Annotated in this window: 54 protein-coding genes and 1 tRNA gene (1 of these 55 cut by a window edge); 23 read left to right on the forward strand and 32 right to left on the reverse strand. The window is 71.4% G+C overall.

Annotated features, from left to right (window positions below):
* Both ACWEN6_RS33000 and mshA read right to left on the reverse strand, forming a co-directional pair.
* Positions 1-185, reverse strand: partial view of a type III secretion system chaperone family protein gene (locus tag ACWEN6_RS33000; protein ID WP_354852325.1) — the start only. It extends 340 nt beyond the left edge of the window; 185 of the gene's 525 nt are visible here — the first part of the coding sequence; its start codon is at positions 183-185; its stop codon lies beyond the left edge, outside the window.
* An 84-nt stretch (positions 186-269) separates the two neighbouring features.
* Complete coding sequence (gene mshA / locus ACWEN6_RS33005) at positions 270-1,559, reverse strand: D-inositol-3-phosphate glycosyltransferase (RefSeq protein WP_452575752.1); 1,290 nt, start codon at positions 1,557-1,559, stop codon at positions 270-272.
* A 194-nt stretch (positions 1,560-1,753) separates the two neighbouring features.
* Here mshA and ACWEN6_RS33010 point away from each other — a divergent pair, with 194 nt between their 5' ends.
* Positions 1,754-2,494 (forward strand): SDR family NAD(P)-dependent oxidoreductase, encoded by a 741-nt coding sequence (locus tag ACWEN6_RS33010; RefSeq protein WP_452575754.1) that lies wholly within the window; start codon positions 1,754-1,756, stop codon positions 2,492-2,494.
* A 330-nt stretch (positions 2,495-2,824) separates the two neighbouring features.
* Positions 2,825-3,667 carry a class I SAM-dependent methyltransferase gene (locus ACWEN6_RS33015; RefSeq protein ID WP_380824975.1) on the forward strand — a complete coding sequence of 281 codons (843 nt, stop codon included), beginning with the start codon at positions 2,825-2,827 and terminating at the stop codon, positions 3,665-3,667.
* Between the two features lie 85 nt (positions 3,668-3,752).
* Here the strand turns inward: ACWEN6_RS33015 and ACWEN6_RS33020 are convergent, their stop codons facing one another.
* Positions 3,753-4,271, reverse strand: a complete 519-nt coding sequence (locus ACWEN6_RS33020; protein ID WP_354852317.1) for an O-acetyl-ADP-ribose deacetylase — start codon at positions 4,269-4,271, stop codon at positions 3,753-3,755.
* Between the two features lie 142 nt (positions 4,272-4,413).
* Between ACWEN6_RS33020 and ACWEN6_RS33025 the strand changes: the two genes are divergently transcribed.
* The 7 genes from ACWEN6_RS33025 to ACWEN6_RS33055 all read left to right on the forward strand — a co-directional run bounded on the left by ACWEN6_RS33025 (position 4,414) and on the right by ACWEN6_RS33055 (position 11,186).
* Entirely contained in the window at positions 4,414-6,624 is a 2,211-nt protein-coding gene (locus ACWEN6_RS33025) for a transglycosylase domain-containing protein (protein ID WP_452575756.1), read from the forward strand.
* Between the two features lie 72 nt (positions 6,625-6,696).
* The gene (locus ACWEN6_RS33030) at positions 6,697-7,056 is read left to right on the forward strand and encodes a BlaI/MecI/CopY family transcriptional regulator (protein ID WP_354852313.1); all 360 of its coding nucleotides are present in this window, start codon (positions 6,697-6,699) and stop codon (positions 7,054-7,056) included.
* Positions 7,053-7,979, forward strand: a complete 927-nt coding sequence (locus ACWEN6_RS33035) for a M56 family metallopeptidase (RefSeq protein WP_452575758.1) — start codon at positions 7,053-7,055, stop codon at positions 7,977-7,979. The genes ACWEN6_RS33030 and ACWEN6_RS33035 overlap by 4 nt, the downstream gene beginning before the upstream one ends.
* 69 nt (positions 7,980-8,048) lie before the next feature.
* Positions 8,049-8,531, forward strand: a complete 483-nt coding sequence (locus ACWEN6_RS33040) for a helix-turn-helix domain-containing protein (RefSeq protein WP_452575760.1) — start codon at positions 8,049-8,051, stop codon at positions 8,529-8,531.
* A gap of 3 nt (positions 8,532-8,534) precedes the next feature.
* On the forward strand, positions 8,535-8,981 hold the full coding sequence (locus ACWEN6_RS33045; protein ID WP_354852307.1) for a hypothetical protein: 447 nt from the start codon (positions 8,535-8,537) through the stop codon (positions 8,979-8,981).
* 132 nt (positions 8,982-9,113) lie between these two features.
* Positions 9,114-9,455 carry a DUF2516 family protein gene (locus ACWEN6_RS33050; protein ID WP_354852305.1) on the forward strand — a complete coding sequence of 114 codons (342 nt, stop codon included), beginning with the start codon at positions 9,114-9,116 and terminating at the stop codon, positions 9,453-9,455.
* A gap of 102 nt (positions 9,456-9,557) precedes the next feature.
* On the forward strand, positions 9,558-11,186 hold the full coding sequence (locus ACWEN6_RS33055) for a DUF2207 domain-containing protein (RefSeq protein WP_452575762.1): 1,629 nt from the start codon (positions 9,558-9,560) through the stop codon (positions 11,184-11,186).
* Between the two features lie 86 nt (positions 11,187-11,272).
* Here ACWEN6_RS33055 and ACWEN6_RS33060 read toward each other — a convergent pair whose 3' ends face one another.
* Positions 11,273-12,229: an asparaginase gene (locus ACWEN6_RS33060; protein ID WP_452575764.1), complete on the reverse strand. Its 957-nt coding sequence runs from the start codon at positions 12,227-12,229 to the stop codon at positions 11,273-11,275.
* Between the two features lie 310 nt (positions 12,230-12,539).
* Here ACWEN6_RS33060 and dtd point away from each other — a divergent pair, with 310 nt between their 5' ends.
* Positions 12,540-12,965 carry a D-aminoacyl-tRNA deacylase gene (dtd, locus tag ACWEN6_RS33065; protein ID WP_354852300.1) on the forward strand — a complete coding sequence of 142 codons (426 nt, stop codon included), beginning with the start codon at positions 12,540-12,542 and terminating at the stop codon, positions 12,963-12,965.
* Positions 12,966-13,102: 137 nt separating this feature from the next.
* Here dtd and ACWEN6_RS33070 read toward each other — a convergent pair whose 3' ends face one another.
* The 5 genes from ACWEN6_RS33070 to ACWEN6_RS33090 form a co-directional block, all read right to left on the reverse strand.
* On the reverse strand, positions 13,103-14,041 hold the full coding sequence (locus tag ACWEN6_RS33070) for a CPBP family intramembrane glutamic endopeptidase (RefSeq protein ID WP_452575766.1): 939 nt from the start codon (positions 14,039-14,041) through the stop codon (positions 13,103-13,105).
* A 52-nt stretch (positions 14,042-14,093) separates the two neighbouring features.
* A complete protein-coding gene (locus ACWEN6_RS33075; RefSeq protein ID WP_452575768.1) occupies positions 14,094-14,657 on the reverse strand; it encodes a DUF3887 domain-containing protein in 564 nt (187 codons plus the stop codon).
* A gap of 451 nt (positions 14,658-15,108) precedes the next feature.
* The gene (ygfZ, locus tag ACWEN6_RS33080; protein WP_452575770.1) at positions 15,109-16,173 is read right to left on the reverse strand and encodes a CAF17-like 4Fe-4S cluster assembly/insertion protein YgfZ; all 1,065 of its coding nucleotides are present in this window, start codon (positions 16,171-16,173) and stop codon (positions 15,109-15,111) included.
* A gap of 38 nt (positions 16,174-16,211) precedes the next feature.
* Positions 16,212-16,625, reverse strand: a complete 414-nt coding sequence (locus ACWEN6_RS33085; RefSeq protein ID WP_452575772.1) for a Fur family transcriptional regulator — start codon at positions 16,623-16,625, stop codon at positions 16,212-16,214.
* 415 nt (positions 16,626-17,040) lie between these two features.
* Positions 17,041-17,529 carry an FABP family protein gene (locus ACWEN6_RS33090; RefSeq protein ID WP_452575774.1) on the reverse strand — a complete coding sequence of 163 codons (489 nt, stop codon included), beginning with the start codon at positions 17,527-17,529 and terminating at the stop codon, positions 17,041-17,043.
* Between the two features lie 99 nt (positions 17,530-17,628).
* On the opposite strand from ACWEN6_RS33090, the gene ACWEN6_RS33095 reads away from it, so the two are divergent.
* The 3 genes from ACWEN6_RS33095 (at position 17,629) to ACWEN6_RS33105 (ending at position 20,292) form a co-directional block, all read left to right on the forward strand.
* Positions 17,629-17,991 carry a DsrE family protein gene (locus tag ACWEN6_RS33095; RefSeq protein ID WP_354852294.1) on the forward strand — a complete coding sequence of 121 codons (363 nt, stop codon included), beginning with the start codon at positions 17,629-17,631 and terminating at the stop codon, positions 17,989-17,991.
* A gap of 145 nt (positions 17,992-18,136) precedes the next feature.
* Positions 18,137-19,576 carry a serine hydrolase domain-containing protein gene (locus ACWEN6_RS33100; protein ID WP_452575776.1) on the forward strand — a complete coding sequence of 480 codons (1,440 nt, stop codon included), beginning with the start codon at positions 18,137-18,139 and terminating at the stop codon, positions 19,574-19,576.
* On the forward strand, positions 19,573-20,292 hold the full coding sequence (locus tag ACWEN6_RS33105) for a MerR family transcriptional regulator (RefSeq protein WP_452575778.1): 720 nt from the start codon (positions 19,573-19,575) through the stop codon (positions 20,290-20,292). The genes ACWEN6_RS33100 and ACWEN6_RS33105 overlap by 4 nt, the downstream gene beginning before the upstream one ends.
* Before the next feature lie 17 nt (positions 20,293-20,309).
* Here the strand turns inward: ACWEN6_RS33105 and ACWEN6_RS33110 are convergent, their stop codons facing one another.
* The 4 genes from ACWEN6_RS33110 to ACWEN6_RS33125 all read right to left on the reverse strand — a co-directional run bounded on the left by ACWEN6_RS33110 (position 20,310) and on the right by ACWEN6_RS33125 (position 27,439).
* Positions 20,310-21,023 (reverse strand): type 1 glutamine amidotransferase, encoded by a 714-nt coding sequence (locus ACWEN6_RS33110; RefSeq protein ID WP_354852292.1) that lies wholly within the window; start codon positions 21,021-21,023, stop codon positions 20,310-20,312.
* On the reverse strand, positions 21,013-22,242 hold the full coding sequence (locus ACWEN6_RS33115; protein ID WP_354852291.1) for a MurT ligase domain-containing protein: 1,230 nt from the start codon (positions 22,240-22,242) through the stop codon (positions 21,013-21,015). Before ACWEN6_RS33115 ends, ACWEN6_RS33110 begins: the two co-directional genes overlap by 11 nt.
* A 76-nt stretch (positions 22,243-22,318) precedes the next feature.
* On the reverse strand, positions 22,319-25,414 hold the full coding sequence (locus tag ACWEN6_RS33120; protein WP_452575780.1) for an ATP-binding protein: 3,096 nt from the start codon (positions 25,412-25,414) through the stop codon (positions 22,319-22,321).
* 81 nt (positions 25,415-25,495) lie between these two features.
* Positions 25,496-27,439, reverse strand: coding sequence for a hypothetical protein (locus tag ACWEN6_RS33125; protein ID WP_452575781.1), 1,944 nt, complete (start codon positions 27,437-27,439; stop codon positions 25,496-25,498).
* 204 nt (positions 27,440-27,643) lie between these two features.
* Between ACWEN6_RS33125 and ACWEN6_RS33130 the strand changes: the two genes are divergently transcribed.
* The 3 genes from ACWEN6_RS33130 to ACWEN6_RS33140 are packed head-to-tail and all read left to right on the forward strand — an operon-like array spanning position 27,644 to position 30,260.
* Positions 27,644-28,312 carry a hypothetical protein gene (locus ACWEN6_RS33130; protein WP_452575783.1) on the forward strand — a complete coding sequence of 223 codons (669 nt, stop codon included), beginning with the start codon at positions 27,644-27,646 and terminating at the stop codon, positions 28,310-28,312.
* Positions 28,312-29,058, forward strand: a complete 747-nt coding sequence (locus tag ACWEN6_RS33135) for a hypothetical protein (RefSeq protein WP_452575785.1) — start codon at positions 28,312-28,314, stop codon at positions 29,056-29,058. The genes ACWEN6_RS33130 and ACWEN6_RS33135 overlap by 1 nt, the downstream gene beginning before the upstream one ends.
* Positions 29,055-30,260 carry a hypothetical protein gene (locus ACWEN6_RS33140; protein ID WP_452575787.1) on the forward strand — a complete coding sequence of 402 codons (1,206 nt, stop codon included), beginning with the start codon at positions 29,055-29,057 and terminating at the stop codon, positions 30,258-30,260. Before ACWEN6_RS33135 ends, ACWEN6_RS33140 begins: the two co-directional genes overlap by 4 nt.
* Here the strand turns inward: ACWEN6_RS33140 and ACWEN6_RS33145 are convergent.
* The gene (locus ACWEN6_RS33145; RefSeq protein WP_452575789.1) at positions 30,227-31,582 is read right to left on the reverse strand and encodes a hypothetical protein; all 1,356 of its coding nucleotides are present in this window, start codon (positions 31,580-31,582) and stop codon (positions 30,227-30,229) included. The two genes, ACWEN6_RS33140 and ACWEN6_RS33145, sit on opposite strands and share 34 nt — an antisense overlap.
* 229 nt (positions 31,583-31,811) lie before the next feature.
* On the opposite strand from ACWEN6_RS33145, the gene ACWEN6_RS33150 reads away from it, so the two are divergent.
* The 3 genes from ACWEN6_RS33150 to ACWEN6_RS33160 all read left to right on the forward strand — a co-directional run bounded on the left by ACWEN6_RS33150 (position 31,812) and on the right by ACWEN6_RS33160 (position 34,125).
* A complete protein-coding gene (locus tag ACWEN6_RS33150; RefSeq protein ID WP_452575791.1) occupies positions 31,812-32,537 on the forward strand; it encodes a hypothetical protein in 726 nt (241 codons plus the stop codon).
* A gap of 104 nt (positions 32,538-32,641) precedes the next feature.
* On the forward strand, positions 32,642-33,202 hold the full coding sequence (locus ACWEN6_RS33155; protein ID WP_452575793.1) for a hypothetical protein: 561 nt from the start codon (positions 32,642-32,644) through the stop codon (positions 33,200-33,202).
* Positions 33,199-34,125, forward strand: a complete 927-nt coding sequence (locus tag ACWEN6_RS33160) for a hypothetical protein (RefSeq protein ID WP_452575795.1) — start codon at positions 33,199-33,201, stop codon at positions 34,123-34,125. The genes ACWEN6_RS33155 and ACWEN6_RS33160 overlap by 4 nt, the downstream gene beginning before the upstream one ends.
* On the opposite strand, the gene ACWEN6_RS33165 is transcribed toward ACWEN6_RS33160, so the two are convergent.
* From ACWEN6_RS33165 to ACWEN6_RS33210, 10 genes are all read right to left on the reverse strand, one after another.
* On the reverse strand, positions 34,070-35,404 hold the full coding sequence (locus ACWEN6_RS33165) for a hypothetical protein (protein WP_452575797.1): 1,335 nt from the start codon (positions 35,402-35,404) through the stop codon (positions 34,070-34,072). The two genes, ACWEN6_RS33160 and ACWEN6_RS33165, sit on opposite strands and share 56 nt — an antisense overlap.
* Positions 35,405-35,604: 200 nt before the next feature.
* Positions 35,605-35,907 (reverse strand): DUF1416 domain-containing protein, encoded by a 303-nt coding sequence (locus ACWEN6_RS33170; protein ID WP_452575799.1) that lies wholly within the window; start codon positions 35,905-35,907, stop codon positions 35,605-35,607.
* Entirely contained in the window at positions 35,904-36,743 is an 840-nt protein-coding gene (locus ACWEN6_RS33175; protein WP_452575801.1) for a sulfurtransferase, read from the reverse strand. The genes ACWEN6_RS33170 and ACWEN6_RS33175 overlap by 4 nt, the downstream gene beginning before the upstream one ends.
* A 15-nt stretch (positions 36,744-36,758) precedes the next feature.
* Entirely contained in the window at positions 36,759-37,169 is a 411-nt protein-coding gene (locus ACWEN6_RS33180) for a DUF4395 domain-containing protein (RefSeq protein WP_452575803.1), read from the reverse strand.
* 86 nt (positions 37,170-37,255) lie between these two features.
* Entirely contained in the window at positions 37,256-37,339 is an 84-nt protein-coding gene (locus ACWEN6_RS33185; protein WP_352231756.1) for a putative leader peptide, read from the reverse strand.
* Between the two features lie 32 nt (positions 37,340-37,371).
* Positions 37,372-37,743, reverse strand: a complete 372-nt coding sequence (locus tag ACWEN6_RS33190; RefSeq protein ID WP_452575829.1) for a thioredoxin family protein — start codon at positions 37,741-37,743, stop codon at positions 37,372-37,374.
* A gap of 342 nt (positions 37,744-38,085) precedes the next feature.
* Positions 38,086-38,907 carry an anti-sigma factor family protein gene (locus ACWEN6_RS33195; RefSeq protein WP_452575805.1) on the reverse strand — a complete coding sequence of 274 codons (822 nt, stop codon included), beginning with the start codon at positions 38,905-38,907 and terminating at the stop codon, positions 38,086-38,088.
* A complete protein-coding gene (locus tag ACWEN6_RS33200; protein ID WP_354852265.1) occupies positions 38,904-39,416 on the reverse strand; it encodes a sigma-70 family RNA polymerase sigma factor in 513 nt (170 codons plus the stop codon). The genes ACWEN6_RS33195 and ACWEN6_RS33200 overlap by 4 nt, the downstream gene beginning before the upstream one ends.
* Positions 39,417-39,447: 31 nt before the next feature.
* Entirely contained in the window at positions 39,448-40,125 is a 678-nt protein-coding gene (locus ACWEN6_RS33205; protein WP_354852263.1) for an LmeA family phospholipid-binding protein, read from the reverse strand.
* Between the two features lie 216 nt (positions 40,126-40,341).
* Positions 40,342-40,599: a MoaD/ThiS family protein gene (locus ACWEN6_RS33210; RefSeq protein WP_354852262.1), complete on the reverse strand. Its 258-nt coding sequence runs from the start codon at positions 40,597-40,599 to the stop codon at positions 40,342-40,344.
* A 295-nt stretch (positions 40,600-40,894) separates the two neighbouring features.
* Between ACWEN6_RS33210 and ACWEN6_RS33215 the strand changes: the two genes are divergently transcribed.
* The gene (locus ACWEN6_RS33215; protein ID WP_354852260.1) at positions 40,895-41,614 is read left to right on the forward strand and encodes a response regulator transcription factor; all 720 of its coding nucleotides are present in this window, start codon (positions 40,895-40,897) and stop codon (positions 41,612-41,614) included.
* 217 nt (positions 41,615-41,831) lie between these two features.
* Here the strand turns inward: ACWEN6_RS33215 and ACWEN6_RS33220 are convergent, their stop codons facing one another.
* Complete coding sequence (locus tag ACWEN6_RS33220; protein WP_452575807.1) at positions 41,832-43,544, reverse strand: bifunctional metallophosphatase/5'-nucleotidase; 1,713 nt, start codon at positions 43,542-43,544, stop codon at positions 41,832-41,834.
* Positions 43,545-43,644: 100 nt separating this feature from the next.
* Between ACWEN6_RS33220 and mshD the strand changes: the two genes are divergently transcribed.
* Together mshD and ACWEN6_RS33230 are read left to right on the forward strand one after the other, a co-directional pair.
* The gene (mshD, locus tag ACWEN6_RS33225) at positions 43,645-44,679 is read left to right on the forward strand and encodes a mycothiol synthase (RefSeq protein WP_452575809.1); all 1,035 of its coding nucleotides are present in this window, start codon (positions 43,645-43,647) and stop codon (positions 44,677-44,679) included.
* Positions 44,680-44,847: 168 nt separating this feature from the next.
* A complete protein-coding gene (locus ACWEN6_RS33230) occupies positions 44,848-48,600 on the forward strand; it encodes a tetratricopeptide repeat protein (RefSeq protein WP_452575811.1) in 3,753 nt (1,250 codons plus the stop codon).
* A 22-nt stretch (positions 48,601-48,622) separates the two neighbouring features.
* Here the strand turns inward: ACWEN6_RS33230 and ACWEN6_RS33235 are convergent, their stop codons facing one another.
* From ACWEN6_RS33235 to dcd, 3 genes are all read right to left on the reverse strand, one after another.
* Positions 48,623-49,621, reverse strand: a complete 999-nt coding sequence (locus tag ACWEN6_RS33235; RefSeq protein ID WP_354922058.1) for an inorganic phosphate transporter — start codon at positions 49,619-49,621, stop codon at positions 48,623-48,625.
* Positions 49,622-50,239 (reverse strand): DUF47 domain-containing protein, encoded by a 618-nt coding sequence (locus tag ACWEN6_RS33240; protein WP_354852251.1) that lies wholly within the window; start codon positions 50,237-50,239, stop codon positions 49,622-49,624.
* 291 nt (positions 50,240-50,530) lie between these two features.
* A complete protein-coding gene (gene dcd, locus ACWEN6_RS33245) occupies positions 50,531-51,106 on the reverse strand; it encodes a dCTP deaminase (RefSeq protein ID WP_354852249.1) in 576 nt (191 codons plus the stop codon).
* Positions 51,107-51,230: 124 nt separating this feature from the next.
* Between dcd and ACWEN6_RS33250 the strand changes: the two genes are divergently transcribed.
* Positions 51,231-51,304: transfer RNA gene (locus ACWEN6_RS33250), tRNA-Gly, on the forward strand.
* A 102-nt stretch (positions 51,305-51,406) separates the two neighbouring features.
* On the opposite strand, the gene ACWEN6_RS33255 is transcribed toward ACWEN6_RS33250, so the two are convergent.
* The 4 genes from ACWEN6_RS33255 to ACWEN6_RS33270 form a co-directional block, all read right to left on the reverse strand.
* A complete protein-coding gene (locus ACWEN6_RS33255; protein ID WP_452575813.1) occupies positions 51,407-52,324 on the reverse strand; it encodes a hypothetical protein in 918 nt (305 codons plus the stop codon).
* A gap of 3 nt (positions 52,325-52,327) precedes the next feature.
* Positions 52,328-53,134: a MerR family transcriptional regulator gene (locus ACWEN6_RS33260; RefSeq protein ID WP_452575815.1), complete on the reverse strand. Its 807-nt coding sequence runs from the start codon at positions 53,132-53,134 to the stop codon at positions 52,328-52,330.
* A 447-nt stretch (positions 53,135-53,581) separates the two neighbouring features.
* Positions 53,582-54,475, reverse strand: a complete 894-nt coding sequence (locus ACWEN6_RS33265) for a site-specific integrase (RefSeq protein WP_452575817.1) — start codon at positions 54,473-54,475, stop codon at positions 53,582-53,584.
* A gap of 310 nt (positions 54,476-54,785) precedes the next feature.
* On the reverse strand, positions 54,786-55,424 hold the full coding sequence (locus tag ACWEN6_RS33270; RefSeq protein ID WP_452575819.1) for a hypothetical protein: 639 nt from the start codon (positions 55,422-55,424) through the stop codon (positions 54,786-54,788).
* Positions 55,425-55,477: the final 53 nt, after the last annotated feature.

Raw genomic sequence — 55,477 nt, forward strand, 5'->3', positions numbered from 1 at the left:
TCGTCGGGGCGCCTGCAGAAGAACGCCTCGACGTGCAGCGCCTGGTCGGAGACGGTGAGCCAGGTCATGGTCGCCAGCTTGTGCTGGCCGGGCAGGCGCACCAGGAACGCCCCCGGCTGCGGCCGCTCGTAGGACACCTCGGCCGCCTTGAGCGCGGACTCGACGGCCGCCTCGTGATCTGTCACCGTGCACACTCCCGCGTTCGTCGTGCCGGGCGCCGGTCTCGCCGGTCGCGTACTGTCGCAAGGACAGTACTGCCCCGTCCGCGCTCAGAGGTGCACGCCGACGGGCGTTCGCCGCAACCGGGCCATCGCGCCCGAGTACACCTCCAGCAGGCGCGTGGCGGTGGCCGACCAGCCGAAGGCCGCCGCGTGCTCGGTGGCCCCGGCGGCGAGCGTGTCGCGCCACAGCGGGCGTTCGACGAACGCCCGCAGCGCCTTGGCCCAGGCGTGCGCCTCGTGCCCGTCGACCAGCAGCCCGGACACGCCGTCGCGGACGGCCGTGCGCAGGCCGCCCACCGCGGCGGCGGCCACGGGGGTGCCGCACGCCTGCGACTCCAGCGCGACCAGGCCGAACGACTCGTTGTGCGAGGGGACGACGGTGACGTCGGCGGCGCGGTACCAGTCGGCCAGCTCGGGTTGCGGCGCGGGCGGCGCGAGCCGCAGGACGTCGGAGATGCCCAAGTCGGCGGCCAGGTCGGTCAGGTAGGAGGGGCGGGCCAGGCCGTTGCCGCTCGGTCCGCCGACGCACGCGACGACCAGGCGCGCGCGCAGGGAGGGGTCGTCGGCGATCATCCGGGCGGCGGCCCTGAGCAGCACGTCGGGGGCCTTGAGCGGCTGGATGCGGCCGACGAAGAGCATGACGTGGGCGTCCTGCGGAAGCCCGAGCCGGTGCCGCGCCGCGCCCTTGGAGGCCGGCCGGAACACCTGGAGGTTGACCCCGGGGTTCACCACCGCGACGCGCTCCTTCGGCGCGTGGTACAGATCGATCAGCTCGCGGGCCTCGGCGGCGGTGTTGGCGACCAGGCGGTCGGCGACCTCCACGACCTGCTCCTCGCCGAGCACGCGGGCCACCGGCTCGGGCTTGTCGCCGTTGGCCAGCAGCAGGTTCTTGACCTTGGCCATGGTGTGCATGGTGTGCACGAGCGGCACGCCCCAGCGTTCCTTGGCCAGCCAGCCGACCTGGCCGGACAGCCAGTAGTGGGAGTGGATGACGTCGTAGTGCCCCGGCTCGAACATCGCCTCGGTGCGCAGCACGCCGGACAGGAAGGCGCAGAGCTGGCCGGGAAGGTCGCCCTTGTCCAGTTCCTCGTACGGCCCGGCGGTCACGTGCCGCACCGTCACGCCCGGCACGAGCTCGACGGCGGGAGGCAGGTCGCGGGCCGTCTGGCGCGTGAAGATCTCGACCTCGATCCCGAGGGCCGCGAGCCGTTTGGCGGCTTCGACGATGTAGACGTTCATGCCCCCCGCGTCGCCGGTGCCCGGCTGGTCAAGCGGGGACGTGTGCATGCTGATCGTCGCGACCCGGTTGATCCGGCGTGCGACCGGCACTCGCGGCACCGATACCACCTCCAGAAGATTACTAACTGTCGGAAAGTTCGCGAGATTCCCGGCGGCCTCGGTCCCGCGCGCGGCCTGCCCGGCTCGCGCTGGCAAGATGACGGACGGGCGGCGCGCGAACACCGCCGGACCGAGCGCGAGCCCGTCCGGGGCGCCGGGTATGGAGAAACCGAATCCGACCATGAGGACCGCATATGACGAGAACGGCTGTGGTGACGGGGGCGAGCAGCGGCATCGGGGAGGCGACCGCCCGCCGGCTGGCGGCGGAGGGCTACGACGTCGTGGCCGCCGCGCGGCGCCGTGACCGGCTGGACAAGCTGGCCGCCGAGGTGCCGGCCGTCCGCCCGGTGACGCTGGACGTGACCTCCGAGGAGTCGGTGGCGGAGCTGGCCGCCTCGCTGGACCGCTGCGACGTGCTGGTCAACAACGCCGGCGGGGCCGTCGGCCTGGAGCCGGTGGCGCAGGGGCTGGTGGACGACTGGCGCCAGATGTACGAGGTCAACGTGCTGGGCTCGCTGCGCGTGACCAAGGCCCTGCTGCCGAAACTCATCGAGTCGGGGGACGGCGTGCTGGTGATGCTGACCTCCACGGCCGGCTTCACCTCCTATGAGGGCGGCGGCGGGTACACCGCGGCCAAGCACGGCCAGACCGCCATGACCGAGACGCTGAGGCTCGAGCTGTGCGGCGAGCCGGTGCGCGTCGTCGAGATCGCTCCCGGCATGGTGCAGACCGAGGAGTTCGCGCTCACCCGGTTCCGCGGCGACGCCGAGCGGGCCCAGCAGGTCTACCAGGGAGTGCCGAACCCGTTGACGGCCGACGACGTGGCCGACGCGATCGCCTGGTGCGTCACCAGGCCCGCTCACGTGAACGTCGACCGGCTGGTCATCCGTCCGCGCGCGCAGGCAGCGCAGCACAAGGTGCACCGGGTCTCCTGAAAGTGACGATCCGCTGAGCATGGTGACATCCGCGTGCTTGCCTGCCATGCATGGACATGTCCGGATGCGGGGGCGTGCCTTCCCATGGACGCGATCCAACGCCCTCGCGTTCCCCATTGTGCCTGTCTTGAGCGTCACGTCCTACTTGCCTGCCTTGCCCACAATGTCGGTTACATCCCACGGGAGTTCCCTCGTCGCGGCTCCCATGGTTTCCGGGCCCGGCATCGCTCCGGTATCGTCCGCCTTGTCCGCACCTCCACCCCCAGGCCACGGCATGCCACCCCGTCCTGAGCACCACCCGTCCGCCTTCCCGCGCCCGGGGGGCGCCTCGTGAACGCCGGGCGTCCGCGAGGCGGCGGAACGGCGCCGGGCAGGCCGGTAGGCGAGATCACCCGGGGCACCACGGGACACAACCGCCTGCGCCGCGCCGACCGCTGGACCTGTGCCGTCTACGGCCGTCTGCTGGTCTCCGCGGACCGCCCGCTGGTGGTCGACCTCGGGTACGGGGCCTCGCACGTCACCACCTCCGAGCTGTTCACCCGCCTGCGCCGCGTCCGCCCCGACGTGCAAGTGGTGGGCATCGAGATCGACCCGGCCCGCGTCGCCGCGGCCAGACCGTTCGAACGGCCGGGGCTGAGCTTCGTCCGCGGCGGGTTCGAGCTCCCCGTCGAGCGGCGGCCGCTGATCGTCCGGGCGTTCAACGTGCTCAGGCAGTACGACGAGGCGCAGGCCTGGCAGGCGTGGGACCTGCTGCGCTCACGCCTGGCCGCCGATGGCGTGATCATCGAGGGCACCTGCTCGGAGATCGGCCACCGGGCCGCGTGGGTGGCGCTGGACGCGCGGGGGCCGCGGACGGTGACGCTCTCGGCCCGGCTCGCGGGCTTCGAGCGCCCCTCCGACCTGGCCGAGCGGCTGCCGAAGACGCTCATCCACCGCAACGTGCCCGGGGAGCGCGTCCACGCCTTCCTGCGCGACTTCGACCACGCGTGGGCCCTCGCGGCGCCGTACGGGGCCTACGGCGCCCGCCCTCGGTGGACGGCCGCGGTGGAACGGCTGGCCGAGACCTGGCCCGTGGCGACCACACCGCCGCTCGGCGGCAGGCGGCGCCGGCGACTGGGCGAGGTCACCCTCCCCTGGACGGCCCTGGCCCCGGACGCCCGCCCCTCGGCCTGACCCCGAGCCCGCGCGTCCTGACCTGGCCCGCGCGTCCTCACCGAGTCCACGCACACGCGCACCCGCTCGGGGGCGCCGCCGCGTGCTACGCGCGCAGCCCGGCGAGCGCCGTCTCGAACGCCGCGTACGCCGGGGCGCCGAACAGCACGAACCGCGCCTCCACCACCGAGGTGGACGCCCGCAGCACCGTGGACAGGGCGATGCGGGCGGCGTCGTCCATCGGCCAGCCGTAGATGCCCGCCGACACGGCGGGGAAGGCGACGGTCTCGGCCTCCAGCTCGTCGGCGACGCGCAGGGACTCGGCGTAGCAGGAGGCGAGCAGGTGGGAGCGGTCCTGCGACCTGGCGTACACCGGCCCCACCGTGTGGATCACCCACCGGGCCGGCAGCCTGCCCGCCGTGGTGGCCACCGCCTGCCCCGTCGGCAGGCCCTTCTCGTACCGGGACGCGCGCAGTGCGCGGCACTCGCGCAGGATGTCGGGGCCGCCGCGCCGGTGGATGGCGCCGTCCACCCCTCCCCCGCCGAGCAGCGAGGAGTTCGCGGCGTTGACGATCGCGTCCACGCTCTGCTCGGTGATGTCACCCTGGACGAGGGTCAGCTCCATGCGCCCGCCTTTCGTGATCGGGCCGAAGTCCTGGAGCCGGGATGCCTCGAAGGGGCTCCTCACCGGCGACGGACGGACCGACGGGCGATCATTGTCTCCTCTACGGTTTAGGTTAAACCCTAATGTCGATAGGGGAGGGTTGATGTTCAGCCTCGGGGAGCAGGGCCCGGACCACGAGCTCGGCGAGCGGTACGAGGGCACGCCCGCGCGACGCGCGCTGACCGGCGTCGCCCGCCTCGCCGCCGCCGCGGTGGCCGCGGGCGTGCTGGTCGCAGGCCTGGCGCTGCCCGTGGTGGGCGGCGGGGGCGCGGCCGTGGTGCAGGCGTCGGACGAGCTGAACCTCAAGCCGGCCGACCTGGTGGAGCCGCCGCTGGCGGAGAAGACCACCGTCCTGGACGCCAAGGGCAAGCCCTTCGCCCAGTTCTGGGACGTCTACCGCGAGGTCGTGTCGCTCGACGCGGTGGCCGAGGTGATGAAGACCGCGATCGTCTCCATCGAGGACTACCGCTTCTACCAGCACGGCGCCATCGACCTGGAGGGCACGGCCCGCGCCCTGGCCCGCAACCTGCAGTCGGGCGGAGTGAGCCAGGGCGGCTCGAGCATCACCCAGCAGTACGTCAAGCAGGTGCTGCTCAACGCGGCCGTCACCGACAAGGAGAAGAAGAAGGCGCTGGAGGCCAGCTACGCGCGCAAGCTGAACGAACTGCGGTTCGCCATGGCCGTCGAGCAGAAGTACACCAAGGACGAGATCCTCGAGAAGTACCTGAACATCGCCTACTTCGGGGCGGGCGCCAACGGGGTGGAGGCCGCGGCCAAGCGGTTCTTCGGCGTGCACGCCTCCCACCTCAACCTGTGGCAGGCGGCGACGCTGGCCGGCGCGGTGCAACTGCCCACCGCCACCGACCCCGAAGGCGGCAAGAAGAACCGGCAGAGGCTGCTCGAGCGGCGCAACACCGTGCTCGACCGCATGGCCCAGCTCGGCAAGATCACCCCGGCGCAGGCCGCCGAGGCCAAGTCCAAGAAGCTCGGGTACAAGGGCACCCCGCTGCCCGGCAACTGCACGGCCAGCCCCTACCCGTACTTCTGCGTGTACCTGCGCGAGGAGTTCCTGCGCAACCCGGCCTTCGGCAAGACCGAGGAGGACCGCGCCCGGCTGCTCTACCGCGGCGGCCTGACGATCAAGTCCACGCTCGACCCGCGCATGCAGGCGGCGGCCGAGAAGGCCATCGAGAAGCACGTCTACGCCACCGACGGCCCGGTCGCCTCCGAGGCCCTGCTCCAGCCGGGCACCGGAGCGATCAAGGCGATGGCGGCCAGCCGGCCGTACGGCACCTCGGCCCGCAAGGGCGAGATGTCGTACAACATCGTGGCGGACACGGCGCACGGCGGCATCGGAGGCCTCCAGGCGGGCTCGACCTTCAAGACCTTCACGCTGATCACGGCGCTGAAGCAGGGCATGAAGATCAACGACGGCTTCACCGTCGGCAGCGGCTTCCGCGCCGCGGGGTACTCCGACTTCAAGAACTGCGCCGGCGGCCGCATCGGCGACCCGACGCACACCATCACCAACGACGAGGGCGGCGGCGGCTTCAAGACGCTGCAGACCGGCACCTGGAACTCCGTCAACACCTTCTTCCTGGAGCTGGAGCGCCGGGTCGGCCTGTGCCCCACCGTCCAGACCGCCAAGTCGCTGGGCATCAAGCGCGCCGACGGGGCCCCGCTGAAGGAGTTCGAGACCTTCACCCTCGGCATCAACGAGATGGACCCGGTGACCGTCGCCAACGCCTACGCCGCGATCGCCGCCCACGGGAAGTACTGCGCTCCCATGGTGATCACGCAGGTCACCGACCAGGCCGGCAAGGTCACCGACCACTCCCCCCGGTGCCGCCAGGCGCTGGAGCCCGCGATCGCCGACGCCACGGCGCACATCCTGTCCGGGGTGCTGACCAAGGGGACGATGCGGGCCGTGGGCGGCATCGGCCGCGACGCCGCCGGCAAGACCGGTACCAACGACGACCAGGCGAGCGCCTGGTTCGCCGGCTTCACCCCCGACCTCGCCGCCGCGGTCAGCCTCGGCGACCCGCGGGGCGCGATCGCGCACAAGCTGAACGGGGTCACCATCGGCGGGCGGTACTTCGGCGCGGTGTTCGGGGCGACCATCCCCGGCCCGATCTGGAAGGACACCTTCCTGGCCGCGCTGAAGGGCGTGGACCCGACGCCGTTCGCGCCGCTCGACACCGACCGGTTCGGCGGCTGCGGCGCCGAGTGCCTGCCCGACCGGCCCACTCCGGACGACGACACCCCGCCGGGCGACGCCGTGGTCGTCACCCCTGGCGTGACCGAAAGCCGCTGACCCGGTGGGTAGGCCAGGCTCACCGTCCGGCCCTCTACGCGACGTAGTACTACTCGGGGTAGGCTTGTCCGCGTGAAGGGTCTCGGCGAGCTTGAACGCAGCATCATGGACATCCTGTGGGCGGAGGACGTCCCGTTGACCGCCAGGGAGGTCGGCCGTCTGATCGCCGACCGCGACCTCGCCCCCACGACCGTGATGACGGTGCTCGACCGGCTGACCCGCAAGGGCTTCCTCAACCGCACCCGCGACGGGCGCGCCTGGCGGTACGCTCCGGCGGCCGGCCGCGACGCGTACGTGGCGGAGCTTATGCTGGAAGCCCTCGACATGACCGGTGACCGCTCGGCGGCGCTCACGCGCTTCGCCCAGACGGTCTCGGGCTCCGAGGCCGACATCCTCCGCAGAGCACTCACGGAGCTGGAAGAGGAAGAGTGATCGCAGCCGCCGTCCTTGCCGCGCTCGCCACGGCGTGCGCGCTCGGGGCATGGCGGCTCACGTTCGCCCGGTGGCCGTGGCGGGCCCCCCGGTCGGCCATCCTGCTCTGGCAGTCACTCGGCGTGACGTGGGGTCTGGCCAGCGTCGGCGCGTTGCTGGCCTACGCGCTGGAGCCGTACGGCGCGGGGGTGCTGTACGGGCTGCACACCTTCGCCGACTCGGCGATCTCCCTCGGCATGGGCCACGGCCTGCTCCGCCCCGCGGACCTGCCGCGCCTGGCCGCGCTCGCCGCGGGCCTGAGCCTGCTGGCCGTGCTGGTCGTGGTGCTGCTCGCCGCCGGCGCCACGACGCTGCGCGCCCGCCGGCGCCACCGCGTGCTGCTCGCCCTCATCGCCCACGACGACCCGGGAGTGCCGGGCGTGCGCGTCGTCGACCACCCGGGCGCCGCCGCGTACTGCCTGCCGGGCCTGCGGTCGGAGGTCGTCGTCAGCGCGGGCACGCTGTCGCTGCTCAGCCAGGACGAGCTCACCGCCGTGCTGGCCCACGAGGCGGCCCACGTCCGCGAGCGGCACGACTTGGTCCTGCTGCCGTTCACCGCGCTGAGCTGGGCGCTGCCGTGGCTCGGCGTGGTCCGCAACGCGCACTCCTCGGTCGCCCTGCTGGTCGAGATGGCCGCCGACGACCGCGCCCGCCGCTACTGCTCGCCGCGCCGCCTGGCGACGGCGCTGCTGCGTTTCGGCACGGCCGGGGCGGTGCCGGCCCCCGACGGCGCCCTCGGCGCGGGCAGCGACCACGTGATGGCCCGGGTGAACCGGCTGGTCAAGCCGGGCGCCACGCTTCCCCGGCGGGTCCGCTACAGCCTGGTGACGTTCTCGGTGCTGTTGTCGGTCTCCGCTCCGCTGCTCTGGATGTATCCCGGCTGACCGCCGACGCGCTTGCTGGCGTTCGCCATAGTGTTTGCATTTGCAAGCAGCGCGACGCATACTGGAGGCATGGAACTACCGAAGGTCGGCTCGATCGGTGAGTACATCCGCGATCAGCGGACGCAGGCGAAGATCTCGCTGCGCCAGCTCGCCACGCAGGCGGGGGTGTCCAACCCCTACCTGAGCCAGATCGAACGCGGGCTGCGCAAGCCGAGCGCGGAGATCCTGAACCAGATCGCCAAGGGCCTGCGCATCTCTTCGCAGGCGCTGTACGTACAGGCCGGTCTCATCGAGGAACGCGAGCCGGACAGCGATGTGCTGGCCGCCATCCGCGTCGACCGCACTCTCACCGAGCGGCAACGCCAGGTGCTGACCGATATCTACGAGTCGTTCCGCAAGGAGAACCGAGCCGAGGCTCCGCCCGAAGACGAGCAGTCCGCCGAGACCGCCCGCTCCGAGCCGGAACCCCGAGAGGTCGACGCGGTTCCCGTGGAGGAGGCCACCACCTCCTCGCCGAACGGCCGCATCCAACCAGAACCCAAGGAAGGTTGACCCATGCCTCTCAACGACGAGGTCAAGAAGCTCGCCGAGTCCAAGCCGTTCTACGCCGTCGCCGGCGCGGGCGACTTCGCGGTCGAGAAGCTCCGTGAGCTGCCCGAGCAGCTCCACCGCCTGCAGTCGCGCCGGTCCGAGGTTGGCGCCGTCGCGCGCGACCTGCCCACCATGGCCAAGAAGTACGCCAGCGACGTGCAGGTCAAGGCCGAGGCCGTCGCCAAGGACTTCCCCGAGAAGGCCAAGGAGTACGCCGACACCATCAGCGCCAAGGCCGTGCTGCTCTACGACCAGTTCGCCGACCGCGGCCGCAAGGTCGTCAGCCGGGTGACCGGCGAGGCCGCCCTGGAGCTGGAGGAGGTCTCCACCTCCGCCGAGCCGGCGATCGCCTCCCGTCCGGCCGGTCCCCGCAGGACCACCCGCACCACCGGCTCCGGCACCAAGGCCTGAGCCACCCGCTTCCGCGCCCGTCCCGGAACTCCGGGGCGGGCTTGGTGCGTTCACGGGACGGGACGGCGTCCGCCAGGCCCCCGGCCGGGCTAGGCTGAAGCCGGCCGTTCATATGACCCCCTGGGAGAGGCGATGTTCGAGATTCACAGTTTCCTGGATCTCATTTTCTGGGTGCTCGCCATCGCGGCCTTCGGCATGTGCGGGTGGGCCCTCTTCCACGCCATCCGCACCCCCGCCCGCGCGTTCGCCATCGCCGGCAAGCTGAGCAAGAAGCTCTGGCTGCTGTTCCTGAGCCTGGCGACCCTGTTCACCTTCGCCGCCGTGGTCGGGTACGCCGGGCTGACGGCCATCAGCTTCTTCACGATCATCTCGGTCATCGCCTCAGGGGTGTACCTGGCCGACGTCAAGCCGGCCGTGGGCGAGATCGGCCGGGGCGGCCGCGGCGGCAACAACGGCCCGTACGGTCCCTGGTGACCGCGCCGCCCGGCCACCGAGGTTGTCCGGGTTTATTGGCCCTTGATCAGGCGTGGGCGTTCCCATAACGGCTGTCGGCGCCGACCGCTAGGCTGACGCCCCATGGTGGATCTCCTTCGTCGATGCGCGCTCGCGGCCACGCTGGGCCTGCTCGTGACCGCCCCGGCCGCCCACGCCGAGGCCGCGGACGGCGTGAGCAAGGCCGACGTCACCGTGGAGCTGCGGCCCGGCGGCGTCCTGCACGTCAAGGAGCAGATCACCTACACCGGCCAGGTCCGGCGCACGCTGCTCACCCACACCCGCTACGACGACGCCAACGACCGCGTCTACCGCGTCACCGGCTTCAAGGGCGAGGGCGCCCTCGCCGGGGACACCATCACCCTCGGCGGCAAGGGCACGGCCACCATCGAGTACGACGTGGCCGGCGCCGTCACCCCGGTCGGCGGCGGTGAGGAGCTGCGCTGGTACGCCGTCAACGGCTGGTCGGCCCCCGTCCAGCAGGCCCTGGTCCGGCTGAGCGGCCCCGCCCCCCTGCAGTCCCTCTCATGCTTCGCCGGCGACCTCACCGCGGCCACCGGCTGCACCGCCGCCTCCATGGACGAGAGCGGCACGCGCGCCGAGTTCGAGCAGCAGGGGCTCGGCCCTGACCAGGCGCTCACCGTGGTGGCCGGCTTCCCCGCGGGCGCCAGCGGGGGCAGGCCGATCCTCGAGCGGCGCTTCGAACTGTCCAACGCCTTCACCCTCAACCCGGTCACCGGCGGCGCGCTCGGCGGGCTGCTGGTGCTGCTGCTCGGCGGCGTCGCGCTGCTCTACTGGACCCGCGGCCGCGACGCCCGCGTCATCGACCACGAGGCCGGCGCCCCGGTCACCACGCTGCGCGACGGCCACTTCTCCCCGCCCGACGGCGTCCGTCCCGGGCAGGTCGGCACGCTGATCGACGAGCAGGCCGACGTGATCGACGTGACGGCCACCATCGTCGACCTCGCCGTCCGCGGCTACGTCCACATCGAGGAGCAGCCGCGCGGCGCCTACGACGCGCCCGACTGGCGGCTGGTCAAGGTAGCGGGCGCGCCCATGGACGACCTGCTCGACTACGAGCGGGCACTGCACATGGCGATCTTCGATGGTCGCGACGCGGTGCTGCTGTCGGAGCTGCACGGCTCGTTCACGGCGGGGCTCGGCAAGGTGCGCGACGCGCTCTACCGCGACGTCGTCGCCCAGGGCTGGTTCGCCCGGCGACCCGACTCCGTGCGCACCCGCTGGACCACCGTCGGGGTGGTGGTCACGGTGCTCGGCGTGCTGGCCACGGTGCTGCTGGCCTGGTTCACCACCTACGGCCTGATCGGCCTGGCCCTGATCATCGCCGGGGCGGCGCTGTCGGTGGGCGGGCAGTACATGCCGGCCAAGACCGCGCGCGGCTCCTCCGCCCTTGCTCACACCCTGGGCTTTCGCGACTACCTCGCCTCCGGCGAGATCGGCGAGGTGCCCCCGGCCCAGCGCATCGAGCTTTTCTCGCGCTACCTGCCCTACGCCGTGGTCTTCGACAACGTCGACCGCTGGGCGCGCGTGGTGGGCTCGCTGAACGGCAACGGCACGCGGGCCGACCACCTGTACTGGTACCACGGCCCGGCCGAGTGGGACCTGTCGAAGTTCGCCGACTCCATGCGCACGTTCACGCTGACCACCTCCGGCGCCATCTCCACCTCCCGCCAGTTCCGCCGCGCCATCTGACCTCCGCCCGGTGCGCACCGCCCGGTGCGCACCGCCCGGCGCGCACCGCCCGGCGCGCACCATCGCGGGCGAGGCCGTGCGGGCGGTCACACCGGGCCGCGGACGCGGACCTCGCCGACGGGGCGCCCGCCGCCGAACTGCGGCGGAGTGGCCAGCGTGGTCAGCTCCGCGGCCTCCAGACCGAGCCCCAGCGCACGCAGCGTGGCGACCGTCACCGGGACCCGGGCGCGCGCGTTGCCGTCTTCGATCTTGACGGTGGCCGCGTGGCCGTCGTCGAAGGCGAACGCGTCGAATCCCTCGGCGCCCGACTTGACCATGAGGCCGGGGACGGCCCGCATCAGCGTGGCCTCCGGGCGGGTGGTGCCCGAGGTCCATTCGGGGTGGGCGCGCATCGCGTCGGCGACGCGCCGCTCGTGGCTGCCCGGCTCGGCCAGCGCCAGGGCGCGGAACGCCCGGGCGATGCCGGCCATGGAGGAGAAGAACAGCGGCGCGCCGCAGCCGTCCACGCCGGTGGCGGCGACCCGCTCGCCGGTCAGCTCCTCGGCGGTGGCGCGGATGGCCCGCTGCAGCGGGTGGGCGGGGTGGAGGTAGTCGGAGGTGCGCCAGCCGTTCACCACGCAGGTGGCCAGCATGGCCGCGTGCTTGCCCGAGCAGTTCATGGTGAGCCTGGCCGGGCCGCCGCCCGCGCGGAGCACGCGGTGCGCGGTCGCGACGTCGAGCGGGAGGTCCTCGGGGCACTGCAGGGCCGTCTCGTCCAAGCCCGCGACGGCCAGGATCTTCAGCACGCCCTCCAGGTGGAAGTCCTCACCGGAGTGGCTGGAGCACGCCAGCGCCAGCAGCTCGCCGTCCAGCTCCAGCCCGGCGCGGAGCATGCCGACCGCCTGGATGGGCTTCATCGACGAGCGCGGCGAGGCCGCGGCGGCGACGTCGCCGTGGACGACGGCGGTCTTGCCCTCGGCGTCCACGGCGAACACCCAGGCCCGGTGGACCGACTCGACGAACCCCGAACGAACGACTTCCACGATCAACGGCGCAACGGACACGTCATCTCCTCTCGCACATGAGTCTACGGACGGACGATCAGTGCCGTTCATTCGGCGACCATTCGGCGCCGGCGCACGGACGGCTTGCCCGGCGTACCCACGATGTGGACCATGACGCGCGACGGGCGGGGCGGCTGACCGGCCCGCCGCACCCGGCCGAGAGCGCGGGTGACCGGCGGCCGCGCCTCGCCGAGGAGCGGGTCACCGGCCGGGCGCGCCTCGCCGAGGGTCTAGGTGACCGGCGCGCGCGCCTCACCGAGGGCGCGGCCGTGTTCGCGGGCGTCCACAAGCGGTGGAAGAATCGGGGACCATGCGCGCCGTTGTCCAGAGGGTCGGTTCCGCCTCCGTGGTCGTCGACGGGCGGACCGTCGGAGCCATCGACGAGCCCGGCCTGCTCGTGCTGGTCGGCGTGACCCACGACGACGGTCCCGCCCATGCGGCCAAGCTCGCCGCCAAGCTGTGGGGCCTGCGCATCCTGTCCGGCGAGAAGTCCTGCTCCGACATCGGCGCCCCCCTGCTGGTGGTCAGCCAGTTCACCCTCTACGGCGACGCACGCAAGGGCCGTCGGCCGACCTGGCAGGCGGCGGCGCCCGGGCCGGTCGCCGAGCCGCTGGTCGAGGCCGTCGTGGCCGAGTTGCGCGCGCTCGGCGCCCGGGTGGAGACCGGCGTGTTCGGCGCCGACATGAAGGTCGCGCTGGTCAACGACGGCCCCATCACGCTCGTCATCGACATCTGACACCGCCCACCCGCGGCGGGCCGGCGGAACCCCGGTCGGCCCGAGCATGCCATCCCGCCGCAGGCGAGATTCCGCCGAGGGCGGCGTCCGGCCGGGGCTTGAGGCGCCCCGGTAGCAATGAGGAAAAGGTCTCCTGGTCAGCCTGTGGTTTCTGTGAGACGAGCTTCACGGTCATGGGCGCTTCGCGGAGCGAACCGTCCCGTGGCGATCAGGATCACGACGAGCGTGAACGGCACGATCCACCCGCTCCAGCCGAGGATCGTCGCCTGCGTGGTGTCGACGTGCTCGCCGGCCTTGGCGAACAGGAGGTAGGCCCCGCCCGCCCCATTGAACGCGGCATGCGCGAGGGCCGAGGGCCACACCAACCCAGAACGCAGCCGCAGCCAGCCGAAGACCGCGCCGACCAGGACGCACATGCCGACCATCGCGGTCACGCCGAGCCAGCCCGGCGCATCCGGGTAGTTGTACCCGAGAAGAATGAGCGGAGCGTGCCAGAGGCCCCAGATCACGCCCGAGATCAGCAGGGCTGGGAGTGTACCGAGCGGCATCAGTTTCGGCAGCAGCCACCCTCGCCACCCGAGTTCCTCCCCCAGCGCCGGGATGAGGTTGATGAACGCCGCCAAGGGGAGTGTGGCGAGCTGGATGACGACGAGCGCGCCGATCGGTATCGGGATTTCAGCCACTCCCGCGGCGCCCGCCTGCTCGTCGAGGACCTGCTGGAAGGCGGAGAAGTGCACGAAATCGGCCGGGTAGACCCCCAGCAGCGCGCCGACCGGGAGCGCTACCAGGACGAGCGCGATGGACACGATGATCCCCAGCGCCGCGTAGCCGAGCAGGCTCCGGACCGGTCGCAACGGCCACAGTCCGAGCGTCCACGTCTTGTGCTGCGGCCGCTCGACGAAGAACACGACGACGAGGGCGGCGATCGCGGGGGTCATCATCGTGGCGGCGGCCACGAGGGTGAACCAGGGGGCGGCGAGTCCGTCACCGAACCAGAGCGGGAGCGCGAGGAGCCAGGCGAGCGCGAACGCCAGGGTGGTGAACACACCGATGGATCGCAGATCGCGGCCGCTCATGCGGCTCCGCCCCGGGGCGTGGCCGTCTTCGATCCGCCCGGAGATGCGATGGTCACGACGTCTGCCTCTCGAGGATGTGCAGACCGGCGATGGTGCGGTCGTCGCGGAACGCGATCCGTGCCGTGTAGTCGCCCGCCTCCAACGCGAGCGGCGTGTTCGTGATCGTCACGTCGCCGGCCCTGGTGACCTCAGGCTCTCCGAACCCCTCGAAAGCTCCCGACAGGCCGACGATCTGCGCCCACGCGGCCGCGAGCGCGTCCTCCGACAGGCCATCGCGCATGCTCGGGTCGAACTGCTCGGTGACACGCGTCCATTGCCCGGATGCGAGGTTCTCGATCACCGAGGCGGCCAGGTCGGCGACGCCGGGCAGGGGGGTGGTGCTCATGAATTCTCCTGTTCTTGGATCGATCGGTCTGCCGTAGCGCTGAAACGCCGCCTGCCGGCTCACGCCGAGCGCATCACCGATGACCTGCCACGTGGCGCCGTTCTGGCGCGCCTGCTGCACGACGGCACGCACGACGTCATCGGCGGCCGCCTGCATGCTCACGGCGCGCCCTATCGAGTCGGCCCAGTCGTCGCTCCTCGTCAGGACACGCGAGGCGAGGAACGCCTCCATGCGCGCTTTCAGGGCCCGCACCGCCTCTGTCAACATATCTTGCACTCGTAAACCATAGCTTTACAAATGGGCTGCGCGTCAAGAGAGGGTTGCTGGGGCCATCTGGCTGGAGTCGAACGCCGGCGAGCGTTTTCGCAGCTCAGAGCAGTGACCTTGCGATGCCCCGGTCCGCGGCGATTCCCGGGTTCACTGCGGACCGGGGCATCGGGTCCACGGCGCGTATGGCGTCGGCCGGGGTCGGCGCTCGCAGCGGCTTCCGACAAGCGCGCGCCCTTGACGAACCGGCCGGTGTGATCGGTGCCGGTCACGCGCCTGAACGCGAGCGGCACGGCGAACCGGTCCGACACCGATCCACCATGGTGATCGAACGGAGACGTCAGCCGGAGGATCTTCCGTTACCGCTGGTCAGACGCGACTTCGTTGAAAGGTGATTATTGCTACTGAGACCTCTTCAGCGGATGCGGCGGCGCAGGGCGGGGTCGATGGTGACGTTGCGCCCGGCGTCCGGCGGCACCACGACCTCCTGGGTGGCGGCGACCCCGCCGGCCAGCAGCGCGATGTCCACCGGCACGGTGCGCTTCACCACGGCCAGCGCGATGGGGCCGAGCTCGTGATGGCGGACGGCGGTGCCGACGAAGCCCACCTGCCCCGGCTCTGCGGCGCCCTCCACCGCGGCCTCCGGGTCGGCCTCGCGCGGCGAGCCGACGCCGAACGTCACCGGCGCCCCGTGCGGCGGCAGGGTGTCGACGCTGCCGTCCAGGTGCAGGAAGACCAGGCGGCGCGGCGGGTGGCCGAGGTTGTGCACCCGTGCGACGGTCTCCTGCCCGCGGTAGCACCCCTTGGACAGGTGGACGGCCGAGCCGATCCAGCCGACCTCGTGCGGGATCGTCTTGTGGTCGGTCTCGAAGCCCTCGCGGGGAAGGTGCGCCTCGACGCGCAGCGCCTCGTAGGCCCACAGGCCCGCCGGGCGCAGGCCGAGCTCGGCCGGGAGCCCGGCCAGCCGCTCGCGCGGGACCAGCAGGTCGCCGCCGATGGCGATCGCCCCATCGGGCGCGGACACGGCGGTGCCCTCGTCTCCCGCGCCCGGGGCCCGGACCGTGACGACCGCGTACGCGGAGGTCAGGTCGTCGACCTCGACGCGCATCATGAACCGCATCTTGAGCAGGAAGGCGATGAGCGCGGCCGAGGTGCCGGGCTCCACGTGGGCCCAGAGCGACTCGCCGTCGTCGACCAGGGTGAGATGGTGCTCCAGCCTGCCCTGCGGGTCGAGGAACAGCGTCTGCGACGGGGTGCCCGGCGGGAGCGTGTCGACCTTCTGCGAGGTGAGGCTGTTGATCCAGCCGAGCCGGTCGGGGCCGGAGATCCGCAGGACCTCGCGGTTGCCGCGGTCGACGAGGGCCCGCCCTTCGGCCAGCGCGCGTTGCTCGGCGTACGGCTCGCCGTAGTGGGCGGCCACGGCGTGGTCGGGAGACTCGGCGGCGACCGCGCCTGGCGTGTCAAGCAGAGGGCTACGCATGCCCCAAGGTTATTGCGCCGGGCAGGTCGCGGGGACCTTCAGGACCGGCAGTCGCGGCAGCGGCCGAAGACGGTCAGGTGGTGGACGTCGGTCTCGAAGCCGAGCTCGTCGTTGAGCGTGGTCACCAGACCGTCGACCATCTCGGGACGGACCTCGGTGATCTGGCCGCACCCCCGGCAGACCAGGTGGACGTGGTCGGCCTTGCTCGCCAGGTGGTAGGTGGGCGCACCGTGGCCGAGATGGGTGTGGGTGACCATGCCCAGCTCTTCGAGCAGTTCCAGCGTGCGGTAGACGGTGGAGATGTTGACGCCTCTCGCGGTCTCCTGCACCTGCCCGCAGATGTCCTCAGGAGTGGCGTGTCCGAGCCGGGTCACCGCCTCCAGCACCAACTGCCGTTGCGGAGTCACCCGGTATCCGCGCGCGCGCAACTCCTCGTGCCATGTCCCGGTCATGGAATGAGTCTACGAGCAGCGGAGGGAAGCAAGGCCGGTGTAACCGGTTGCGGCCCGCCGTAAATAATCGCTTGCCCCCGCGCCGGAGGCTCGCATAGCGTACGAAGCACGCAGAAGGGAGGTGGTCCAAACAATGGTTAGTCATTATTGGGCTAGCGAGGTGGCTGTCCGCTAGGACATCGCCCATCGGGACCTTCGTCCAGATGATGTCGTGCCCTCCCGGGCACCGGCGACGTCCGGCGAATCCAAGCAGACACCGGAACCCCGGGCAGCCGGCGGGGGGAGTTTTCTCCTCCCATGGTCCAGCCGGCCCGTCTCCCTCGGAGGCGGAGCGCGCCCGGGGTTTTCACGTTCTTCCGCCTCCTCCCCGCCGCGCCGGCGTCCCCGCCCGGGCCCGCGCGGGCCCGGAGGGGTCTCAGCCGACCTTCTTCAGCTCCGCCGACAGGTGCGAGGTCAGCGGCCGGCCCACGGCGGCCATGTCGTAGGCGTACATGAGGTTGCCGTTGACCAGGCCGTAGAGGCGGCGCCCCGCGGTGTACTCCTTGGCGGTGGCCGTGCGGGCCACGACGTCGGTCTGCAGCTCGATCTTGTGGAACACGACCTCGCCGACGTAGATCTCGACGATGCCCGTGGGGTGCGAGAGCAGCACCTCCACCTGCCGCTCGGGCAGCGAGCGCCAGTGCCCCGACTCGGTGGCCAGGGGCCTGACCATGGCGCCCTCGTCGTCCAGCAGCCAGGTCCTGCTCTGGTAGCTCAGGAACGGCTTGCCGTTGTGCTCGAAGACGATCTCCTGGCCGAAGCGGAAGCTCTCGATCGTCGGGTAGCCGCCCACCCCGGCCCCCTCCCACCTGCCCAGCAGGAAGGCGATCGGCTCGAGGTCCGGATGAATTGACTGGGAGTCCATGGCATCTGAGCCTAGATGCCCGCCCACGGGCCCGTGCCAGGACATCGGAACCGGGAATCGCCTGGTGAAGCGCCCGTGTCCGCGAATAGGCTCAGAGCCATGGCACGATCAATGGTGATAAAGGTGACGGCGGGCGCGGATGCCCCCGAGAGGTGCAACCAGGCGTTCACCGTCGCGGCGGCGGCCGTGGCGAGCGGCGTGCCGGTCTCGCTGTGGCTGACCGGCGAGTCCGCCTGGTACGGCCTGCCCGGCCGGGCCAAGGAGTTCGCCCTGCCGCACGCGACGCCCCTGGCCGACCTGCTCGACGTCGTGCTGGCCGGCGGGAAGGTCACCGTCTGCACGCAGTGCGCGGCGCGCCGGGACATCGGCCCGCAGGACCTCATCGAGGGCGTCCGCATCGCCGGCGCGTCGACCTTCGTCGAGGAGGCCCTCGCCGAGGACGCGCAGGCACTCGTCTACTGACCGCGCAGCGCTGCTGCGCCCCGGTCGCAACGGTCGCGCGGGCGAGGGCGGCGGCTCAGCCGGCCGTAGCACTCAAGGCGGACCGGATTCTTCGGTGTCGCAGGTCTTGACCCTGCCCCTGGGGCAGGGTCAGACGATGCTCCGCATGGACGACAACGCATTGCACACCGTCAAAGCCCAGATCCTCGAGCAGGCCGCCGCCTACTGCGAGTCTGGCGGCATCCCCGGCTTCGTCGCCGGCGTCCACCACGCCGGCGAGCAGATCGTCCTCGCCCACGGCGTCGCGAACCTCGCCACCGGCGCACCGATGCGCGAGGACACCGGGTTCCTCTTCGGCTCTGTCACCAAGGTCATGACCACCACGCTGGTCCTGCGGCAGGTCGACCTTGGACTGCTCGACCTCGACACGCCGGTGGTGAAGTACCTTCCCGAATTCGCGCTGGCCGCAAGGGGGGCGGCGGAGGGCATCCTGGTCCGGCACCTGATCTCCCACACCAACGGCATCGACGCGGACCTGTTCTTCCCCGACGCCAAGGGCCGCGACGCCCTGAAGACCTACCTCACCGGTGCGGCGAGCGACTGCGGCATCCTGTTCGGACCGGGCGAGCAGCTCAGCTACTCCAACGGCGGCATGATCGTCGCGGGCCGCCTGCTGGAGGTGGTGACCGGCACGGCGTTCCCCGACCTGCTCGAGCACGAGGTTTACGCGCCCGTCGGCATGAAGGACTCCGGCACCTCGGCCGAGCAGGCCATCCTGCGCAGCACGGCGGTCGGCCACTTCCTGAACCCCGAGACCATGGCGGCCGAACCCACGAACATGTTCATGCTGCCCGACACCTGGGGGCCGGCCGGGGGGACGCCGATCGGCACCATCGCCGACCTGCTCGCGTTCGGGCGCACCCACCTCGCCGGCGGTGTCTCCCCCACCGGCACTCGCGTCCTTTCGGCTCGGTCGACCGCGCTGATGCAGCAGGTCTGGCACGACATGGCGACTCCGAACGTCCCGCCGATGGGCCTGGGCTGGGTGCGATACCCGTTCGGCGACACGACCGTCCTCGCCATGTCCGGCGCGTCGCCCGGCGGCGTGGCCATCCTGTGCGTCGTGCCCGAACACGACCTGGTCTTCACCGCCTTCGGCAACACTTCAGGGGCGATCATGTTGCAGGACCAGATCCTGCGGTGGCTGCTGAGCGAGTATCTCGGTGTCCGGATCCCCCCTCTGATCCACGAAGTGGAGCAGGACGTCGATCTCATCCCGTACGCGGGCACCTACCGCTCCAACCAGCTCCGCATCGAGGTGGACATCGTCGAGGGAGGTCTCGAAGAGCGGACGACCTACGAACCAGCGGACGCGTCGCAAGAGCGGATCTTCACCGAGTTCGCCGGTGGCATGACCTCCGCCCCGCCGCGGCGCTACGTGCCGATCAGGCCCGGCCTGTTCGCGCCCGCCGGATACCCTCTGGAGACGTTCGACGGATACCTGCGACTGCTGCTGGTCTCCTACCATGACCTCCGCGACGGCCGTGCGCGCTTCCGCAACGGCGGCGGCCGCCTGACCAGGCGGGTGGAAGGACGGACTTCATGATCACCATCGGGCAGCTCGCGCACTACGCCGGGGTGACGATCAAAGCCATCCGCCACTATCACCAGCGCGGTCTGCTCGCCGAACCCGGCCGCGACTCCTCCGGCTACCGGCGCTACACCGCCCAGGACGTCATCGACCTCATCAAGATCAGGACTCTGGCGGACGCGGGCGTGCCGCTGGCCCGCGTCAAGGACCTGGTCGACGCCGACGCGGACACGCTCGCCAGAGCCATCGCCGAGATCGACCAGGAGCTCCACGCCCGCATCGCGCGGTTGCGGGCGGTCCACGACCAACTCGCCCAGCTGCGCGGCGGCGACCGGCTCTTCGTCTCCCCGGAGGTCGCCGACTATCTGGACGACCTGCGCCGGCTGGGAGTCAGCGAACGCCAGACACACCTGGAACGCGACGGCTGGATCCTCATGCGAACCGCCTCACCCGAGCAAGCCTCCCTGTGGATCGCCGAGAAGCGCGAGCTCATGGCCGATCCGGAGTTCCGAGCCCTCTACCTGGAGCACGACGCCGCCTACGACTGGTCGCCGGAGGATCCCCGCTTGCCCGCACTCGCGGATCGTACCCGGCGTTGGTTCACCGACCACGACAGCCACTCCGAGACGCGCCCTCTCCCGAACGCCGTCATCGCGCGGTTGGCCGCGCGTTCCCAGCCCGGAGCCTCATCTCCGGCCTGGGAACGCCTGGTGCGCCTCATGAAGGCGTAAGCCTCGAAGCGCGACCTTCAGCGGGGCAGGACGGCCCTGAGGCGCTCGTCGCGCAGGCGGTCGTACCAGGCGTCGTCGATCGGCGCCAGCGGCCCGGCCGCCCAGCTCAGGAACACATCGGCCAGCCAGGGGTTGCGCGCGAGCGCCGGGCCGTGCAGGTAGGTGCCCACGATCTTGCCCGCGTGGCAGCCCTCGGTGCCGTCGCCGTTGCCCGTGCCGACCACCGTGCGCGACAGGGGACGCACGCCCGGGCCGAGGCGCGTGACGCCCATGTGGTTCTCGAAGCCGGTCAGCATGTGACCGCCGAGCCCGGTGTCCACCTCGGCCGCCAGCTCGCCCACCGCGCGGGCCGGCCCGCGGGCGCTCTCGATGTCCAGCAGCCCGATGCCCGCCACCGGCTGGCCCTCCTCGCCGCCGAACACCGACCCCATGATCTGGTAGCCGGCGCAGACGGCCAGCAGCGACGCGCCCCGGTCGACCGCCCGGGGCAGGCCGCCGTCGCGGCGCAGCCGCTCGGCGGCCAAGATCTGCGGACGGTCCTCCCCGCCGCCGATCAGGTAGATGTCCCCCGAGTCGGGCACCGGATCGGCGGAGCGGACGTAGACGGTCTCGACGGGGATGCCCCGCTTGCGGGCCCGCTGCTCCAGGATCAGCACGTTGCCCTGGTCGCCGTAGGTGCTCAGCAGGTCGGGATAGATCCATACGATGCGCAGGGCGCTGTCAGAGGGCACGGCCGAACTCCGCTCGGATCTGCTGGAAGGCTGTGTAGTTGGCGATCACGTCCACCCTGCCCGGCGCCTGCCGGGTGACGGCCTCGGCGAAGCTCTCGCAGAGCTGGAAGGGCACCCCGGCGACGTCCAGGCGCAGCGCCAGGTCCAGGCGGCGTTCGCCGGTCACGTAGACCGGGCGGCCGCTGAGGATGCGGTAGTCGACGTCCCACAGCCACGAGGTGTCGCGGCCGTCGGGGCCCTGGGCGTTCACCGACAGGATGATCGGCAGGGCCGGGTCGGAGACCTCGAAGGCCTCCAGCCACCCGGCGGGGTTCTTGGCGAGCAGCAGCCGCATCGCGCGGCCGTCGCGCTCGACCATGGTGTAGCGCCCGGCGACCGAGGTCACCTCGCGCAGCCGCGGCAGGGCCTGCTGGACGGGCATGCCGAACAGTTCGGCGACGGCCAGGGCGATGGCGGCGTTGGCGCGGTTGGCCCGGCCGGGCAGGCTCAGGTCGAGCACCCAGCGCTGCCGGCGCGGGTCGATCACCGCGTCGTCGTCGAGCACCCACGCCGGCTCGGGGCGGCGGAAGGTGCACTCGCGGCAGGCCCAGTCGTCGCCCTTGCGGTCGAGGGGGCCGCCGCACTCGGGGCAGCACCAGGAGTCCTCCTTCCAGGGCTGCCCGCACGACACCCAGGTGACCCGGGCGGCCGTGGAGGCGCCCCAGGTGACCAGCGGGTCGTCGCAGTTGGCGACCACGTGGACGTCCTGGCCGGCCAGGGCGCGGCGCCATTTCTGGGCCAGCAGCCAGATCTCGGCCGCGCGGTCCATCTGGTCGCGGCTGAGGTTCATCAGGCAGACGACGCTCGCGCCGGTCGTGTCGAGCACCTCGGGGAGGTACTTCTCGTCGACCTCCAGCACGGCGAACGGCGCCTGCTTGGACTGCGACAGCGCCGACACGTGGCCGGCGGGCATGTTCGCGCCGAAGGCGTTGGTGGCCACCTCGCCGAGCTCCTGGAGCTCGGAGGTGATCAGACGGGTGGTGGTGGTCTTGCCGTTGGTGGCGCTGACCAGCACGAGCTTGCGGTCGGCGGCCAGCTTGCGCAGCAGGTCAGGCTCGAGGATCAGCCCGACGCGCCCGCCGATCACCGATCCGTCGCCGCGTCCGGTGACCCGGGAGAGGGTCGCTGCCGTACGCCCGAGGGCACTCGCGAGCTGAGCCCGCAGCGGTAGCTGGGTCATGCCCGAGATCCTAGTGCCGCCCGCGCGAAGAGTCCCTCACGAGCACCCAAAGCGCCCCTCTCGAGCGGGCCGCCGGTCAGTCCATGAAGGACAGCTCGGCCCGGTTCTCCGCGCCGCCCTCGAACGGCAGGACGAAGCGCCGCGGCCAGGACAGGACCGTCTCCAGCCAGGCCGCGCCCATCGTCTGGGCGACGTGCCGCAGCCGGTCGCGGGGCTCGACGCCGATGGCCACGGTGGCGAAGTCGCGCCCGACGCCCTCGTGCTCGTCGTCGCCGAGCAGCACCCGCCAGGCCAGCGCCCGGTTGCGGTCCATCTCCATGGACAGCGGGTGGTGGCGCAGCGCCTTGGCGCGGTGGCCGAGCAGTTCGGCGCGGGCCATGGCCTCCGCCCCCGCCGCCCCGCTCACCCCGAGGTGCGGGTACGGGCGGCCGGTGGGGTCGGTGCCGAACAGGGCGTACTCCATCGGGGGCGCGGGGCTGCGCAGGTCGGGCGCCGGGCGGCCGTAGGGGAAGAGCCGGTCGACCTCGTGCACCCAGCGCACCTGCGGGATCACCCACGCCGCGCCCGGCCGCTCACCGGCCGAGGGCTTGGCGTCCTGGGAGGGGTCCAGCAGGCCGGCCGCCACCTCGGCGGCCTTGACCGTGAGCAGCGTGGGGTCGTAGAAGGTGCGCAGCGACCAGGCCCGCCGGGCGACCGCGCGCTCGACGAGCGTCGCGAGCAGGCATTCGCGGCGCCGGGGCGGCAGCTCGGCCCAGATCTCGCGAAGGACGCGCGGCACGCCCGGCAGCGACCGGTTGGTGCAGAAGGCGAGGACCACCGTGTCGGTCCAGATGCGCAGCCACGCCCATTCGGGGGCGTCGGCGAGCAGGTCGGCCTCGCGCAGCTCGAACAGGGTGCACGCCTTGCCGCTGGTGCACTCGCGCCCGCAGGCGGCCGAGCGGCGGCCGCGGATCGGCGGGATGGGGCCGAGCACGGTGCGCTCGCGATCCTCGCCCAGCGGCACCTGGATGCGCAGCGGGCGGTCCATGCCGTCGGCGAAGACGGCGGCGATGCCGGGCTGGAGCGAGACGACCTGCCGCGACTGCTCCTCGCTGAGGTTGATCGCGGCGCCGACCAGCCGGCGGTCGTCCTCGGCGGGCAGGCGGTGCACGACCTTGAGCGCGGTGTTCTTGACCACGTCGGCGATGAGCTTGGTGGGGATCTGCTCGGCCACCACGATGCCCTCGCCGTAGGCGCGGATCTCGGCGAGCATGCCGGCGAGCAGCTCGACGGCGTGGGTGCTGGCGCGCTGGGAGCCGCGGTCGCGCAGCAGCCGGTGCGCCTCCTCGATCACGATGACGTGCTGGAGCCCTTTGGACTTCTCCTGGCGGGCGCGCATGCGCAGGTGCTCGACGATGCGGATGATCAGCGTGCCCATGAGGAACGCCTTGTCCTCGTCGTTGGCGACGTCCTCGATCGCGAACACGACGTTGCGCTGCAGCAGGCCGCCGATGTCGGCCGGGTGGCCGCCCTCGAAGAACCGGCCGGCGGAGCCGACGCGCAGGCTGCGCAGCCGCAGGCTGATGAAGCCCTCGACGTCGGCCTGCACCTCGTTGCCGTACCCGATCTCCTGGATGACCTCCAGCGCCTGCGCCTGTAACTGCTCCAGCGTCGGCACGGCCGGCTGGACCGCGGCGCCGGGGATGCCGCCGCCGGTGACGACGTCCCAGCCGTTGGCCTCGTAGACCCGCTGCAGGGCCAGCGACATGATCTGCGGGAAGGGCTCCTCGGCGTCGAAGGCCGCCATGAACAGCGCGCGGACCATGTCGATGTGCGCCTGCACCGGATAGCCGGGCTCGGGGGCCAGCGGGTTGACGCTGAACGGCACGTTGTCGGGCGCCGAGGGGTTGATCACGGTCAGCGGGGACAGGCGCTCGACCCGGCCCGCCATTGCCGCGTACTCGGACTTGGCGGGCTCGATGGCCAGCCACGGGATGCCGGCCTCGGTGAGCTGCTCCAGCAGGTGGCGGACGGTCTGCGACTTGCCCGAGCCGGTGGCCCCGGTGACGAAGGCGTGCCGGTTCAGCGTGGCGAGCGGCACCCGGAACGAGCCCACCGCGCGGTCCTGGCCGTCGATGATGGCGCCCAGGTCGAGCACCGGCTCGCCGGTGTTGCGCACGTCGGCCTCGCTGGTGACGTCGAAGAACCCGGCGTCCAGCACGCGCACGCCCGGCACCTCGCGGCGGGGCAGCCCGGCCAGCGCGGCCAGCGCCCCGGCGGTGGCGGCGAACGGCGCCGCCGCGCCGTCGGCAGGGTCCTGCAGGGTGACCCCGAGCGCCTCGGCGAACCCGTACAGCGGCTCGCCGGAGGTGGAACGGCCGAACCCGGCCAGGATGGGCAGCGACAGGGCGCTGCGCAGCCGGTAGGGGTGGTGGCTCATCTCGACCGACCCGACGAGCACCGGGGCGATCTGGCGCAGCTCGTCCGGGCCTGCCGCCCCGGCCAGCACGCGGACGTTCCACAGCCCGGCCTCGCGGAAGGCGTCCAGTTCCTGCATGCGCCGCTCGGCGCGCTCGGCGTCGAACCGGCTGCGCTCGGAGGCGTCGCCGTACTGGCGCAGCACGTTGAGCTGGGTGCGCAGGTGGGCCACCTCGGCGTCGAGCAGGTCGGTGGGCTCGGCCACCACCAGCCAGGCGAACGGGCGCGACATGAGCGTGACCAGCGTGGACTCGAACAGGGTGGGACGCAGCAGGTCGTCGGGGCCCGGCTCCCTGCGGCCGTTGAGCGGCGGCGCCTGGCGGCCGGGGCAGGGCGTCCAGGCGAGGTCGGCCAGGTCGGCGAGCCAGTCGTCGCCGATCTCGACGCCCCGCGCGCCGCCGGGGAACAGCAGCGGCTGGGGGCCGTGCGGCGGCTCCTCCACGGTGGCGCTGGACGCGCGGCGCGGCGGGCGCGGCGGGGTGAGCGGCCCGGCGTTGGTGATCAGTTCGAGCGGCGCGCCCGACCCGCGCGACAGCCAGCCGATGACGAACGGCCGGTTGCGCTGAGCGGCGGACAGCACGGCGGGCAGGACGGTGACGAAGTCCCACTCTGCCGACGAGCTACGCGAGGGGGCGGTGATCGCCTGAATGCGATACCACGGACCACTCAGCGGGAACGGCGCGCTAGGCGCTGCGGAGGACACGCTTGCCTGCATATCAAGCTCGGATCCTTATCGCCACCGGCGTTTGCCAGGGGATTACCACTTCAATGCCTTCTCCTCCCGTCCGGGCGCGGATCACTGGCCTCTCCGCCAGTCGAGCCGCTCCGGCGGGGGGCCGAGGTTGGGCGGGAACGGGTCGGGGTCGGGCTCGCCTTCGGGTTCGGCGGGGGTGAGCATGACCCGGCGGACCTCCTCGAACTCCCCCAAAGTGGTCTTGGGGAAGGTGAGGATGGCCGGGTTGGCGTCGGCGAGCCGCACCTGGCGTCCCTCGGCCGTCGCGTGGGTGACGATCACCGAGGTGGTGGGGAGCTGCTGGAGCTGGTGCGGCTCGACCAGGAACTCGCGGCTGCGGTGCAGCACGCGCTCCTCCCCCATCGCCTTGCTGGCCCTGCGGCCCCACTCGGTGGACTCGGTGATGCCCTCCTTGAGGTCCCCCTCGGCCTTGTCCTCCTCCTCGGGCCCGGCCCGGCCGGCCCCGTCGCCGACCGTCGAGGTGTAGGAGCCGTTCAGGCCGTCCACGCTGGTGCCGATGGTCTCGGTGAGCTGCGCCAGCTCCAGACGGTGCTCGGTGCCCATGTGCTCGCTGGCCACGCGGGCGTCCTCGGCGTTGCCGAGCCGCATGAAGGCGACGGCGGCGTGGCCGCGGCCCAGGCGCTCCCTGACCGTCGGGGTGAGCGCGCGGTAGGTGAGCACCAGGCCGGTCTGCGAGGTCTCGCAGGCGTCCATCAGCCGGTCGAGCACGTCCCCGCGCAGCTTGTCCGCGCCCGCGACGATGATCGTGTGGTACCAGGGCCGCTCGGAGGCCGGGGACTGGCGCAGGATGTGGGTCAGCGCCGTGGCGACGTAGGTGCCCAGCACGCGGTTGCCGAACACGCCGGCCTGGCGGTCCATGGAGACCACGCGCAGGCGCGCCGGCGGCAGCCGCACCGCCTCGGAGCCGAGCGTCTCGAGCTTGCGGAGCTGGGACTCAAGGGCCCAGGCGCGCTCGATGACCACCCGGTCGGTGACACCGCGGCCGAACAGGGTGCCGATGCGTTCGAGCTGGGTGGCGGTGAGCAGGCCGAACCGCAGGTCGTCGCGCGGGTCGCCAACCTGGGCCAGGGCGCGCAGCGCGGCGGTGACCTGGTTGATCGTGGCGTTCTCGCCCAGCACCTCCAGCACCCGTTCGAGGATCGCGTTGTCGAAGCTCAGGTCGCGGGTGGTGCGGTGCTCCTCGCTGACGCTGACGACGTGGGCGAGCACGTCGGCGAAGGCTTCGGGCGGCAGGGTGGCGCCGAGGTCGAGCCGGGGCAGGTCGGTGGGCAGCACCCACACCAGCGGGTCGTCGCCGCCGCGCCTGGCCAGCTCGATGAGGTCCTTGGCGATGGCGCCCTCGGACAGGTCGAGCACGGTGAGGTGGCCGCCGCTGTAGAGACGGGTGGCGCCGAGCAGGGTGATCAGCGCCGACCAGCCGGGCAGGGTGCCGCCGGCCACGTCGATGCGGTCGATCTCGTCGGGCACGGCGACGGCGTACCAGGTGAGCTGCTTGTCGTACTGCTCCTTCTTGGCGGCCCACTCGCGGTAGCGGGCGGCGTGCTCCTCCTGGGCCAGGAACAGCTCGTGTTCGCGCTGCTCGCGCTGCTTGCCCGCCCGCGTCTCCTGCTCGCGGATGCGTGAGCGCAGGGCGCGCTCGCCCTGGTGGACGGCATACCCGCAGATGGCGGCGATGCCGCCGGTGGCGACCAGCCCGATGACGACGAACGGCCAGCCCATGATCTCGGTGAGGCCGAGGGCGAGGATGAGCACCGCCAGCAGCGACATGAAGACACCGACGATCTTCACGGGGCGGTTGAGCAGGTCTTCCTGGAGACGTTCCCTGCGGACCCAGGTGGGGTCGACGGCGGCGGGCTCGGCGGGGGTCTCGGCCGGCGAAGGGCGCCTGGGAGGCGGGCCAGGGTCGGGGAACAGCATCGCGTACTGCCAGCCGAGGTAGATCCGGTCAGCCTGCAGCTGCGCATGCTCGGGGTGCACGTCCGCCACCGGACCTCCACCTGATCAAGGGTCGTGCCTGCCGGAAAGCTCGCCGGCGCTCTCGTGGTCCGCTCTCCGACTGTGACAGCGTATGAGGTGGGCCCCGCATTCGGGCACGGTTCTCGCCATTCGGACCAGATATCTGCCCTCTGCCCCTACCCATTGGGACGAACGAGGCGGACGGGACAGAGGGAGCGATTACGATCGTGTGGCATGACGTCGTCCCCCGTTCGTCGCGGCCGTCGTCGTCGACGCCCGATCCTGGTGCCGGCCGTGGTCCTGCTCGCCGCCGCCGGCCTCGGCGCCACCGCGGCCCTCGGCGGGCTGCGCGAGGCCCCCGCCGAGCAGCCTCCGCAGCGCAGGGCGGGCGAGGAGGTCGACCAGGACCTGTTCCGCACGAAGATCGAGGACGCGGTCGTGCGGTCGGCGCCCACCGGCACGGACGATCCCGACGCACCGAAGGAGCGGGTCCTGGAGCTCAGCCTGCGGGTCTACAACGACGCCCGCAACAGCGTGCCGCTGGAGGCCCTCGACGAGTCGCTGCTGCTCATCGCGCCGCCCGAGGGCGACCCGTTGAAAAGCCCCCAGGGCGGCCGGGACGTCGGCAAGTGGCGGTTCGGCGACTCGATCCCCGGCGAGGGCCTGCCCGGAAGGACACTTCCCCCGAAGCGGACCTCCCTGGTCGTCATGCGGTTCCACTCGAACGCCGGCGCCGACGAGCGGCCCCCCGCCTTCCCCGGCTCGCTGACCGTCGAGCTCGGCCGCTACGAGAACCACGAGGACGCCTTCACCGGACGCCACCGGGCCCGGTTGGTGACCGGCGACGATCTCAAGCCCGTGGTCGCCGCGCGGGTCACCGTCCCCGTGCGCGAGGAGGCGTGATGGTCCGGCCGGCCGTCGCGCCGCCCCCGGACGGCACCGACCATCGGACCGGGCGCCGCGCCGCCGGACCGGCCCCCGCCGCGTCGCGCGCCCGGCGAGCGGGGCGGCGTCTGGTCAACGGGACGGTCGCGCTGGCCATCGCCGCCGGGGCGGTGTACGCGCACACGTACGTCATGGACAAGGACGACCTGGACGCCCCGCTGACCACCCACGCGGCCGCCGGCGCGGTGGCCGCGAACGGGCGGTTCGGCATGCGGCTGGAACGCGTCGCCGTCACCCGGACGATCAGGCTGGCCACCCCGTCGAACGACCCGCGGACCGGGGCGGCGGTGATCAAGGAGACCGGGCACGTGGGCACCGGCGACGTGTTCGTGGTCGCCACGGTCCAGGCCACCTCCGCCGGCGACCCGCTGTGGCTCAAGGAGGCCTGGCTGCACACCCGCGACGGGCTGGACTACGCCGTCAGCGACCGGGTCTACGGCATCTACCGGCGCGCCGACCACCCCATCCAGCACGGCTGGTGGTCCGAGCTCGACTACGTCTTCGAGGTGCCGAAGGAGGCGCTGCCCGGGGCGTCCATCATGGTCACCGCCCCCTCCTCCAACGGCGTCAACGACGACATCTACCCCGGCCGGTACGACCAGCTCCTCCCGGAGGTCTCCCTGTCCCTCACCGCCGACGACGCCGCGACGCGGCGCCTGGTCTCCGAGATGGCCGAATCGGTGCGACTGATGGCGCGGCTGTGAGCCGGCCCCGCGGGCGCGACCAGGCGCCCAAGCCGGAGGAGGAGCCGTTCGACGCCTTCGCGCCGAACCCGCGCAACAGCCCTCCGCCGGGAGAGAGCGCGGTCACCTCGACCGGCTCGTGGGAGGCGTTCCCCACCACCTTCCCGATCCCGGTGGTCTCGCCGGACGACCCGCCTCCGTCGCCGCTCCCGCGCCGCACGCCGGGGAAGGCGCCGCATCCGGGCAAGAAACCGCGTCCAGGCGAAGCGCCGCATCCGGGCGGGAGCACCCCCAATCCGGCGGGGGCCACACCGGGGGCGCGGCCGGGCACCGCGGACGCCACGCCGACGGCGGCGCCGGGCACGCCAAGCGTTGGACTGAGCACGGCGGGCGCAGGGCTGAGCACGCCAGGCGTAGGACTGAGCACGCCAGGCGTAGGACTGAGCACGCCAGGCGTAGGACTGAGCACGCCAGGCGTAGGACTGAGCACGCCAGGCGTAGGACTGAGCACGGCGGGCGCCACGCCAGGTGCGGGGCCGAGCACGGCCGGCGCCACACCGGCATCGAGGCCGAGCACGGCGGGCGCCGTACCCGCCTCGGCACTCGGCTACTCGGGCACCGCCACCGGGCCGGTGGACACCGCGCCCGTCATCCCCGCGGCCGGCGCGCCGGAGGCCGCCCCGGAGACGGCGGCGGTCCCTCGCGGCAGCACACGTTCCGCCCGCCGGGAGCGCGGCCGGCTCGTCCGGGCGGTGCGCGGGGCCGGCCTGCTCGTCGCGGCGGCGGCGCTGGCCGCGGCCACCGTGGGCGCGCAGTGGTGGGACAAGTCGGCGTGGGTGGCCGAGCGGTACAGGCCCGAGACCGCCAAGGAGGTGGGGCACGGCCAAGAGGCCACCCTGCACGGCGTGAGCTGGCAGGTCAGCGTGACCTCCGGCCCTCCGGCCTCCGGCCAGGACGCGGGCACGGCGTCCCTGGTGGCGGACGTGCTGGTGACGCCCACCTCGGCCGCGGAGATCCAGAAGTCCTTCCCGCCGGACTTCAGCATGCGCGACCGGGCCGGGCACAGGTGGCTCGCCCAGGCCGAGCAGACGCTGATCCGCGACGATCTCAAGGTCGGGCGGCCTGTGCGCATGAAGGTGGTGGCGGTCGTGCCCGAACGGCTGCGCGACACCGCCGAGTTCGTGCTGAACTACGACACCGAGGCGCTGCGCTTCGCCCGCTGACGGGTCGCCGCGATGTCGAAGGTGGCGGCGAACAGGCACAGCGTCAGCGTGGTGAAGACCAGCCCGCGGGCGAAGTGCACCGGGATCTGGTAGACCTCCCAGTCGAGCTGCCGGTGCGCCGTGCCGATCAGGTAGTACGCGCCGCGTTCGGCGTAGTCCATGGCCACGGCGAGCAGCACGTAGCACAGGCACATGAGCGTGAACAGCGGCGCGCCGCCCCGCAGCGTGAGGCGCAGCGCGTGCAGCACGGGCGGCCACCGGTCCAGCCCGGCCCGCACGGCGACCAGGCCGGCGCCGCGCCGGGTGATCCGGTGGGCGCGCCGTCCCGCGCGGGTGGCGGCCTCCTCCAGCGGGGTGCCCCTGACCGCCTCCCGCCCGCTCTCCGCGTACGCGCCGTACACCAGGACGGCCAGGGTCAGCAGGATGAGCGGGGTGAGGATCGCGCCGCCGAGGTCCGGGCGGATTCCAGCGAGCCACTCCATCGCGGCGCGCCAGCCGGGCACCGCCCGCTCCAGCGCGGCCCAGTGCTCGTTCCACCAGGACACCACGACGCGCCGGCCCAGCCACTGCGACCGCTCGCCGACCAAGGCCACCACGAGAGCCGCTCCGTAGAAGGTGTAGGCCAGCTCGGAGAAGGCGACGCCGAAGGCGAGCCGCGACCCGCCCCGGCGGTCGTGCAGCGCCGACAGGACGTAGCGCAGCACGATCGCCACGCCGGTGAAGATCAGTGCGATCTTGATGTCGAGCAGGAGGTTGGTGCCGGCGTCGGGCGGCACGGGCTTCGCCGGTCGGGCGCCGCCGGTCGCGCCGAGGGCGCCCGAGAGCTCCGCGGCCACGAAATCGTCGTACTGCTCGGCGTAACGCTCCATGTCCGCGTCGGCGAACCTGCGCCAGTCGGCGACCTGCCATCCCCAGGCCAGGTAGATGGCGACGTAGGCGATGATCGCCCGGCCGAGCGCGGTGAACAGCGGCTCGTCCCCCTGCCCCTCGGCGCGCCTGGCGGCGGTCTCGGTCAGCGCCCCGCGCACGGTGTGCAGCATGCCGACGGTCACGATCATGCCGAGCATGACCATGACGACGAACAGGAACATGGTGCCGGCCAGGCGCCATTCGCGGTGGGAGCCGTGGGAGAACTCCGACCCGGCCACCAGCAGGCCGAACCGGCCCAGCTCGCCGGCGCCGAACCACAGCGTCATCGGCACCAGGCACCGCGCCCACAGCGCCAGCGCGTGCAGTGGCAGCCCGTACGGCGAGCGCCGCCACCAGCGGACGGCGTCGGACACGGGCCGTGACCCAGCCCCCAAGGTCAACGAATCGGACATCCTGGGCATGGTATCCACGGCGCCACAACCCTCGCAGGGCATCGCCATAATGCGGTGTCAGAACGACGCGCCGGAGCCGCGTGTCGCCCGGCCTCGCCGAACGCGCGGGGTGGCGGCCCGGTCACCCTCCGGGGATTTGCGGCTTATGTGGCCCTCTACAGGTGTCTGGTGTGTATCTATGAGACTAAGGACACGGATGGGGATCACGTAGCGACTACCATCCTGTGCCATGACGTCCACCCCTCCTCGCGGCGCCCGACGCAGACGGCCGGTGCTCATCCCGGCCGTCGCCGTCCTGGCGGCCGCGACCGCGGGAGTGAGCGCCGCGCTCGGCGGGCTGGCGCAGGCGCCTGACACCTCCGTCGAGAAGCTGGGCAAGGGCGCCGAAATCGACCAGGGGAAGATGCTCACGGTCGTCCAGGACGCCGTGGTGCGCTCCGGCGGCAAGTTCGAGATGGGCGTCCCCGGCAAGCGCTACCTCCAGATCGTCCTCAAGGTCACCAACGAGACCGACCGCACCATCCAGGCGCAGGAGATGGACCACGCGCTTCCCACCGTGCGCGCCGACTCGACCACGATCAAGCCGAAGCCCGGTGACACCGGCCCCTACATCAGGTCCATCTCCCAGGACCACCCGTACGCGCAACTGCATCCGGGCGTGCCGACGACCGTCATCATGTCGTTCGAGATGGAACCGGGCGACCCCGTCCCCAAAAGGTTGAGCGTCGACCTGGGCACCTTCGAGCTGCGCGAGGACTTCTTCAGCCGGCAGCGCGCGTGGTCGCAGATCTTCCAGGACACCGCGGTGACGCCGTCGCCCGCAGCGAGCGCGACGCCGGCCTCCTCGCCGTCCGGCACGGACTCTCCGCGGCTCGGCCTGGCGGAGCCGAAGACCCGCCTTCCGCCCGTGGTGGCCGCCCAGGTCGATCTCCCGGTCCGAGTGGAGACCTCGTGATGGCCGTCTCGTCCGACTTCGTACCCCATCCGGCGTCGGCGTCGCCGTCCCCCACGCAGCCGCCGCCTCCGCGACCGCCTGCCTGGCGCAGGATCGTCTCCGCCGTGGCAGGCGTCGCGCTGGCGATCGGCGCGGTGTACGCGCAGACCTACGTGATGACCGTCAACGACAAGACCGCCCCGCTCACCGTGTCGGGCGGCATGCGCGAGGAACTGCGGACCGACCACTTCTCCGCCCGGCTGGAACGCATCGAGTTCGCCCGTTCGATCCGGGTGAAGAAGGCCTACAGCACCGACGAGGCGAAGACCGACCAGATCTTCCTGGTCGTCAAGGTCGGCGCCACCTCCCCGCGCCGGCCGATCAAGCTCGTCCCCCACCTGGTCACGGCGGGCGGTCTGCGCTTCGCGGCCACCGACAAGGTGGACGAGAACGCGACGATCACCGCCAAGTGGATCCAGCCAGGATGGTGGCGCTCGGGGCTGTGCTTCTTCGAGATCCCGCCCGACGAGGTCGCCGGCGCCCGCGTGGTGGTGTCCGAGCCGGTCAACTCCCTGTACGACGACCAGTACATCCCCGAGGTCTCCATGGACCTCGGCCTGGACGAGGCGAAGGCCAGCGAGGCGATGAGCGCCGCCAAGGACGGCTACGAGGTGAGCGGCATATGAGCCAGAATCCCAACGACACCGGCGTGTGGCGTCCGCCCGCCGCCGAGCCGTCGTGGTTCACCCCCGCCCCGCGCCTGCCCCGGCCCGACGCCCGGGTCTGGCCCCCGCCCGCGCCGGAGCAGGAGGAGCCGCGCGGGTCCTCGACGGTTCCGATGCCGGCCGTGCAGGACGGACAGGCTCCCGGCCGCCGGGCCTGGCCGCCGCCGCCCCCGGTCCCCGCCGCGTCGCCGTCCCCCGGCCCCGCCGCGTCGCCGTTCCGTGGCGAGGCCCCGGCGGAGCGCGCCGCGTCCGCCCCGGCCCCCGCGCCCCCGATGTCCCTCTCGTCCTCTCCGTCCGCCGCGCCGCCCGCGCCCACGGCACCGCCGCCCGCCGATCGCGCCGCCTCCGCGGCCGCGCCCTCGGGCCGCCGCCGGATGCCGAGGCCGGCCAAGATCGGCCTGCAGCTTCTCGGCGCGGTCGCGCTCACGGCCGCGCTTCTCGGCGTCAAAGGATACGACCAGCTGACCCGGTTCGAGCGGGACAACCCCGCGGCCCAGGTGCGCCACGTCGCCTCCGGCCAGGCGGCCGACCTGGCCGACGCCCGCTGGCGGCTGCTCAAGATCGCACCCATGGCGCAGCAGCCGGACAACCTCGCACCCGGCACCGTCATGCTGCAGATCGACCTCGAAGGCACCCCGCTGAATCAGGACGGCACCCGCTTCACCACCACGCCGCCGTACTACTACATGGGAGACGCGGCGGGCCGCACCTGGATGGCGCTGTCGTGGAAGGCTCCCGAGCGGCTGACCCCGGGCGTGCCCGGCCGCTTCACCCTGATCAGCTCGGTCCCGAAGGACGTGGCCGGCCAGGTGGAGCTGCTGCTGTGGCCTAACTCGTATGTTGGAGAGCGGGAGTGGGGGCCCGCTCTGCGCTTCGCCCGCTGACGCCGGCGAGGGCCCGCCGCCGCTCGGCGCCGGCGGCGATGTCGAAGGTCGCCGCCAGCAGGCAGGTCGTCAGCACGGTCACGGCGAGGTCGATGACGAAGCGCACCGGAACGAGCAAGACGCTCAGGTAGAGCACCGGGTGGTCGCTGCCGAGCAGGTACACGATGCCGCGCGTGGCGTAGTCCGCCCCCACGCGCAGCCCGACGAAGCACAGGGCGAAGTACCCGAACAGCGGCGCGCCACCCCGGATCGTCAGGCGCAAGGTGTTCATCAGCGGCACCCAGTCGGCCCACCGGCCGAAGAAACGCAGCAGGGTGCGGCGGGTCAGCGAGTGCGTGTGGGCGGTGAGCATGGTGCCCGCCTGGGTGGCCACGCCCTCCAGCCGGGTGCCCCTGATCACGCCGCGGGCGTCCTCGGCGTAGGCGCCGTACATCAGGATCGCGACCGTCAGCCACGCGGCGGGCAGCACCAGCGCGTCCCACGCGTACGGCTTGACGGCGTCCAGGAGTTCGCCGAGCGTGGCCAGGCCCGGAATGTGCACCTGCAAACCGTCGAAAAGGTCCCCCACCCAGGACGCGGCCACCCGGCTGCCCAGCCAGCCGCCCACCACCTCACCTCGGGAGGCGACGATCTGCGCGCCGTAGTAGAAGAACGACAGCTCGCAGAAGGCCACGGCGAGCGCCGCCGTGCGGGCCTGGTCGCGCTCGTACCAGAGGGTGAAGAAGTAACGGGCGAGGAAGGCCACGGCCATGATGACCAGCGAGGCGGTGAAGTTCAGGCCGATCAGGATCTGCGCGGTGTCCGGGTGCTCTCCGGTCACCAGGTCGTAGAAGGCGCCGTTGGCGCCCTTGTCGTCGCTCTGGCGGGTGATGTCCATGGACAGGTAGTCGCGGACGTCGTCCAGATGCCACCCCCACGCCAGGTAGAGGGCGACGAACGGGATGATCACCCTGCTCAGGGTGGAGACGAACCCCTCGTCCTGGTCCCCGTCGGCCCGCCTGGCCCGCATCTCCCACAGCGCGCCGCGCAGTGAGGAGAACATGCCCACGCTGACCACCAGGCCCGCCATGACCATGATGATGAACACCAGCATGGTCAGCGCGTAGCGCAGGTCCTTCATCGAGCCGTGGCCCAGCTCGGTGCCGCCGACCATCAGCCCGAACCGCACGAGCTGCCCGGCCGAGTACCACATGACCAGCGGCAGAACGCACCGCCCCGCCAGCCGCAGCGTGTGCAGCGGGAGGGACCAGACTGACGGAGTACGGATGGATTCGGACATCCGGTGCATCCTATCGACGCGGCCCCATTCGCCGCAGCGGCATCGCCCGTTTCACCGCCCGCGCCATGCCCCGGGAGGACCCGCCCGGCGACCCCGCGAAGCCCGCCGCGGCGCCGGCGCCCCGCGCACTCCCCGCGAACGTGCGAGGGCCGGCGCCCCCTCGCGGGGAACGCCGGCCCTGGACGCGCGGAGCGCGAGTGTCAGACGGTGACCTGGAGCTGGGAGACCTCGCCGAGGCGGGCCTCCACCGCGATGTCCTTGGTGACGCCGCCGCCCGCGATGATGCGGACGGTCCAGGACCCCGGAGCGGCGAAGAAGCGGAAGATGCCCTCGTCGGACACGACCACCTCGCCGGTGAACTCGCCGGAGTGGTCGAGCAGGCGGGCGTACGCGGTGCCCGTGCCGGTGACCACGCCCTGGATGACGGCCTGCGTCGACAGGTCGATGCCCGCCGGCAGCGCGATGGTCTGTTCGGGTGCGGCGCACCCCTGGACGGTGGTCATCGGGCCTCCCCTAGCTCGATCGGCACGCCCACGAGCGAGCCGTACTCGGTCCACGAACCGTCGTAGTTCTTCACGTTCGCCTGCCCGAGGATCTCGTGCAGCACGAACCAGGTGTGCGCGGAGCGCTCACCGATGCGGCAGTAGGCGATGGTGTCCTTGTCGAAGTCGACGTCGGCCTCGCCGTAGAGCGTGCGCAGCTCGTCGTCGGAGCGGAAGGTGCCGTCGTCGTTGGCCGCCTTGGACCACGGGATGTTGCGCGCGGTCGGGATGTGGCCACCTCGCTGCGCGGCCTCCTGCGGCAGGTGGGCCGGAGCCAGGAGCTTGCCGGTGAACTCGTCGGGCGAGCGCACGTCGACCAGGTTGAGCTTGCCGATCGCGGCGACGACGTCGTCGCGGAAGGCGCGCAGCGTGAGGTCCTGGTCCTTCGCGGTGTACTGCGTCGCGGGACGCGCGGGCACGTCCTTGACCAGCTCGCGGGAGTCCAGCTCCCACTTCTTGCGGCCGCCGTCGAGCAGGCGGACGTTCTGGTGACCGTAGAGCTTGAAGTACCAGTACGCGTACGCGGCGAACCAGTTGTTGTTGCCACCGTAGAGGACCACGGTGTCGTCGTTGCCGATGCCCCGAGCCGACAGGAGGGCCTGGAAGCCCTCACGGTCCACGAAGTCGCGGCGGACCGGGTCCTGCAGGTCGTTCTTCCAGTCGATCTTCACGGCGCCACGGATGTGGCCCTTGTCATAGGCGCTGGCGTCCTCGTCGACTTCGACGAGCACGACGCCAGGAGTGTCGAGGTTGGCCTCGACCCAGTCGGCGTCCACCAGTACGGCGGAGCGGCTCATTAGGGAACCTCCCGTTTATCGGGTTGCGGCGGGCATTAGACGGCGGATGATCAAGTACATTTCGCAGCCCAGACAGAAGCCGAAGGCGGCGTTGAGGAAGGCGGCGAGCAGCGCCGCGGCGGTCGCGCCGAGCGCGAGCGCCGGGACCTGCGCGGCGAACCCGGCCAGCCCGGCGAGCGCGAAGACCAGCCCGACCCCCTGCGCGAAGCGGGGCGGGGCGGCATCTTCCATCTCCGCCGGCGGACCGAGCCTCGGCCGCACCAACCGTCTGAAGATCAGCCCGTACGGCGACACCCCGGCAAGGCCGAGAGCGAACAGCAGGCCCTGGACCAGCAGCAGCCACGCGTTGCCCGTGAGCAGGACCAGAGCCAGAACGACCGTCGTGACGGCCGCGGAGAACCGCGTGCTTCTGGGATCCACCTGCATGGCGAGACGCTCCTGAAGGATCGTGCCGGAGACGCTAAGATCGGGCACTGTTCAGATCGGTGCGGCGGAAGGCCGCGAGATCGCCCTCAGGCCATGCGACAGAGCGCGGTGGCGACGCGGCAGAAATCAACCGCGCGCCGCTTCGTCAGCAGCTCTGTCGTGGGTGTCATGTGCACGACAGTACTCGCCGTCTCGCCATCTGTCACGTCGCGTCCGTTTCATGAGACGCGGTGAAACCGAGGGCGGCGATCACGTCCACCTTGCGGGGTTGACCCGACGCCTTCTTGACCACCTTGCCCTCGTGATCGAGGACGAGCACCGTGGGGGTGCGCATGACGTCGAACCGGCGCACCAGGTCCAGCCGGGACTCGGCGTCGATCTCGACGTGCCGCACCCCTGGCACCATGCCGCAGACCTCCGACAGCACGCGCCGGGTGGCCCGGCAGGGCTGGCAGAAGGCGCTGGAGAACTGCACGAGCGTGGCGCGTTCGCCCAGCTCGGCGCCGAGGTCACCCGCCGCCACCACGTCCATGTCGCTCCTCACGGCGCGCACCACGCCACCGCGCCGCCGCATCGTCACCCCGACGATGAGACCGGCGGCGAGCGTCGCGCACAGCACCAGCAGACCTGTCATCGACGGTGCCAACATCGGCTCTCCGTGCGCCATTCCCGCCCCGGCGGCCCGCTCTCTCCGCGCGCCGGCCGCCCGTGCGGGACCGTGCGGCCGGCGCTGCGATCAGGGGGGACGCGGGTGGGCGGCGCAGGGGGTGGAGGTGCCGCCGGTCGGGGCGCCGCGCTCCGGGGCAGGGGGCGGCACCCCACCTCAGGGGGCCGTACGGGATGGACGGCGCCCCGTCCACAGAAGTAATGGACGCCCCTGAACCCGATCTCAACCGGCCCGCATCCGAGCGGGAGGCTAGGGAAGCGACAGCAGGCGCCTGCCGCTGGACTCACGGATCTCGAAGCCGCGGATGCGGTCCACGGTCAGCTCGGTGTGGCCGGTGAAGGTGGCCGGCCCGCCCTGGTAGTCGGCCTGGCCGATGGTCCAGCTCCCCGCCGGGGAGACGGTGCCGTCGGACCCGAGGGCGCTGACCCGGCAGGAGGTGCCGTCCGGCACGCCGGTGATGGACACCTCGACCGTCGTCCCCTCCCTGCCCTGGGGGATCATCAGGATCTTCGCGTGCACCTGGTCCGTGCCACCCTCCATGGGGACGCCGACGCGCGCGCTCTCCGTGTCCGGGGCGGCGGGGGTGGCCGGGGCGTCCTTGAGCATGGGTTGCTCGGCCGCGGAGGGGACGGGCGTGGCGGCGAACATGCGACCGGCGCCGTCCTGCTGCCCGCGCCTGGCGGGGTCCGGGGCCGGCCGGCTCACACTGGGGGCGCTCGCGGCGGTCATGGTCCCTTCGTGAGACTGGCCGACGACGACCCAGGCCGTGCCGCCGGCGACGACCGCGACCAGCGACGCGGCCAGGCCGAGCAGCAGCCGGTGGGCGCGGCGGCGCCGCGCGGAGGCGGCGACCAGGCGGTCGAGGACGGCCTGGGGCGGGCTGGCCGCCTGCTCGATGTCCTGCTCCGAGACGCGGGCGAGCATCGCGGTGACCCCGCTCAGCTCGTCGAACTCCGCGCGACATTCGGGGCATGTCACCAGATGGGCCTCGACGAGCACGGCCTCGTCCGGCTCCAGCCCGCCCAGCATGTGGGCGGCCAGCGACATCCTCACGTCCTCACAGGCGCTCATGGCGCGAGCCCCCGTTCTTCGAGCGCGAGCTTCAGGGCGCGCAGCGCGTAGTACGTGCGCGACTTGACGGTGCCGGGCGGGATGCCCAGCGCCTCGGCGGCCTCCTTGACCGACCGCCCGCGGTAGTAGGTCTCCAGCAGCACCTCGCGGTGCTCGGGCCGCAGGGTCGCGATGGCGTCGGCCACCCCCCACGACTCCACGGCGCGTTCCAGCTCGTCGTCGGCCGGCAGGACGGCGAGGGCCTCGTCGCCGGTCTCCTGCGGCCGGGACCGGCGGGCGCGCGCGTGGTCGACGACCAGGTTGCGGGCGACGGTGAACAGCCACGCCCGTACGGGGCGGTCGGCCAGCACGTCAGGGTGCTTCCACGCCCGCAAAAGCGTCTCCTGTACCACGTCCTCCGCCTTGCCCGGATCGCCCGTCAGCCGCAACACGTAACCGTAGAGTGACCCGGCGTGCTCGTCGAAAAGCGTTCGAATCAGCTGCTCGTCGGCGGTTCCGGCGGGACTCACATCCTCATGACGTACGGCGGCCCGCTGTGGTTCAGCCACGCAACGGCACGTCCGTCGCCGTGCCCTCGACCGCGAGACCCTCGGGCGTCGAGCGCACCTTCTCGATCTTCAGGTTGAGCGGCAGGTTCTTGACGGGCACGGTGAAGCTGAGCAGGCGGCTGGCGTTCGGCACCTGGATGCCGTTGACGTTCTCCGGGGTGAGCCGGACGCCGCCCTGGACCACCTCGATCTTCATCTTGGCCGTGACCGGGATGGCGATGCCCGCGACGGTGACCTTGCCGGTGACCTGGAGGCTGTCGTCGCCGTTGCCGGCCACGCGCAGCCCGCGCGGCGCCCGCTCGTCCAGGGTCTGCCGGGCGATCACCACGGTGCCGGTGACCTTGTCGGCCGTCACGCTCGCCGTGGCGGAGTTCTGGATGAGGTCCATCAGGGGGGCGCGGACGTCGTGCAGGACGGCGTCGATGCGCGCGATGCGCGCCCCGTCGGGCAGGGTCATCTTGCCGATCGAGACGGTGACCTCCTCGTACCGGCCGGCGACGGCCTGGGTGAGGAAGGGGATGCCGTTCACCTTGACGGCCGGGGGCTGGGCGAGGTCGTACTTCGCCGCCACCTGGCGGGCCACCTCGCTCTCGACGCCGGCGACCGCGACACGGTCGAGCACGGCGAGCAGGACCCCCAGGAAGATGAGGAAAACGATCAGCTTGCGCATCCGGCTCCTTCGGGGTCAATCTGCACCAGACTATCTGCGCGCCGCCCTCATTCCCCCGCCTTCACCGGCGAAACGGCCCACCGCCACGACCGGCCGCCCCCACAGCGCGGCCGGCATGAGGCCGGTCGCCGTCGGCGGGCGTCGGTGACGGTGGGTGACCGGCCGGGCGGCCATCCGCGCGCGAACCCCGGAATCGGCCCGGGGCCGCTCTCGCGGCTACCCGCCGGCGAACGGCGGCAGGACCTCCACGGTCGCGCCATCGGGGAGCTCGACCACGTGCGGGTCGCGGGTGCCCGCCGGAGCGCCGTCGACGAGGAACGACGAGCGGCCGAGCACGCGCGTTAGGTCGGGATTTTCATGTTTTGATGTGATTTGCACCACCAAGTCGCCAAGCGTTACCGCCTCGAACGGCTCCTCCGCCACCCCGGCGGCCTCCTTCGCCGCGGCCCAGTAACGCACCAATCCTCGTGCCATCAGCGCCCTCTCCCCTGCTCACCACTTCGCACCGCCGATGCTTCGATCACTCACCGCGAGGGAATGGTTACGGTTATTTCCCGCGTGATGGATCGTTCACCAGATGGACCGCCCTATGGACGCTCCTTTCCTGTGGGCTATCCTCACGTACTGACGGGACCTGGGCGACGTAGCCCCCGGGTCCTTTACGTGTTTGTACGGCTACCGCCGTTACAACGCGGGGAGGAGGCGAACGCGGTGAGTGAGCGAAGCCGTGCCGCCCGGCCCCCGATCAGCCTCTGGATTAGGAGGTGCTGTGAGTAACCTGCTCCTGCTCACGAACGCTCTGGAACCCTCGGCGGAGGTCCTGCCCGCGCTGGGGTTGCTGCTCCACTCGGTGCGGGTCGCCCCCGCAGAGGCGTCCGCCCTGATCGACGCCCCGCCCGCCGACGCCGTGCTGGTCGACGCGCGCAGGGAACTCGTGCACGCCAAGAGCCTGTGCCGTCTCCTGCGCACGACCGGCATCGACTGCCCGCTCATGGTGATCGTCACCGAGGGCGGCCTGGCCGCGATGACCGCCGAATGGGGCGCCGACGACGTCCTGCTGGACACGGCCGGTCCCGCAGAGGTCGAGGCCCGCCTCAGGCTGGCCGTCGGCCGGCTCTCGATCGCCGCCACCGACGAGGTGCCCGACGAGATCCGCAGCGGCGACCTGTCGATCGACGAGGCCACCTACACCGCGCGGCTGCGCAGCCGTGCGCTGGACCTCACCTTCAAGGAGTTCGAGCTCCTGAAGTACCTCGCCCAGCACCCCGGCCGGGTGTTCACCCGCGCCCAACTGCTGCAGGAGGTCTGGGGGTATGACTACTTCGGCGGCACCCGCACGGTGGACGTCCACGTCCGGCGCCTGCGCGCCAAGCTCGGCGCCGAGTACGAGTCGCTGATCGGCACCGTCCGCAACGTCGGCTACCGCTTCGTGCCCGACCGCGGCGGCGAGCAGGCCGACGACCGCGAGCCCGCGCCCGCGCACCACTGACGCCGCTCCCGCGACGGGCCGCCGACGACGCCGGCCCCGCGCCGGCACGCGCCGCAGCCCGTGTTCGTCACGCCGTCCACCGGCCTGGCGCCTGATCAATGGCGTGACAGCTTGGGTGACGCCTGATCAGCGGGGTGTCACGCCTGTTCCGCCTCTTCACGCCCGAGGGGCACGTCCCCGGGGCGGACCCGCGGGGACGTGCCCGGTCACCAGAGGCTCAGCCGGCGACCGTGATGCGGTTGAGCGCCGGCGGGGCGATCGGCGAGTGCGCGCCCAGGTAGGCCACGAACGCGTCGATGTCCAGCGGGCCGCTCCACAGGTCGGTGCCGTCCTTGAAGACCGAGAACCCGTCACCGCCGCCGACCAGGAAGTTGTTGGCCGCGACCCTGATCGTCTGGGTGTCCGTCACCGGCGTACCGTTGATCTTGATGTCCGACACCCGCGAGCCGATCGGCTGCGAGAGGTTCATCGTGTAGGTCAGGGACGCCGACGGCTGCAGGATGCGCACCGTCGCCCCGCCGCTCTGCCACTGCTGCTCCAGCAACGCGTCCAGCTTGGCCCCGGTCAGCGTCACGACCTGCATGAGGTTGTTGAACGGCTGCACGGTGAACGCCTCGCCGTAGGTCACCACGCCGTTGCCCTCGGACCCGCTCTGGGCATAGGTCAGGTCGGCGCGCACGCCGCCCGGGTTCATCAGCGCGATCTCGGCGTTGCCGCCCGTCTTGGTCGCCTCGAGCTGGGCGTCGGCGATGACGTCGCCGAGCGCGGTCTCACCGGACGGGCCGGCGGCGCGGGTGAGGTCGGCGGTGATGCCGCCGACCGCCTTGTTCGCGACCGTGGACACCCGGTCCTTCCAGGTCTGCACGAACTGCGAGATCTCGGGGTCGGCGGTGACGTCCCGGGTGACGACGTGGTTGTCGGCGACCACGGAGGAGCGCACGACGTCGCCGGTCTTCTTGTCCACACTGAAGTCGATCGTGGTCAGCACGCGGCCGAACGACGAGCCCTGGGTGTAGAACCGGTCGTTGCCGGCCGGGTCCTTGGTCTTGCAGATGTACGCCTGGTGCGAGTGGCCCATGACCACCAGGTCGACGTCCGCGCTGAGGCCCTGGGCGATGCGGGTGCCGGCGCCCGGGGTGACCGGGCAGGAGTCCGGGCTCTGGTTCGGGGCGATCGAGTCGCCCTCGTGGACCAGCGCCACGATGGCCTTCACGCCGGCCCGCTTGAGCAGCGCGGCCGCGCGGTTGCCGGAGGCGACCTCCTCGTCGAACTTCAGGCCCGCGATGCCCGAGGCGGTGACGATCGACGGCGTGGTCTGGGTGACCAGGCCGATGAAGCCGACCTTGACGCCGTTGATCTTCTTGACGGCGACCGGCGGCAGGGCGTACCGGTCGTTGGCCTGCTTCAGGACGTTGGCCGCGAGGTACTCGTACTTGGCGCCCTTCCACCTGCCGGCCGGGGAGCAGCCGTCGGTGGGGTGGCAGCCGCCGTTCTGGATGCGCTTGAGCTCGGTGATGCCCTCGTCGAACTCGTGGTTGCCGACGGAGGAGACCTTCAGGCCGAGCTTGCCGAGCAGTTCGACGGTCGGCTCGTCGTGGTAGGCGGCGGAGATCAGCGGCGAGGCGCCGATCAGGTCGCCGGCGGCGACGACCGTGGAGTGGTCGTTGACCAGCGACTTGAGGTGGGTCGCCAGGTAGGCGGCACCGCCCGCCGGGACCGAGACCCCGCTCTCGTTGACGATGGCGCCGCCGGAGCCGGTCGGGGGCTCCATGTTGCCGTGGAAGTCGTTGATCGAGATGAGCCGGACGGGAACCGTGACCGGGGGCTTCGGGGGCTTGGGGTGCGCCGAGGCGGGGCCGGCGGCGAACGCGAGACCGGTGGCCGCGAGGATGCCGGCGACCGCGATCCGCGTGAACGATCGTGAGCTCATAAGTCACGAGGTTAGAGAGGCAACCTCAGCGCGAAACGACGCCGAGGTAACGATTCACCCCACGACTTCGTGACATGTCCCCCCCGTTTAAAGTCGGTACATGAATGCGCGCGTGGACATCCGGGAGCGGCTCGGCGAGCAGGAGGTGGCCGCGGTGGTCGCCCTGGTCGACGCCGCCACCGACGCCGACTCCGTCCGTCCTCTCAACGAACACGTCATGCTCCACCTGCGCTACGGCGGTGATCCGGGCGCCAAGGCGGTGCTCCTGTACGACGGGGACACGCTGGCCGGCTTCGCCCACATCGATCCGACCGACCCCGTCGAGGGGCCGAGCGGCGAGCTGGTCGTCCACCCCGCCCACCGGCGCAAGGGCCTCGGACGGCGGCTGACCGAGGTCGCCCTGGCCCAGAGCGACGGCCGGCTGCGCCTGTGGGCCCACGGTGACCAGCCCGAGGCCGAACGGCTGGCCACCTCCCTCGGCTTCACCCGGGTGCGTTCGCTGTGGCAGATGCGCCGTTCGCTGTTCGCGCCGCTCCCCGGCGCCGACCTGCCCCCGGGGGTGCGGCTGCGCACGTTCGAGCCCGGCTCGGACGAGAAGGCGTGGCTGGAGGTCAACGCGCGCGCCTTCGCCCACCACCCCGAGCAGGGATCGTGGACGATCGAGGACCTGCGGCGCCGCGAGCAGGAGCCGTGGTTCGACCCGGCCGGCTTCTTCCTCGCCGTTCGCGACGCGGCGGACGACGGAAAGGACGCGGCGGACGACCGGCAGGACGGGGTGAACGGCCGGCGGGACGCGGCGGACGGCCGGCAGGGCGCGGGGGACGGCGCGCCCGTGACGGGGGACGGATCGCGGCTGGTCGGGTTCCACTGGACCAAGGTGCACGGCGACGACGACCACGACGCGCCGCACGGCCACAACGCCATCGGCGAGGTGTACGTCGTCGGAGTCGACCCCTCCGAGCAGGGTGGCGGCCTCGGCCGCACGCTCACCCTGGCCGGCCTCACCCACCTGCGCTCGCGCGGGCTCCCCCAGGTGATGCTCTACGTCGACGAGGACAACACCTCCGCCATCCGCCTGTACGAGTCCCTCGGCTTCACCCGGTGGGACGTCGACGTCATGTACCGCCACATCTGACCTCCGCCGGGCCGGTGGCGTGTCCGAACGTGGTCACCGGCCCGCGGAACATCCCGTGAGGTGTCATTTGACACACCTCGCGGCCGAGCCGACAGTCACGCTTGAAGGCGCGCGCACACCCCCGGCGCGTGCCCGCCCCGCCGCCGACAAGCACAGCGAGGCAACGACGTGAACAGTCTCAGCTCCGGAGGGCCCGGCACGTTCTGGTCCCTGCTCGGCCGCATCGAGCGCGAATCCCTCCACGCCATCGGCTGGGTCAGGGAACTGGCCGCCCGCGAGACCCTCGGCGACCGCGACGCCCTGCCCGACAGCGTCACCGTCCTGCTCGACGGCTACGCCAAGGAGCTGTACGGCTCCGCCGACGGCGACGAGGCCATCATCGAGATCTTCGGCCCCGGCCACCTGGAGGGCGAGCTGGCCCTGTGGGACTGGCCCCACCGCGGCCGCATCGAGACCCTGACCGCCGTGCGCGCGCTGCACGTGCCCAAGGACAAGTTCGTCAACTTCCTGGCCGAGGAGCTGTCCGCGGGGGCGGCGCTGATGAAGAGCCTCGGCCACCGCCGCGTCCTGGCCGCCCGGCGCCGGGCCCCGGGCGCCGCCGTGCGCGCACCCGCCAAGATCGCCCTGCACCTCATCGAGCTGGCGCTGCGCTTCGGGCGGCCGGTCGGAGCGGGCCTCGCCATCGGGCCGCCGCTCACCCAGTCCGACCTGGCCAGCTTCGCCGGCGTCGACCGCATCGCCGTCGCCCGCGCCTTCCACGTGTGGCGGCCCAAGGGCGCCCGCGCCACCTGCGCCCACCCGCACGCCGACATCATCGAACAGCACGGGTCCACGATCACCGTCAAGGACATGGACGCCCTGCGCGGCGCGGCCGGCGCCTGGGCCGCCGAGTGGGACTCCCCCCTGGCCTCCCCCGGCGGCCTCACCGGCCGCGCGGCGTCCAAGCGGCGGCTTCCCGCGCTGCGCATCCCGGCGACCGGCAGCGGCCCTGCGCAGCTCCCGCCGGAGGTGCCCTGCTTCACCGGCAGGGAGACCGCGCTGAAGTTCCTCCACACGCTGGTCGCCGAGGCCAACCGCCCGCGGGCGGTCATCGTCGAGGGCATGGCGGGGGTCGGCAAGTCCGCCCTGGCCACCTCGTGGGGCCACTCGGTCAAAGACGAGCACTTCAGCGGCGGGCAGCTGTACCTGGACCTGCACGGCACCGCCACGCGGCCGCTCACCGTCGCCGAGGCCGCCGGGCAGCTCCTGCGCGGCCTCGGCCTCGGTGGCCGCCAGATGCCCGTGGAGGAGACCGAACTGCTGGCCGCCTACCACCGGCGCCTGGCCGACCGGCGGCTGCTGATCGTCCTGGACAACGCCGGCGAGGACTCCGAGGTGGTGCGCGCGCTCATCCCGCCCTCCAACCGCTGCCTCATGCTCGTCACCACCCAGGCCGGGCTCGCCGGCCGTCCCGGCCTCACCCCCGCCGACGGCGTCGAGCCGCTCCAGCTGGACGTCCTGCCCGAGGACGAGGCGATCCAGCTCGTCGCCGCCGTCCTCGGCCCCGGCGACTCCCGGGTCCGCGAGAACCCCTCCGACGCCACCCGGCTCGTCCGGCAGTGCGCCATGCTCCCCCTCGCGCTGCGCATCACCGCCGCCAAGCTGGTGGAGAACCCCCGGGAGCAGATCGCCGACACCGTCCGCGACCTGGACGGGCAGGACCGGCTGTCCAAGCTGGCCCGCGAGGACGAGCCGCGCGCCGCCGTGCGGCCGGCCTTCGAGGTGTCCTACCGGGCGCTCTCCCCCGAACTGCGGCGCACCTTCCGCTACCTGGGCCTGATGTCCGGCCCGGACGTCGGCGCCGAGGCCTGCGCCTCCCTGCTGGACGACGCGGTGCCCGACACCCGGCGCCGCCTGAGGGCTCTCACCCGCCTCCACCTGATCACCGCGACCGGCGCCGAGCGCCCGGGCGGCGAGCGGTTCGTCGTCCACGAGCTGCTGCGGGCCTTCGCGAGGGAACGCGTCCTGCTGGAGGACGGCGAGACCGAACGCGCCGGCGCCGTCCGGCGGCTGCTCACCCACTACCTCGCCTCCGCCATGCGCGCCGGAGACGCGCTCGGCCGGCCGCGGCGCGTCCTGCACGACCGCGCCGTCCCGCCCCCGGCCACCTCCGACACCGAACGCGAGCCGCACCTGCGCTGGTTCGAGATCGAGCGCTCCAACCTCGTCGCCGCCGTCCACCAGGCCGTCAAGCACGGCCTGCATTCCTACGCCTTCAACCTCGCCGACGCGGTGTTCGACTTCATGACCTCGCGCGGCTACGTCCGCGACCTCATCGACGTGCACAAGGCCGGGCTCGCCTCGGCCCAGGCCGTGGACGAGTGGCCCGCGACCGCCCAGATGCTCCACCACCTGGCCATCGCCCACCGCACCATCGGCCAGAACGTCAAGGCGCTCAGCTACGGCGAGGACGCGCGGTGGGGGTTCAGACGGCTCGGCGACAGCCTCGGCGAGGCGAACGCCCTGGACAACCTCGCCGACGTGCGCGGCGTGCTCGGCCGCTACCGCCTGGCCATCGAGCACTCCGAGGAAGCCCTGCGCCTGCACCGCGTCGCCGACAACAGCGGCGGCGAGGCCGAGGCGCTGGACACCATCTCGCAGAACCTGCGCCGCCTCGGCGAGTACGCCGGCGCCGAGGAGTACGCGCTGCGCGCCCTGGCCATCAGGAAGGCCATCGAGGACCGGGCCGGCGAGGCCGAGACGCTGCTCAACCTGGCCCGCCTGTACTACTACTGGGGCGCGCCGCGCCAGGCCGCCCTCCACGGCCTTGAGTCCCTGGCCCTGCGCGTCGACCTGGGCGACGAGCCGCAGTGCGCCGACGCCTACCGCGAGCTGGCCCGCATCCACCGCCAGCTCGGCCTGCGCGGCATCGCCCGCCACGACGCCGCCCAGGCCCTGCGCATCTGCCGGGCCAGCGGCGACCGCCACGGCGAGGGCGAGGCGCTCATCGTCCTGGGCAAGCTCCTGCGCGACGAGGGCGCCCACGCCGAGGCGCTGTCGCGCCTCTGGTACGCCGTGCGGCTCGCCCAGGAGATCGGCCACCGGCGCGGCGAGGCCGAGGCCCGGGCCGCCATCGGGCTGGTGTACTTCAAGCTCGGCCGCTACGCCGAATCACGCGAGCACCTCAACCTCGCCCTGGAGATCCGCAGGGAGATCGCCGACCGCGCCGGAGAGGCGCAGGACCTGGAGAACCTCAACCGCACCCTGCGCAGGCTGGCCCGGTACGAGGACGCCGTGCAGAACGGCCTGCACGCGCTGCACCTGTGGCGCGAACTCGACGTCCGCACGGGCGAGGCGCGCGCGCTCGGCGGCCTGGCGCGCACCTACGTCCGGCTCGGCCGCTCCCAGGAGGCGCTGCGGACCGCTGAGGCGTCGCTGTCCATCCGCCAGCGCGACGGGAACGGCATGGGGCTCGGCCTGGACACCATGGCCCGCGTCCTGCTGCGCACCGGCCAGCCCGAGCAGGCTCTGGACAAGGCCGTGCGGGCCATCAGGGAGATCCGCGAGACCGGCGACCGGCAGTACGAGGGGGGCGCGGTCAACAACCTGGCGCGCGTCTTCCTCGCCCTGGGCCGGGCCGACGAGGCCGAGACCTACGCCAGGCAGGCGCTCGACATCGTCAAGGAGGTGGGAGACCTGTGGGAACAGGCCGCCTGCCGGCACACCCTCGGACTGGTCGCGCAGCGCCGCGGCGACCACGCCGAGGCCCTGCGCGACCTCGCGGAGAACCTGCGCCTGCACCGCGAGACCGGCAACCACTCGGGCCAGGTGGAGGCCCTGCGCGCGCTGCGCCTGTCCCACCAGGCCATCGGCAACGTCCGCGAGGTGGAGGAGTGCGACCACCGCATCCAGAACATCCAGCGCTGGCTCGGCGGCGCGTGATCCACGCCCGTCCCCGTCCGCGCTACTCGACGACCCAGTGGAGGAGGAAGTACGACAACGCGGCCACGAACGCGGCGGCGGGGATCGTCAGCACCCACGCCGTGACGATGTTGCCGGCGACGCCCCACCGCACGGCCGACAGGCGCTTGGTCGCGCCGACGCCCATGATGGCGCTGGTGATCGTGTGGGTGGTGGAGATGGGCGCCTTGGCGGCGATGGCCATCGTGTAGAGCACGACCGAGGCCGCGGACTCGGCCGCGAACCCCTGCGCCGGGGTCAGGTGGATGATGCGGCGGCCCAGCGTCCGCATGATGCGCCAGCCGCCCGAGTAGGTGCCGAGCGAGATCGCGGCGGCGGCCGCGAGGATCACCCACTGCGGGATCGGGTCGTTGATCGCCAGGAAACCGCCGGTGTAGAGGGCGAGGAAGATGACGCCCATCGTCTTCTGCGCGTCCTGAAGGCCGTGGCCGAGCGCCATGGCTGCCGCCGAGACCGTCTGGGCGTACCGGAACCCCTTGCTCGTCCGATGCGGGTTGGACCGGCGGAAGATCCATAGGATGGCGATCATGATGATCGCGCCCAGGAGGAACCCGACGAACGGCGACAGGATCATCGGGATGACGACCTTCTGCACCACGCCGTCCCAGTGGACCACGCTGGAGGCCGCGAGCGCCGAGCCCACCAGCCCGCCGATCAGGCCGTGGCTGCTCGACGAGGGCAGGCCGAAGTACCAGGTGATGAGGTTCCAGGTGATCGCGCCGATCAGGCCGGCGCCGACGACGACCAGACCGTGCGTCCCCGACGGCGGCTCGATGATGCCCGTCCCGACGGTTCTCGCCACTTCCGTACTGATGTGGGCGCCGACGAAGTTCATGGCGGCGGCCATGAACAGCGCGGCCCGGGGGGTCAGAGCGCGCGTCGAGACCGAGGTCGCGATCGCGTTCGCGGCGTCATGAAAACCGTTGGTGTAGTCGAACACCAGCGCGATGACGATGACGCCGATGACAAGTGCTAGCTCCACTTAGCTTTCCTTGACCGCGATCGACTCGATCGTGTTCGCCACGTGCTCGAAGGCGTCGGCGGCCATTTCCAACTGGTCGATGACCTCCTTCATCTTCATGACGGTGAGCGCGTCGTACTCACCGCCGAAGAGCTTGGCGAGCAGGCGTCGATAGACCTGGTCCGCCTGGTTCTCCAGCCGGTTGATCTCGATCCAGTACTCGTTGAGGTTGTTCATGCCGCGCAGGCGGGGCATGGCCTCGGCGGTCAGCTCGGCCGCGCGTTCGAGCACCTCGACCTGGCGGACGACCTCCTTGGGCAGGTGGTCGATCTGGTAGAGGCCGATCAGATCGGCGGCGGCCTCCATGTAGTCCATCACGTCGTCGAGATTCGACGCGAGACGATAGATGTCCTCGCGGTCGAACGGCGTGATGAAGCTCTCGTTGAGACGGTTCATGATCGCGTGAGTACGCTCGTCGCCCGCGTGCTCGCAGGCACGCATCTTCTCGGCCAGGGTCTCCCGGTCCGAGCCGTCGCTGATGATCTCCACCAGCAGACGGGATGCGGTGACGAGATTGTTCGCCGAGTCGGCGAACAAGTCGTAGTAGCTGTCCTCACGAGGCGTGAGACGCAGGCGCACGTCGTTCTCCAGATGTGCGGGGACGGTCCGCAGAGAAGAGTAAGGGGTACCGGCTGAAATGCGAAGTTCGTGACATGCACTCCCTGTTGTAACCTTCCCTTCCCCTGGGCGTTGCCCTGCGTTCGCCCGTTCACACCGATAGATCGCAACTTCCCCCCAAGACGTTCCACCGGCCCCCGCCTTCCCCTGCGCGAAAGACCGATCACGCCTTCTCCGTGAAAGATCGATCACACCTTCCGTCCGGGCCCGGCGAGGATTTCATCAGCCCCCCGCCCACCGGGAAGGGTCCGATCACACCCTCGTCCGGTGGAAGTTCATGAACGACCTGCTCGGCGTCGGGCCCCGCTGCCCCTGATAGCGCGACCCGTACTTGGCGCTGCCGTACGGGTGCTCCGCCGGCGAGCTGAGCCGGAACATGCACAGCTGACCGATCTTCATCCCCGGCCACAGCTTGATCGGCAGCGTGGCCACGTTCGACAGCTCCAAGGTGACATGCCCCTCGAACCCCGGGTCGATGAACCCCGCCGTCGAGTGCGTCAACAGCCCAAGGCGCCCCAGACTCGACTTCCCCTCCAGCCGGCTCGCGATGTCGTCCGGCAGGCCGATCACCTCGTAGGTCGACGCCAGGACGAACTCCCCCGGATGCAGGATGAACGGCTCCTCCCCGTCCGGCTCCACGAGCCGCGTCAGCTCCGGCTGCTCGACCGCGGGATCGATATGGGGATAACGGTGGTTCTCGAACACCCGGAAGTATCGATCGAGGCGCACGTCGATGCTCGACGGCTGGATCATCACCATGTCCAGCGGATCGATCTTGACCCGCCCCGACTCGATCTCGCCCCGGATATCACGATCGGATAGCAGCACCTCAGCAACCTACCAACCCACCCGCCACCCCCAAGGCCCCTCCACACCAACTCACCCCACACGAGGGGAGGTGGCACGCCGCAAGTTCCGCTAGAGTTAGGTCCGTCGTCAGCTACTGATCGACGCGGGTGTAGTTCAATGGCAGAACATCAGCTTCCCAAGCTGACAGCGCGGGTTCGATTCCCGTCACCCGCTCCACATGCGAAAGCCCAGGTAGACCAAGGGATTCGGTACCTGGGCTTTGATCGCAGGACTTTCCCTACGTGGCCAGAGGATCCACCGCGCCCGCGTAGACCCCAGCTAGCAGAGCACGGTGGCCAACTCCTCGTATGTCGGGGCAAGCTGCCGCAGCGTCTCAGCAGCGGACGTCCTGAGCCCGGCTACGAGGTCGTACTGGAGGCTACCCACTAGCCGCGCCTGTCGGGTGGCCACGGCGGCGGCCTGGTCGTGGCCCAGGTTTGCGAAGGAGGTCGCGGCGTCCGTGAGCCGTCGAGCACCGACCCGGATCGCGAAGTGGACGAGGTGATCGTGCACCTTGGGATCCAGCCCGCCGGTAATCATGTCGGCGAGCCGGTTGACCCCGGCGGCGCCTCCCAGCGTGCCTGGCGGCACCGTGAGGTCATCGCGTCCGCGCAGCCAGGCGACCGCACCGGGCAAGGCCGTGTGTAGCGCCGCCTCGGCGGTGACCTCTCGGACCCGCTGGAATTCACTGCGCATGGTGTAGGGCGTGGTTCGGTAAGCGATGGTGTCGGCGCGCCACGCGGCGAGGAAATCCCCGGTTGGCAGGGTCGCGTAGGGGTGTCCATGTGGGTCGTGGAATCGGATGAGCTTGTCGTCGGCCTCCAGCACCGTGACGAAGTGGTCCGACTCGATCGGCCCACTCATCTCTGGCACGTGATACAGCAGGCCCATCTCCACGGGCCCCGCCAGGATCGGGCCGGCCTTGACCGCGTCGCGCAGCATCGCAAGGGCTTGCTCATCGTCGTCCGCATCCAGGCGTCGGCAGGTCCAACCCAGGAGCGAGATCGCGTCATCGAGGCCGCGATCAGGGTCCCAGCCGTACGGGTCGAACAGCGGCAGCCGCTCGGCCAGCAACTCGAAGCCGAACGGCGAACCGGTCAGCACCTCGATCACCGACGGCGAGGGCGCAGTGGAGCCGAGCACCATCGCCAGTGAGTTGGCGTAGCAGTAAGGTCCGGAACCAATGTAGGGATGCATCGCTCAACTTTCTTCACTAGGTACGACGGGATAGGTGACGTCGAGGACCGCGCCATCGCTGCCGGGCCAGACCTCGACCGGGCTGCCGACGCAGACCAGCCGATGCGCGTCGATCCAGCCTTCCAACACGCCGTAGACGTACAAGATCATGGGGAAGTCGGCCTCCGCCTTGGCGACCGGCAGTACGGCATCGGTGCCGGCTGGCGAAAGTCTGACCTGCAGATCATCGACGGGTTCCACCGAGCCGGTAAACGGCACCGCGACCTCCACTGGCCCGTCGCTGTCCCGGGTCACGAATCCGTGGAAGTGCACCAACGTCGGTCCGTCGTCGGACAATCCGACAGCCCGCAACCGGGCACGGATGTGCTCCTGCGCGTCGGCTATGAAGGCCTCCAACTCGTCGATGCGGACACGTCGTTCCCGGCACAGCAGTTTGCGTTGCGGCCGACTTCGGAGCGTCGGGGTAGCGGCAGTTGCACAGCTCGTGCAATCGAGGGCCTCAACCAACTCACGCCGCTGCTGGAGCTTGATCTCCTGAGCGACCAGCCAGGCGCGCAGCTCGGCTTGGCGGGCTTGCGAGTTGAGTGGAAGCAGCGCGGCTATGCGGGCCAGTGGCAGGTCCAGCATGCGCAACCATCCGATCAGCCGACCGAGTGGGATCTGGTCGCGGTGATAACGGCGATACCCGCTGCTGGTGTCGGTGCAGACCGGCACCAGCAGGCCCTGCGCCGCGTAGAGCCGCAGCGCCTTCGGCGACAGCCGGGTGGCAGCACCGAACTCGCCAGGCAGCATGAGATCCGCGTCGTTCACCCGCCTAGCCTGGACCATGCCCCTGGGGCGAGGTCAAAGCCGCGCAGCCGCCGGCCTCCATACAGCCGGACAGGGAAGCGTCGTGCCGTAGTGCATGCCAAGGGGGCCGATCACCAGCATGGTCATCTGGACTGACGTAACACCCGATACGATCCCCGCGCTGAAGCCCGCATGATCCACGTGCCAGATCCGTGCCAGAACGGACGGGTAGCCGAGGTAATTCACGGATGATCACGGCCACTCGACCCGGCGCGACATGCACCTCCGTTTTCCCAGGTCAAAGAAGCGAGATCAGTAGCCGGTTCCCAAGCTGACAGCGCGGGTTCGATTCCCGTCACCCGCTCCACAGCCAAAGGCCCAGGTCAGGGAGTGATTCCCAACCCGGGCCTTCATTGTTCTCACGACTGTTCGATCTTCACGGGCCATTCGCGGGCCATACGTCCGTGATCACCCCGCAGGGGCCATCGCCCCGGCCGTTCCGTCACCCTCGTCGGCCTTTCTCTCGTCGAGCTGCCGGCCGATCGCATCCGTGATCGCCTTGTCCGCCCCACGCACGGCATGCTGATAGATCATGGCCGCTCGGACGTTGTCATGGCCCATGCGCGCCATCAGATCCTTGAGACCCGCACCCGACTCCGCCGCGAGCATGTTGCCCGTGTGCCGAAGGTCGTGGAAATGCAGGCCGGGCAGACCCATCTCCTTGACCACATCCACCCACCGCGTACGGGTGTTGAAGCCGCTACGACGAATCGGGCCACCTTTGACGCCCGGGAACACGAGCGCATCGGGTTCGTCCTTGACGTAGACCCCGAGGTGCTCCCGCAGGGCGGCGACGATCGGCCCGGGGATGCCGACGACGCGACGGCCGGCCTTGGACTTCGGCGGCCCGAGCACCAGTCCGCCGGTCGACCGTTCGATGAAGGCCGCTCGCACCCGCACCGTGCCCGCGTCCAGGTCGACATCCATACGACGAAGCGCGCTCACCTCTCCCCATTGCAGACTCGCGAAGGTGGCGAGGAGCACCAGGGCGCGGAACCGTCGATCCTGCGTGCAGTCGGCCCGGCCGTCCATGCCCATCTTCCACAGCGCGCCATCGGCCGCGCCCCGTGTGGCGAAGGTCTCAGGGTGCGTGCGCATCTGCCCGTTCCGCTGGTATCGAAGCCGATATGAACCGGTGTTGAGCTTCCGCACGTTGCCGATGGGACGGCGGCCCACACGATCGGCGAGATCGAAGACCTGGTCAACCGTGAGCACCGGGCGCTCTCCGGCGTGTTCGTCGCCGGCCCCGCGGATCCGGCACGGGTTACGCGGGATGATGTGGTCTTCCTCGACGGCTGTCATGAGCACCGCGCGAAGCAGGCGGTACGCACGTTGGCATCCCCGTTAGGGACGGGGCGCCAGACGGCGGCGGGACACCAGGCCGGGCACCGCAAGCCAGCACCGCGGCGCGGACCGAACGCTCCTGCTCGGGTTGCCGCGCCGCCGCACAGATGCGGCCCTTACGATCGCCACGATGTGGCTGGCCAACGTGCATGGCTGGGGCGATCGACGATCCAGGGTTCGTTCCTCACCCTGGCTCACTGAGCAACGTGGCTGACCTCTGATTAGACAGGCGCAGGCATGCGGCGGAATGCGCGATGCCGGGCCATGTTCATGACCCTTGACTGAGAGAGTCCACCGGGCGCTCGGGGCATTCCAGGCAGACGAACAGGTAGAGCGATCCAGCGTCCTGGATCATGAGATCCGTGGGCTCCTGTATTCCCAGAGGGGCGTGCGGAGCGAGCAGAGAACGCTCTTCGATGGGAGCCCAACGCTTCCCAGTCTCGATGTCGAACTCCCGAGTAGCAATCGTCAGCAGATGCGCCATCTCGTGGCCTTCACTGCATTCGACTTGCTCAGGATCCTGGATCCAGCGCACCCAGCCTCCAACCTTGCTGCCTGGAGCACTCGAGAGGTGCGAGAAATAACTCCAGTCATCGGGATGCGGGAATTCATCTTCCCATGCCCAGATCCGCTCTCTGAGCTCAGCGGGCAGTCCCCAGCCAACCGGATATTCCTCCACCCGCTCCGGCGACAGCACGCAAGCCATAGGGAGATACGAGTCGTCGCTGTCAGGATCTGGCGCGGGGGCCTCGATGAGGAGACTGCCGACCGCTTCCGCCCTCCGCCAGCGCACAATCGTGTGCGGCTGGAAGTACGGCTCGTGATCGAGCGGGCACCACAGCACTTGGAGGGTGTCGGCGTCATCGGGGAAGGGCAGCTCGGGAACATCTCGAGCGAAGAGCTGCATAATGGGGACCAGCGGAAGCGGATCCCACCCTTCCGAAGGGTCATGAGTCTGCG

The sequence above is a fragment of the Sphaerisporangium sp. NPDC004334 genome (genome assembly GCF_053602655.1).

What these genes read in the sequence shown, in the direction of transcription:
- ACWEN6_RS33085 (WP_452575772.1), bottom strand. Translation starts at nt 16,625, where the DNA reads ATGACCGGGACATGGCACGAGGAGTTGCGCGCGCGCGGATACCGGGTG.
- ACWEN6_RS33170 (WP_452575799.1), bottom strand. Translation starts at nt 35,907, where the DNA reads ATGACCACCGTCCAGGGGTGCGCCGCACCCGAACAGACCATCGCGCTG.
- ACWEN6_RS33160 (WP_452575795.1), top strand. Translation starts at nt 33,199, where the DNA reads ATGAGCCAGAATCCCAACGACACCGGCGTGTGGCGTCCGCCCGCCGCC.
- ACWEN6_RS33025 (WP_452575756.1), top strand. Translation starts at nt 4,414, where the DNA reads ATGTTCAGCCTCGGGGAGCAGGGCCCGGACCACGAGCTCGGCGAGCGG.
- ACWEN6_RS33130 (WP_452575783.1), top strand. Translation starts at nt 27,644, where the DNA reads ATGACGTCGTCCCCCGTTCGTCGCGGCCGTCGTCGTCGACGCCCGATC.
- ACWEN6_RS33270 (WP_452575819.1), bottom strand. Translation starts at nt 55,424, where the DNA reads ATGCAGCTCTTCGCTCGAGATGTTCCCGAGCTGCCCTTCCCCGATGAC.
- ACWEN6_RS33045 (WP_354852307.1), top strand. Translation starts at nt 8,535, where the DNA reads ATGCCTCTCAACGACGAGGTCAAGAAGCTCGCCGAGTCCAAGCCGTTC.
- ACWEN6_RS33150 (WP_452575791.1), top strand. Translation starts at nt 31,812, where the DNA reads ATGACGTCCACCCCTCCTCGCGGCGCCCGACGCAGACGGCCGGTGCTC.
- ACWEN6_RS33185 (WP_352231756.1), bottom strand. Translation starts at nt 37,339, where the DNA reads ATGACACCCACGACAGAGCTGCTGACGAAGCGGCGCGCGGTTGATTTC.
- ACWEN6_RS33175 (WP_452575801.1), bottom strand. Translation starts at nt 36,743, where the DNA reads ATGAGCCGCTCCGCCGTACTGGTGGACGCCGACTGGGTCGAGGCCAAC.
- dtd (WP_354852300.1), top strand. Translation starts at nt 12,540, where the DNA reads ATGCGCGCCGTTGTCCAGAGGGTCGGTTCCGCCTCCGTGGTCGTCGAC.
- mshD (WP_452575809.1), top strand. Translation starts at nt 43,645, where the DNA reads ATGAATGCGCGCGTGGACATCCGGGAGCGGCTCGGCGAGCAGGAGGTG.
- ACWEN6_RS33105 (WP_452575778.1), top strand. Translation starts at nt 19,573, where the DNA reads ATGATCACCATCGGGCAGCTCGCGCACTACGCCGGGGTGACGATCAAA.
- ACWEN6_RS33220 (WP_452575807.1), bottom strand. Translation starts at nt 43,544, where the DNA reads ATGAGCTCACGATCGTTCACGCGGATCGCGGTCGCCGGCATCCTCGCG.
- ACWEN6_RS33040 (WP_452575760.1), top strand. Translation starts at nt 8,049, where the DNA reads ATGGAACTACCGAAGGTCGGCTCGATCGGTGAGTACATCCGCGATCAG.
- ACWEN6_RS33075 (WP_452575768.1), bottom strand. Translation starts at nt 14,657, where the DNA reads ATGGAGGCGTTCCTCGCCTCGCGTGTCCTGACGAGGAGCGACGACTGG.
- ACWEN6_RS33050 (WP_354852305.1), top strand. Translation starts at nt 9,114, where the DNA reads ATGTTCGAGATTCACAGTTTCCTGGATCTCATTTTCTGGGTGCTCGCC.
- ACWEN6_RS33190 (WP_452575829.1), bottom strand. Translation starts at nt 37,743, where the DNA reads ATGCGGCGGCGCGGTGGCGTGGTGCGCGCCGTGAGGAGCGACATGGAC.
- ygfZ (WP_452575770.1), bottom strand. Translation starts at nt 16,173, where the DNA reads ATGCGTAGCCCTCTGCTTGACACGCCAGGCGCGGTCGCCGCCGAGTCT.
- ACWEN6_RS33135 (WP_452575785.1), top strand. Translation starts at nt 28,312, where the DNA reads ATGGTCCGGCCGGCCGTCGCGCCGCCCCCGGACGGCACCGACCATCGG.
- ACWEN6_RS33265 (WP_452575817.1), bottom strand. Translation starts at nt 54,475, where the DNA reads ATGACAGCCGTCGAGGAAGACCACATCATCCCGCGTAACCCGTGCCGG.
- ACWEN6_RS33180 (WP_452575803.1), bottom strand. Translation starts at nt 37,169, where the DNA reads ATGCAGGTGGATCCCAGAAGCACGCGGTTCTCCGCGGCCGTCACGACG.
- ACWEN6_RS33165 (WP_452575797.1), bottom strand. Translation starts at nt 35,404, where the DNA reads ATGTCCGAATCCATCCGTACTCCGTCAGTCTGGTCCCTCCCGCTGCAC.
- ACWEN6_RS33070 (WP_452575766.1), bottom strand. Translation starts at nt 14,041, where the DNA reads ATGAGCGGCCGCGATCTGCGATCCATCGGTGTGTTCACCACCCTGGCG.
- ACWEN6_RS33020 (WP_354852317.1), bottom strand. Translation starts at nt 4,271, where the DNA reads ATGGAGCTGACCCTCGTCCAGGGTGACATCACCGAGCAGAGCGTGGAC.
- ACWEN6_RS33120 (WP_452575780.1), bottom strand. Translation starts at nt 25,414, where the DNA reads ATGCAGGCAAGCGTGTCCTCCGCAGCGCCTAGCGCGCCGTTCCCGCTG.
- ACWEN6_RS33255 (WP_452575813.1), bottom strand. Translation starts at nt 52,324, where the DNA reads ATGCATCCCTACATTGGTTCCGGACCTTACTGCTACGCCAACTCACTG.
- ACWEN6_RS33095 (WP_354852294.1), top strand. Translation starts at nt 17,629, where the DNA reads ATGGCACGATCAATGGTGATAAAGGTGACGGCGGGCGCGGATGCCCCC.
- ACWEN6_RS33090 (WP_452575774.1), bottom strand. Translation starts at nt 17,529, where the DNA reads ATGGACTCCCAGTCAATTCATCCGGACCTCGAGCCGATCGCCTTCCTG.
- ACWEN6_RS33195 (WP_452575805.1), bottom strand. Translation starts at nt 38,907, where the DNA reads ATGAGCGCCTGTGAGGACGTGAGGATGTCGCTGGCCGCCCACATGCTG.
- ACWEN6_RS33205 (WP_354852263.1), bottom strand. Translation starts at nt 40,125, where the DNA reads ATGCGCAAGCTGATCGTTTTCCTCATCTTCCTGGGGGTCCTGCTCGCC.
- ACWEN6_RS33055 (WP_452575762.1), top strand. Translation starts at nt 9,558, where the DNA reads ATGGTGGATCTCCTTCGTCGATGCGCGCTCGCGGCCACGCTGGGCCTG.
- ACWEN6_RS33210 (WP_354852262.1), bottom strand. Translation starts at nt 40,599, where the DNA reads ATGGCACGAGGATTGGTGCGTTACTGGGCCGCGGCGAAGGAGGCCGCC.
- ACWEN6_RS33115 (WP_354852291.1), bottom strand. Translation starts at nt 22,242, where the DNA reads ATGACCCAGCTACCGCTGCGGGCTCAGCTCGCGAGTGCCCTCGGGCGT.
- ACWEN6_RS33010 (WP_452575754.1), top strand. Translation starts at nt 1,754, where the DNA reads ATGACGAGAACGGCTGTGGTGACGGGGGCGAGCAGCGGCATCGGGGAG.
- ACWEN6_RS33100 (WP_452575776.1), top strand. Translation starts at nt 18,137, where the DNA reads ATGGACGACAACGCATTGCACACCGTCAAAGCCCAGATCCTCGAGCAG.
- ACWEN6_RS33145 (WP_452575789.1), bottom strand. Translation starts at nt 31,582, where the DNA reads ATGTCCGATTCGTTGACCTTGGGGGCTGGGTCACGGCCCGTGTCCGAC.